The following is a 57671-nucleotide window of genomic DNA, read 5'->3' as shown; positions in this document are numbered from 1 at the left end:
CGGCCTGGCCGCCGCCCGTGCACAGGGCCGCACTGGAGGACAGAAGCCCACGCTCAGCCGCCAGCAGGTCCAGACCGCCCTCGCGATGTACGAATCCGGCACGCATACCGTGGGCGAGATCGCCGCCAAGTTCGGTGTCAGCCGACGGACCATCCACCGGCACATCGGGAAGCTCTCCGATTGAGTGTTTTCCCCCTCACCGCGCCCCGGCCGTTCCACGACCATGAGTCTGATGTCGCAGACACCCACCATTGAGCTCCCGCGTCCTGGGACCCCGCTGACCGGCACGATGCGTGCGGTCCTGGCGCGGTCCTTCGGCGGCCCGGATGTGCTGGAAATCGCCGACGTGCCACGCCCGGTGCCCGGTCCGGGCGAGCTGCTGGTGAAGGTAATGGCGGCTCCGGTCACGCCGGTCGACCTGGACATGCGCTCGGGTGAGCTGAGCTCACTGCTCGAGCCGCGGGACGCCTACCCGCTGGGCCGGTGCGCGTCCGGCACCGTGGCCGCGCTCGGGCCGGGCGTCGACGGCTTCCGCGTGAACGACCGCGTGATCGGCATGGTCGGTGACCTCAACTCGGCGTCGGCGGCGCAGGCGGAGTGGGTGGTCCTGCCGGCATCGGCGACGGCGCACGCCCCGAAGACCGTTTCCGCTGTCCACGCTTCGACCATCCCGCTCAACGCGTTGACCGCCCACCAGGCGCTGGACGTGCTCGACCTGCGTCCCGGGCAGTCGGTTCTGGTCACCGGGGCGACGGGCGCTGTTGGTGGGTTCGCCGTGGAGCTCGCCGTGCGGCGCGGCCTCAAGGTGTACGCGTTGGCCCGTGGGTCCGACGAGGTTCTGGTCCGAAATCTGGGTGCGCATCACTTCGTGCCGAGAGGTGGAACCCTGCCGTCCGATGTGGATGGTGTCCTGGACGCCGCCGTGCTCGGCGCCCAGGTGATGCCCGCGGTAAGAGACGGGGGCCGGTTCGTGGCGCTCGTGTACGGCGGGGCGCCGCAACCAGCGCGGGGTATCGCCGTCACTCTGATGTGGACCCGCGCGGACGGGGCTCGACTCGCGTCGCTGGTCGACGCCGTCGACGCGGCCGCGCTGACGCCGCGTGTCGCCGGCATCTACACCTTCGACGCGGTGGCCCGGGCCCACGAGCGGTTTGCCCAAGGAAGGCTTCGTGGTCACCTCGTCCTGGTGCCGTAGGCACCGCCCGGGATCAGGCATGCTTCGCGTCAGCCGGTCCGAGCAGTGTCAATTGATGAGGAGTGCCAGTTGTCCAGCAGCGCTACGAAAACTCAGCGTTGGCTCAGTGCGGCCGCCGCGGGTATCGTCCTCGCTTTCGGGCCCGCGACCAGCGTGCGGGCCGACGTGCGTCCGCCCGCGGGCGGCGAAGGCGCCGTTCCTCTCGCAACAGCGATCGTCTTCACCGGCGGATCCGGCGTGCCTATGGCTGGACGGATGGAAGTACTGCGCGAGGGCATATTCGCGGGTGCGGTGATCACTCAGACCTCTGGAGACAGCGACGGCGACCCTCTGTACTCGCTGAGGTGGGGTCGGTTGCCGCAAAGCTACACCGGTCCGAACGCTCACAGATATCACCAGTACCGCCACCTCTTTACCGGTGGATGCCTCGCCCACTCCGGCACGCTCCTGCTAGTCAAGAGCTGCCAATGGTATGACGACAGCCAGTGGTGGGCAGTTGTCCGCGAGCCGTCGGCTTTCCCTGCGTCCGCCAACCGGCACGTGCTGATTCCGTGGGATGCCCCGCTCATGGCCGCTACCGCGATGTATGGCGCGGTGCAGCTGACCGCCCACACCGGCCAGCAGGCCTCGCAATGGGTGTTCGTCGGTTCGACCCCGTAGCGTGCCGGTCGTCGCTGACTCCGGGGCGGTCCGGTGACTACCGGGGGTGTCTGGTTGCGCGGACCCGTAGTGAGTCCATGTCCAGGACGCTGGTGGACAGCCGGCCGGTGCGGATCCAGCCCTCGCGGCGCAACGCGGCCAGTGCTCGGGTGACGGCCTCTCGGGAGGAGCCGACCCAGTCGGCGAGGTCGTCCTGGGACAGTGGCAGGGTGATCCGGATGGCGCCGGCCTCGTCGTCGGTGCCGAACCGTTCGGCCAGCTCCACCAGCCGGGCCGCCACCCGGGCGGTGGAGTCGTATGCGGTGAACTCCAGCCGTTTGCGGTCGGCGTCGCGTAGCCGGTCGGCGAGGGTGCGCATCACCAATGCGCGCACGCGCGGGTGCTGTTCGAGGTAGGACTCGAAAACCGGTGAGGTCATGACCAGCGCATCGGTCTGCTCCAGGGCGTGCACGCTGGCAGATCGAGGGTTGTCGTTGACGACCGCCATCTCACCGAGCAGCGCGCCCGGTCCGCAGATGGCCAGCAGCGCATGCGCACCGGAGCGGTCCTGCGAAGAGATCTTCACACGTCCGCTGAGCAGTACCGCCACCCACAGCGACGCGTCCGCCTCGCGGATCAGTAACTCACCGCGCCGCCACCAGCGAAAGATGCTGCGTTCACGGAAGGCGGCACGTTCAGCCTCCGACAAGCAGGACCAAAACTCGCTCATAACGGCGTCCCAAGTTGTACCAGCGGCAGAGCACAATAAGCTCGTCGCGACTCCCGCGACCGCGTTCCATGCTCGTCGGCGGCGACCCACCGTCACATCGGTGAGATCACCCAACTCAGGGCAGCCGGATCGTCCCGTCCACCACGGAGATCGCCTTCGGCGGCAGTGGTTTTCTGGCCGGGCCGCTCGCGACGCTGCCGTCGGTCACGCGAAACGTGCTGCCGTGGCACGGGCAGTTGATCGTTCCACCGGACACGTTCTCGACGGCGCATCCGGCGTGCGTGCACACCGTGGAGAAGGCTTTGAACGTGCCGGCCGCCGGTTGCGTGACGACCACCTTCTCGTCGGCGAAGATCTTGCCGCCACCGACCGGGATGTCGGCCGCCTGGCCGATTTCCTTGCCGCCCTTGGCCTGCGGGGTGCTACCCGCGCCGGTCGGAGGTGTCTCGGCGGCGGGCTCCGGTGCGGATTCGGCCTCGCCGCCGTATACCGTGCATCCGGCGCTCAGCGTAAGCCCGGCTGCTCCGGCGCCGGCGAGGAAGGCTCTGCGGGTTCGGTCGGCGTGCATCGGAACTTCCCTCCTCAGAACTCGACGCCGGTCGTCGAGAAGAACCAGAACGACGATGTGAGCCACAGGCCGGTCAGGGCGGTGAAGACAAGGCCGCCGACGACCGGCAGTAGCCAGCCGGGCAGGTTGCGTTTGGGCAGGACGAGCATCTTGACGGTGAAGGCGCCGCAGAAGAAGCAGCCCAGGATCGAGTGCGTGGCCGTCCGCAGGTCGTAGGTGGAAAAGCCCACCGTGTAGAGGCAGTGCACGATGACGGGTAGGGCGAGCAGGAACGCCAGCCGGCCGGACCAGCGATGCACGGGCGCCGCCCACGACGGCGAACGTGTCCACATCAGGCGAGCGGTCACCAGCTGCACCACGGCGAACACGGCCGAAAGCGTGGCGGTCCACACCTTCGCGGTGAGCAGGCTGGAAAAGCCGGCGACGGCGACGGCGACTCCGGTGCCGGTGTGCAGCTTGCCGTACACGCCGAGCGCCACGCTCACGCCCGCGCCAATGGCGAGTGGGATGAGCCAGGCCGCGGGGCGGGAGGGTTTGGCCTGCGTGTCCTTGGCCGCCTGGCTCATCGCTGACCGCCTTGGAGGTAGTCGGCGGTCAGCGGCACGCCGTCGATGGTCACCGCGCCGGTCGCCGGGTCGATCGCCGCGGCGGGCTGCGGCACGCCGTCGCGGGTGACCAGGCCGACCTGGGAACCGTCCGGCAGCACGATCCAGCCGCCCACCACCTTCGCGTTGCGGACCGTGGCCGTGGCGCGGTAGAGCCCGGACGGCTTCTTCACCGCCGGTGCCGTGAACGTGTACGTGGTCTTGTCCTGGCTGACCGTTCCCTTGGCCTTGCCGCCGCCGAAGGTGCCGGTCAACGTGGTGCCATTCGCGCCGGACAGAGTGATCTTGCCGTCGATCGCGGTGCCCTCCAGCCACATCTCACGCTTGCCGTCGCAGACGTACGCGATCGCGACGCCTTCCTTGACGGAGATCGCGACGGACGCCGCGCCGCCGTCGGTGCGCCCGGCCCAGACCGCGGTTACCTTCTCGGCGGCGGCCGTCGGGGATGCGGCGACCACTGGCGGCGCGGTGTCGACCACCGGCGGCGCCGGCGCCGTCGTCGGCGACTGCACAGGCGGAGCCGCCTGCTGAGCCGGCGGCTCGGGCTGCGAATTGTTGGCGTAGGCGCTGGAGATGAACACGCCGGCGGCGACGGCAGCGCCGACGACCAACGTGATCAGCGGAGTATTCCGTTTCACACGGGCAGCACAGCATCGAGAGCATCGACTGTCTGTGTCTTTCTACCTACTGTCCGGGTGACGACCGTCTAATGTCATGAGCCAGGCCGGCGCGGCGGGCGGGTTGTGACCTCGCCTACCCGGCTTGTGGGTACAACGACATACATTCGTCGGGCTTCGTGCCTCACGGTCCTTGGCATGAAATTCCCTGTCAAGCGCACCCCGGCCACGGTCGTGCTACTGCTTGCGACATGGAGCGGACTGGCGCTGGGGTCAGCCCCCGCGTATGCCGATGTCGACGTGGCCAACCGGGTGGTGACCTCGTTCGCCGACGGCACCGTGTTGCAACCGCGAGCCAACGCCAATGGCGCGGAACTCGTTTTCGTGCCCCGCATCGGCAAAGACAACGCCACACCGGACACCCAAACGTTCACTCAACGCCGCGATCCGACCCGGACGGGCTTCAGCCTGGTGTTCACACCGAGCCTGCCCGGCCGCGACCTGTGTGTCGATGTCACCGGCGACTCCCAGCAGCCGCGGGCGCAGCTGATCCTGCGTTTCTGCGATGGCAGCCTGAGCCAGACCTGGTTTCCGGTCGGCGGGACCACCGGACCGCAGTTCTATCGCAACAGCAACAGTGGCCTCCAGTTTGGTCAGCTGAACGGCAAGGCCGTCCAGAACGCCTTCCCCGACCGCGCCGCGTTGCCGCGTGCCGAGTTCCGGGCGCAGACCAACGCTCTGCTCTCCGCTATTTCGCCGCGCTCATTTGGGCAAGGGAGCTGATGATGACGTCTCTTGCCCGTCGGCTGACCACAGCTGCCGTGATCGCCGCCGCGCTCGCGCTGGGCGCGTGCTCCTCACCGGACACGTCCACCAGCCAACCCACGCCCACCGACGCCGCGGACATCGACCTGCCACCGCCCGGCGTGGCGTCAACAGCCAAGGCAACCGTGCAACCCCAGCAGATCACCCTTGCCCTCGCTCAGACGAAGCTCGGGCTGACTCTCACCACCGGTGGCCTCACCGTCTACCGGTTGGAGGCAGACGGCCACGATCCGGCCAGGTCGATCTGCGAGAACGACTGCCCGGTCAACTGGCCGCCGCTGCTGACCGACGGCAGCGCGATCCAGCTCCCACCAGAAATCGACCCGAAGCTCGTCGGAACGGTGCAGCGCAACGACGGCACCACACAGGTGACCCTCGCCGGCTGGCCGTTGTACCGGTTCGTCGGCGACAAGAAGCCCGGCGATGTCACCGGCGAGAACATCGGCGGCAACTGGTCCGCCGTCGGCAAGGACGGCAAGCCGCTGGTGAAGAAGTAGCGCCGGCGAACTGAGCGAGCGCCTGCGCCGCGGTCAGATCGACTCCGGCGCAGGCGCTTGCGTGCTCAGTCGACGCGGCCGCGGCAGTAGTTGTTCCACTCTCTGATTTCATGGACGACGTTGCCGTAGTCGACTTTCATGGTGAAGTGCTGGACGTTGGGCTCCGTAATCCAGAACCTGAGGTCGGTGCTGTCGCCGGTCCGCATGGCCGCGACCAAGCGGTGTTCGACGCCCTGGTTGCTGGTGCCGGTGTAGGCGGGCCAGGCGGCGACGTCGAACTCGCCGCCGGTCGGGCCGCCGGTGCTCGCCACGGTGACGTCCAATTTCCACCATTGGATGCCGTCGCCGTAGTTGACGGGATCGGGCAGCAGGTCGCAGTGGGCCACAAGCTCTGGTGCCAAGCCCGGTATCTGAGGATCGGCGGACGCTGGCGCGGCCGCGAGCAGGAGTGCGGATGCCGCCGCAGCCGCGGCCAGTCGTGGGAAAAGGCTCATGTGGGCATCGTCGAGGGCACCATGCTCGTCCACTGTGTCGTTTGGCGCAGTACCGGTGCGAGATGCGGCATACGGCTTGTGGGAGTATGCGTGTTCGTGGTCTACGAATGCTGGTCATGACGGCATATCGCGAATCGTCGACGAGCTACGAAGCCGCCGACGGCGGTGAATTGCCCCTGCGGGTCTTCGAGCCAGCCGACGGCACCCGACTCGCGGCCGGCATCGTCTTGTTCCACGGCGGCGCTCTGCGCACCGGATCGGCCGACGATCTGGCCCCGCACTGCCGTCGACTGGCGTCGCGCGGGATCCTCGCGGTGTCTGCCGGGTATCGGCTGCTCGGTCGGGGTGCTGTGCGCATCGACGACTGCGTCGCCGACGTCCGGCGGGCGGTCGAGCACTTCACGGGGCTGGCCGCGTTACACGGGCTCCAGAGGTCCCGCCTGTTCTCGGGCGGCAGCTCGGCCGGTGCGCATCTCGCTCTGGTCGCCGCGATGATCGCCCCTGACAGGCCGGTTCCGGCGCCCACGCCCGGCGTCGCCGGCGTCGTGGCCTTCAACCCGGCGGGCCTGGATCTGCTCGCCTTTTCGCCGCGGCTTCAGCGCTCTACCGAGCAGCGGGCCGGCATCGCCGAGGGACGTGCGATCGAGTACTCGCTCATCGAGTTCGTGCGGCCCGGAAACCCTCCGATGCTGATTCACCACGGCACCGACGACGAGGTAGAGCCGATCGACCACGTGCGGCGGTTTCGGGACGCGATGGTGCGGGCCGGCAACGAGTGCATACTGCGCGAGTACGAAAACGCCGCGCACGCGTTCCACTACCCCGGCCGTAGCCGCCACTTCGACGACGTCATCGACGCCACGGCCTCGTTCCTCTTCGATCGGATCGCAGCGACCTGAGCGTTTATGCGTTAGCCCGGCGGAGGCGTTCGGCCGCCTGCGCCCGCAGCGCATCGCCGCCCGCCGGGCTGCCACCGCACAGTGCCATCTCCCGCGCGTTGTACGCGGCCATCCACAAGCTGGCCGCCCACGCGACCTCCAGCTCCACGGCCGTGAACACGCGTCCTCGAACATCTTGATAAGCCACCAGGAACGCCTCGGAGCTTTCGATCGGCGCCAGCGTGGGCGGCCCGGCGCTGGCGAACGACCCGCCCGCCGCTCCCACCAGCGCCGCCTCCGGCTGCCACGCCAGGCTGTCCCAGTCGTGCACCGCCCACACCTGCCGACCCCGCCACCGCAGGTTCTGCGCCTCGAAGTCGGCGTGGCCGAGCGCGCACGGCAGGCCGGCCGCAAGCAGCCGCCGCCGGGCACGCTCAGCCGTCTGGACAATGTGCTCGGACACGACACCCTGGTCCCGGCCCTCGAGAAAGTCGATCGCCGGCCACAACCCAGAATCGGTGTGGTCCCAACGCACCCAGGGCGGATTCGGCAGCGGCGGCGCCACAGTCACGCCGGTAAGTTCGGCCATCAGCCGGGCGAACGCCTCCGCGCAGCGCACGGCTATGTCCGGCGAGTCCCCGTGCAGCACCTCGCCACCGGGCCGGAACTCCTCGGCGTGCACGGCCAGCGCACCGACACCGACCACCGGCGTGAGCGGCCGGGGACACGCAAACCCGCGCTCGGCCAGCCAGGACTGCGCCGCGAGACACGACGCGGCCCGGCCGTCGTCGGCGCGTGCCTTGACCACGACGTTTCTGCCATCGGCCAACCGCAGACCGAACACCACCGAGACCTGTCGCGACTGGAACAGCACGCCCGCGGGCTCGCCGCCCAGATGGTCAAGACACCAAGCCGGCAACCAGTCCGGCATCTCGTCCAACGGCACCTCAAGACTGTGCCATAGACACCGAACGCACCGGCGGCGAGACGTCTGGCTGGATGGACCATTCCCGCCGGGCGGAAGCTCAGCAAGGATAAACGGTCACGTGGCGTGCTACGCCGCTGACTCAAGGGGAGGCCCAATATGCGTAACGTCAAGCGACTCGTCATCGTCGTAGCCGCCGCTACGGCTACGTTGCTGGCCTGGCAAGCGGCTGCCTCGGCCGCGTCGATGGTCGAGTACGCGCTGCTCTGATCCCGCCGGAGCGCGGCTCGCGGTTGCCACGCCAGGGCACGAAGCCAGGCGTTGGTGTGGCGTACGGGACCGCGGGACGGCCGGCGCGCCGGCATGATGCCAGCCATGACAAAGCGGGTGCCGGGGCGTAGGTGGTATGTGGTGGCGGGCGCCGTCGCCACGGTCGGTGTCGTGGTCGCGCTGGTGGTGCTGGCGACGGGTTTCCGGTCGTGGCTGGACGGATTCCCCGACCTGGGCAGCCGTTTCCGGGACGGTGAGTCGGTGCGGGTCGACCTGACGGCCGGGCAGCCGATGGTGCTCTACGTCAGCCCGGACAGCGCCACCACCGACTATCTGTGTACGGGCGAGGTCGCCGGAGTGCCGATCGTGGTCACCGAGGTGACCTACACGTTCACATTCTTCGTTCGCGGGTTTGAGACCTGGGCCGCCCGGTACGAGGTGGAGTCCGCGCGCACCGGGAGCGGGCAGCTCACCTGTTCGCCGGTCAGGGGGCGCGGGGCGGAGCTGCTGGCGATCGGGGAACAGCCCGACAACGGCCGGCTGCTGCGCATCATGGCGACCACGTTCGGACTCGCCGGTGTGGCGGCCGTCGCCGGTATCGGCGCCGGCGGGGTGATCACTCTCGTGACCTGGCGGCGGCGCAAGGCACACCGCGGCGGAGTCGGTGTCCGGAGTGAAGGCGGCCTGCCTCCGAATTCCTATTAGGACGCGGCCTCACCCTTCGCGGCTGGTCGCGGTTACCCCTTCGGGGGCCTCGGCGGCGGCTACCTCGAGCGCGGTGCGCACGAACGCCGCGACCGTGCGGGACCGGGTGCCGGCGCGCCACGCGACCATCACGGTGTACGGGCTGGCGTCGGCGACCGGCCGGTAGACGATGTCGACGCGGTCGTTGGCGGTGGCCAGCGAGCGGGGAATCAGCGCGACCGCCTTGCCGAGCGCGACGACTTCGAGCAGCTGCGCGGGTTCGGCGACCATCGGGGCGTCCGGGCGGCCGCGCAGGGCGGCGCCGGGGATCTGGTCGAGGCCGGCCCAGTAGGCCCGCTCCCGGTCGTTGGCCTCGGGCCACCGCGGCACCGGCCACGGCCACAGGTCGGCGCAGCGCAGCTCGGCACGCCGGGCCAGCTCGTGGCCGCTGGGGAGGGCGGCGACGCGCGGTTCGGTGGTGAGCGGTTCGAGCTCGAGCCCGTGCTCGGCGCAGGGTGAGCTGAGCAGCGCGACGTCGGCCCGGCCGTCGCGGACCATGTCGGCCTGCTCGCGGTAGCCGCTGACCACGATGTCCAGCGGCGGCAGGCCGGGCTGCCGGGCGTACGCCCCGGCGATCCGTTGGAGCAGCCCGGTAGCGAGCCCGGGTTTGGCGGTGGCGGCGAGTGTCGGCTCCGGCACCCCGGCTCGGCGGGTGCGTACGGTCAGCGCGTTCAAGGCGGTGAGCAGCGCGCCCGCCTCCTCACGCAGCGCCTCCGCGGCCAAGGTGGGCTCCACCCGGTGGGTGTCGCGGGCGAACAGCCGCACGCCGAGCTTGCGCTCCAGCCCGGCGATGGCACGGGACAGCGGCGGCTGGGCGATGCCGAGCCGCCGCGCGGCGCGGGAGAAGTTGAGCTCTTCGACGACAGCCATGAAGTAGCGAAGCTCGCGCACCTCGACGTCGCTCATACCCGCTGAGTATAACGAGCCACCCGATCGATCTTTCCGGCCGCGACGCCGGCGCGGATTAATCGAGGGACCACCGACAGCTCCGGACCCGGAAGCTCCTGGCACGCACCGACAGCCACACCGATGTGGAAGGAAACCCTTGTGAACCAAGAGAAAATCCAACGGCGCTCAGTGCTGGGCGGCGCCGCCGCGGTCGGCGCCACCGCCGGACTCGCCACCCTCCCCGGCGTGACGGCGGCGGCCCCGGCACCACCGGCCGCGTCCGGCGGCGGCAAGGTCGTGCTCATCACCGGCACCAGCAGCGGCTTCGGCAACCTGACCGCGCTCACCCTCGCCCGGGCCGGACATCGGGTGTACGCGTCCATGCGCGACACCGCCGGCGCGAACGCGGCGCCCGCCCGTGCGCTGCGCGAGGTCGCGCGCCGTGAGCGGCTCGCCCTCGACGTGGTCGAGATCGACGTGCGCGACGACAGGTCCGTCGAGGAGGGTGTGCGCCGGGTACGCCAGCGGGCCGGCCGCATCGACGTGCTGGTCAACAACGCCGGCTCCTTCCACCCAGCTGTGCTGGAGACCCAGACGATCGCCGACGTGCGGAACGTCTTCGACACCAACCTCTACGGACACCTGCGGATGAACCGCGCCGTCCTGCCCATCATGCGGGCCCAGCGGGACGGCCTGGTCGTCCAGGTCACCACCGCGCTGGGGCGGTTCGTGTTCCCCTTTCTCGGCGCGTACTGCGGCGCCAAATGGGCACTGGAGGCGATGACCGAGACCACCCGGTACGAGGTTTCCCAACTCGGTATCGACGTGGTCATCGTCGAACCAGGTGCTTACTCGACCGACTTCGTCGACCCGAACGGCATCGCGTACTACCGGCAGTACCTTCGGCATCTCAGCCGCGACGACACGCGCCGCCGTACCGGCTATGGCGCGCTCGCCGAGCGGGCCGAATCGCACCTGGTCGAGGACTCCACCGCCGACCCGCAGGAGATCGCCGACACCATCGCCACCGTCTTGCGAACCCCGCGTGGCCAGCGCCCCGTCCGGGTACTCGGACCCGGCGTGCACGACTTCATCGGCGAGCTACACGAGGCGGCCACCCGCGTCCAAGCCGGCATCATGGCCGCCTCCGGCTTCGGCGACCTGACCACCGTAAAGCCGGCTTAGGCGACGTGAGCAATTCCAAACACAAGCGGTAGTGGGTCGATAAGCGGAAGGTAATTGCGTCGACCGGTATTGCCCGGAATTGCACTCCAAGTGGGCGGGCTGCGCCGATGCGCCTTTCTTCGGATGTATTCGCCAGCGCTACCGATTCGGAAACATCAGCTGCTTTCCGCTTATTGACGGACAAGATAAAGAATCCTAAAGTCCTGCCTCACACGGCCGATGACCGTTCCCCTCACCGTTCATCGAGAGGCTCCTCCTGTGGTAAATCGCGTCAAAGCCACGGCGCTCGCATTGTTGGGTGGCGCCACGTTGGCTGGCGGGCTCGCTCTCGCCGCCCCCGCGTTCGCCGCCACCGACTACTACGTCAGCCCGACCGGACGGGACGGCAACACGGGCACCTCCGCGGCGGCCCCGTTCGCGACCATCCAGAAGGCGCTCGACACGGCGCCCTCCGGCGCGACCATCCACCTGGCTTCCGGCTCATACCGCCAGGACGCGGTGACGACCCGTACCGGCGTCACCGTGACCGGTCCGGCCACCGCCGTGGTGCTGGGCGCCGGTGGCTCTCGCGTGTTCCAGGTGCGGCACGACGCCGTCACGCTGTCCGGGTTCACAGTGGACGGCCGGCACGCGAGCGGCGACAGCGCGTCCAGCTACCGCGACAAGCTCGTCTACGTGATGAGCACGTCCGCGGGCGACGGCGTAGACAGGTTGCGCATCCTCGGCATGACGATCCGCAACGCCGGTGGCGAGTGCGTTCGGCTGCGATACCTGGTGACCAACGCCGAAGTGGCGAACAGCCGGATCGGTCCCTGCGGCGCCTACGACTTCCAGTTCGCCGGTGGCGGCAAGAACGGCGAGGGCGTCTACATCGGAACCGCGCCGGAGCAGCAGGGCCAGAACGGTGCCCCGGACGGCCGGGCGGACGTCAGCCGGGACAACCGGGTTCACCACAACACCTTCGACACGCGCGGCAACGAGTGCGTCGACATCAAGGAGAACTCGACCGCCAACGTGGTGGAGCAGAACACCTGCACCGGTCAGCTGGACCCGGAGTCGGCCGGCTTCGACGCGCGGGGCAGCGGCAACACGTTCCGGTACAACACATCCAGCGGCAACAAGGGTGCCGGCATCCGGTTCGGCGGCGACCGCGCCACGGATGGGCGCGCCAACAACGCCTACGGCAACGTGATCGAGGCGAACGCCGCCGGCGGCATCAAGTTCCAGGCCGCGCCGCAAGGCACGGTTTGCGGAAACACGATGTCCGGCAACACCAAGGGCGACTCGGTGGGCACCTACGGCGGCCAGTTCCGTCCCACCCAGACATGCCCGGCCGGCACCGTGCCAACGCCGTCCCCCACCCCGACCGCGACCGTGAGCCCCACGGTCCAGCCGACCACCAGCCCGACGGCGCCACCGACCGCGCCCGGCGACTGCGCGATCAGCGCCAGCGGCGACGACGGCAACGCGCCGGCCAACACCCGTGACGGCAGCCTCGCCACCCGCTGGTCGGACGAGGGCTACGGCGCCTGGATCCGCTTCGACCTGTGCGCCACGCGGTCCGTCGACGACATCGCGATCGCGTGGCACCGGGGCGACCAACGCACGGCCGAGTTCACCGTACAGGCATCGGTCGACGGCACATCCTGGCGCACCATCGTGCCGCGCCGTCACTCCTCCGGCGACACCGTCGCCCCGGAGACCTACGAGGCGGCCGACGGGCCGGCCCGCTGGATACGCGTCGTCGGCTATGGCAACGCCGAAAACAACTGGACCTCCATCACCGAGGTCTCCTGGCGTTCCTGATCAGCCTGTCGCCGGTTCAGGCGGGGCTGACGTGCGCCGCGACGAGCCGCCAGCCGTGGTCATCGGTGTGCACCCAGGTCCGCGTGTAGCGGACCCGGGCGGCGAACTGCTCGCCTTCGAAGACACCGGCCAGGGAGCCGAGAAACCAGGTGACCCCTGTCGTACCGAGCACCAGGACCCGAAGGTCTTCTTCGTCGACCTTGCTGAGCCGCTGCCGACCGGTGCGCTGGACGGCCAGATCGTCCTGTTTGGAGTACAGCCGCCCGTCGGGACCGGTGAAGATCAACTGGTCGTCCATCAGCTGGTCGAGCGCGTGCGCGTCCGCGGCCAGCTGGGCCGCCTGAAGCCGTCGTTCCGCGGCGATCAGGTCTTCGGTCAGGTTGGTCATCTCAGGATTCTCCCAGCGGTCAATAGCCGCCGTTGTAGCTCCAGCAGTGGTTGTCGCTCTCGAATCCGTACTCGTCGACCGAGTACCCGGAGTCGAGCATGACGCTGGCCAGTCCGTACGTCGCCACCTGTGGGGTGACCCAGAACTCCCGCGTGACGACCTGCCCCTTCACCATCCTGGGCTGCCAGTACTCGGTCGATGATTCCGGGCCACCAGTCGCCGTCCACACCCAATGAACGCCGACCTTGAACGCGCCCGGGGTAGCGACGAGGCCGTTGTTGGTGTAGGTGAAACGGAACTTCCACCAGTCGATGCCGTCGCCGTAGTCGACGGGATCGTCGAAGACGCCGCACGACAGCACCTTCAGGTTCGGCTTGGCGTACGGCGGATCGGCGGCCGCCGGCTGGGCCGACGCCATCGCCACCGTCGTCGTCACGGATAGCGCGAGCCCCGCCACGGCGACGCGGCGACCCTGGCCGCGGAAATTGGCAAGAATCTTCATGAGCGGATTGTGCGGCGATTTCAACTCGGCATCCTGGTCATCCGTCACACTGCGAGCGTCACCGGCCTCACAGTTCTCACCTACCGCGGCCGGCGGCGGGATGACCGGTGCCACATCCGCCGTACGTACTTTGACCTGGAGGACCGGGCTGAGCCGATCACACGATCTGGCATGCGATCTTTTCTGATACGCGCCGTCGCGATCGTCGCGACCCGTTCGGCGCGGCGTGCACATATGCGAAGGGCACACCGGGTGTGGGCGGCGGCGTTGGCCGTGGTGGTCTTGGTGGCCGGGATGGGACAGGCCGCGACCGCCGCACCGCCAGAGGGCGATATCCGCGACGCCGGGGGCCCGACTGCCATCGAGGGTCAGTACATCGTGGTGCTGAAAGACACCACGGCGGGCGCGAACGAGGTGGATGGCGCCGCACGCGCGCTGGCCGCACGCTATGAGGCCGGCGTGGACCGGATTTACACCAGGGCGCTGCGCGGGTTTTCGATGACCGCGACCGAGCGGCAGGCCCGCCGGCTGGCGGCGGACCCGGCCGTCGACTTCGTGTCACAAGACCAAGAGGTGCAGGCGAACGGGAACACCGTGACCCCGTCTTGGGGGTTGGATCGCATCGACGAGCGTAGCCGGACCTTCAACAGCAGGTATGAATACCACGAATCGACAAACCCGGTGACCGTGTACGTGATCGACAGCGGTATCCGCATCTCGCACTCACAGTTCTTCACCAATGGGGTCAGCCGCGCGGTCTACGGGCGGGACACGGTGAACAACGACGCCAACGCCGAAGACTGCAACGGCCACGGCACGCATGTCGCGGGCACCATCGGCGGCAACACCTACGGCGTGAACCCATCCGCCAGGCTGGTCGCGGTCCGCGTGTACCGTTGCGACGGAACAGGAAGCGTGAGCCAGGTCATCGACGGCGTCAACTGGGTGCTGGAGGACTCGCTGGTCCGACCCGAGCCTACGCTGGCAAACGCGAGCCTCGGCAACGCGGCGAGCAGTGCTATGGACCACGCGGTCCGCAATGCCATCCGGCTCGGCGTCACCTTCACCGTCTCCGCCGGCAACAACAACACGAACGCCTGCAACCAATCTCCAGCGCGGGTCGCTGAGGCGATCACGGTCGGTGCGAGCAACACCAGCGACGCACGTGCGTGGTTCTCCAACCACGGCTCGTGCGTGGACATCTTCGCCCCTGGGGAGGGCATCACGTCGGCGTGGCACACCAGCAGTACCGCCGCCGTCGCATTGACCGGCACGTCGATGGCCGCACCCCACGTCGCCGGCGCGGCATCGCTCTATCTGCAACGGTGGCCGAGCGCGTCACCGGCTCAGGTCCACGCGGCCATCGTCAACAACGGCACCGCGGGGGTCTTGAGCGACGTCGGCGCGGGTTCGCCCAACATGCTGCTCTACTCGATCTACACGCCCACGCCGCGCTCGACCCCGGCCGACTACGACGGTGACCGGGCCAGTGAGATCGCGGTGTGGCGGCCGTCGACCGGAGACTGGCACATCCGCGGGTTCGGCGTCGTCCAGTGGGGCGGGCACGGAGACGTCCCCGTGCCGGGAGACTACACCGGTGACGGCCGCGCGGAGATCGCGGTGTGGCGACCATCCACAGGGGACTGGCACATCCGAGGCGTCGGCGTCGTCCAATGGGGACACAAGACCGACCTGCCGGTCCCCGCGGACTACAACGGCGACGGCCGCGTAGACATCGCGGTGTGGCGACCGCCGACCGGAGAGTGGCACATCCGAAGCGTCGGCGTCGTCAAATGGGGTCTGCCGACTGACATTCCCGTGCCGATGTATAGGATTCCGGCCCCCGTCGTCCTTTGGCGTGCGGCGATCGCCGTGTGGCGACCATCCACCGGGCAATGGCATACCTGGTTCACCCACGGTGCCACCAGCTCCGTGACGTGGGGCCTACCCACCGACATTCCGGTCCCCGGCCGGTACCACAGCACGTCGCAGCGGCCGATCGACATCGCGGTGTACCGGCCAACCCATTTTCAATGGCACATCGAGTCCAAAGGCTCGTTCCAGTGGCCGTCCGGGCCGGACGGGGGCATCAACGACATCCCCGTCCCGGCCAACTTCCTCGACGACGGTGACAGCCACGAGTTTGCCGTGTGGCGGCCGACCACCGGGGAGTGGCGGATCGAGGGCCTCAGCTCGCCCATCCAGTGGGGCCACATCGCGGACATACCAATAACGGCTTAGCCCGTCACAAGGCCGGCGGCGGCCGTCCAACAAGGACGGCCGCCGTTGGGCCCCGATGCCTACGGCAATGGCCGCCTATTTGTGCAGGCGGTCGTTGATCTGCGCGACGGCGTCCGGGGGCAGCGCGCCGTCGATCAGTGTGAAGCCGAACCTGTCCGCGATGGTGCTCTGGTGAATGTCGACCATGGCTTCGACCAGGGCGATATAGCTCGTGACGGCGCGGCGAGCGGTGACGATGGCCAGCGCCCACGTGACCGTGGCGATCAGGGCGGCGGGCCACCACACGGGTATCAGCACGAGATATAGAGCGCCCCATCCCGTTTGGAGCGCGGCCTCCCAGACGCGTTCGCGTGCGGCGGCCACGGTGTTGCGCTCCTCGTCGCCGATCAGGAGCCACAGACGCGGCCATAGCAGGGTGATGCGCAGACCGTGGTATTGGGCTTGGACGCGCCGGTCGAGTGCTGCCGTGCGGCGGCTCAGCCAGGCCGTGCGCGAGGATGGGCGGGCGGTCCACGCCGCCTCGACGATACGGGCCACGCCGTGTGCGGCAAGACCGGCCAGCAGCGCTCCCGTGAGCGCGGCCACGGCCGTGACTATCAGGTCGGCCGTTGAGCGGGTGGCTCGGTCGGCAAGGTCGTGCCAGGCGGATGCGACGGCATCGAGATCGAACGGCCGCGCATGGCCCAGCCGGGTCACCGTCCAGGCGACCGCCACGAAAATCAGTCCGGGTAGCAATAGCACGGACAGCCACCGCTCGATGTGGCGGCGGCCGACCTCGGCCAGGATTCCGTCCACCGGCGCCCTACCGCTCACGGAAGCGCATGGGCGCCTGATGGAGGTGGCACCAGGGGGGCCGGCCCCGCACGTCACGGCCTGTCCGGCGCGGGCACCAATCGCGCGGGCATCCATAGTCGCCGTTCAGCTGGGTCGGGACGGACCCGAGCAACAGATGCGGGTCGGCGTCGTGACGGCCACGGCCTTCGCTGACGTCGTCCGGTGGCGCGCCGAGCAGTGCGGTGACTGTGTCCAGCGCCGAGCCGTCACCCTTGACGACGTCGACCAACGCGGCATCGAGCCGCGGCCGCCACCCGCCCGCGATCGCCGTCGACCGCAACGCCTCGGCGTTCTGGCACAGCCACCCGCGGGCCCGTTGTTCGTCCATTGTGTCCTGGCTCTCCGTGTCACTGATCCGGCGGATTCCGCTCGATTGGGCGACGCCTATTGTGGCCGATGAACGCTACGATCCGCGACGACACGGTGGACATAGCGTTGGGAGCCTGCGTGGAGACGCCGAGTGCACGCGAGCGCGCCATTGAGCTACTCGATGAGCATGATCGGACGCCGGGTGGAAACGCTTCCTTGCTGGACGAGGTCGTCGGTGTGCTCACCCAGGAGCTGGGGCGCGGTGATCTGACACCGGCCGACCGCGCATGTGTCCTGCATGACCTCGGTCGCGCGTTTCGCCGGCGGTTCATGGTGCGACAGTCGGGTGACGACCTCGACCAATCTATTTCCCATCACCTGGCGTCGGTGTCGGCCACGCCGGAGGGGCATGAGCACGTCGTGCCGCATACCACCGAGCTGGCGTACGCGTTGACCGCTCGGGCCGTGCGTGCCGCCGACCGTGCCGAGCTGCGGAAAGCTGGAGCGGTCGCGCGAGAGGCCGCCCAGATCGCCGACAGCACCGGGAGGTTCGTCGGGCTGGCGCGCACCGCCTTTGGCCACTGCCTCAACCAGGAAGTCGCGGCATTCGGCGACGAAAAGCTGGCTGCGGAGGCGATCAAGGCGTGCGATGCGGCACTTCAGGCACCCGATCTCGACCAGGGCGACCGCGCCACCATGCTCTCGGCGTTGGCCCACCTACACAGCCTGGGCGGCCGCCCGGAAAGCGCGGCTACGGCCGAAAGGTACCTGCGAGAGGCCCTTGCCATCACGGACGGCGACGCGTTACGCAGTGTGCGGGTCCAGCTGGCCGGGGCGCTCACGCACCAACCGTCGGGCGACCTCGACGAGGCCGCCGACCTCGCCCGTGGCGCGATGGCCGGCCTCCCGGCCGATCACTGGGTCTCCGTGATCGCGGCGCTTGCCCTCGCGGCAGCGTTGCAGAAGCGCTTTGAGCGCGACGGGCGCCTGTCTGATCTGGACGAGGCGGTGAGCGTGGCGCAGACGGCGTGGAAGGGACTGCCGGCCGATCAGCCGAAACGCGAGGTATTCGCCGAGCTGACCCGGCAACTGCTTTGGCAGCGGGCGCAGCACCGGCCGGACCGCACGCACTTCGACGAGGCGATCCACTTTCAGCGCTCGTACGAGCCGGACGCCACGGCGGAGGCCATCGGTCTCGGGCTGCGCGGCGTGCTTGCCGGCGACCACGCCAGCCGCGAGGAGGCCGAAGCCGCGCTCCGTGCGGTCCTTGCCCGCGGCGAGCTGGACGCCGACCAGGCGCACCACGTGCAAGCGTTGCTTGCCGCGATCATGACCATGGGTCCGTCCGCGGCCGACGTCGCCAACTCCGTGGCCACGCTCGAACGGCTCATGGAAAGCCTGCCCGAAGACAGCCCGGTACGGGCGCGGCTGCTACCGATGTACCTCGCCGCGTTGGGCGCTCACACGAGCCTGATCGGCGATCCCGCGATACTTGACCGCGCGGTGACGCTGGCCCGCGACGCGCTGGCGCGCGATGTGATGGACGACGACGTGCGGGACAGCGTGCAGGCGGTCCTGGCCGGCACCCTGCTGTCGCGATTTCAGCTGCTTGGCCGGACCGAGGACCTCGAAGCGGCCATCGTCGGCCTCCGTGCGGCGGAGGATCGAGCCGCGGAGGCTGACCCTCAGCGAGGCAACCGACTCGCCCTGCTGGCCAAGGCGTGGCTTCTGCGGTATCGGCGCACCGGCGAACGGGCGGCGCTGGCGGAAGCCGTCGAGGCGGCGGAGGCGGGCGCGCGGGTGGCCTACGACGGGCAGCGCGCGATGTGCCTGGCCCAGCTCGCTGAGGCGCTCTGGGCGCGCCACGAGGCGAGCGGCGACGAGGCCGACGCGCGGCGAGCAAGTGCACTGGAGGCACAGATCCGGGGCGCGTCGGCGATCGCGTCAATGTCCGGGATGGCCCCGGCCATGTTCCAGCAGACGGCCGCGCAGCAGCACCTGGCCCGCTACGAGCGCACGGGCGATGTCCGCGACGTCGAGCGGGCCGTCGGCCGGCTGCGCTCGCTGCTGGATTCGGGCCGGCTGCCGCAGTCGCAACGCCGCAACACCGTCGGCCAGCTCGCGGTGAGCCTGCGGATGCGACACGAGCGCAAACGGGTACTGGCTGATATCGAAGAATCAGTAGCATTGCTGCGCCAATGCGTTGCGGACGAGCCGTCGGAGATCGCGCGGGCCGGGTGGCTGTCCGCACTGGGCGAGTCGCTGCGGGCCCGATTTGCCACGACCGGCGATCGGTCCGATATCGACACGGCGGTGGAGCACCACCGCGAGTCGCTGGACATCCTCGACCGGCACCGCTTTCCGAGCCCGCTCGCGCGATGCGCCCTCGTCTCGGCTTTGCTGGACCGGGCCGAGCTGGCCGGCGATCCGGAGGACCTGCATGCGGCGGTCGACGTGGCCCAGGAGATCACCCGTCGGCAGGACATCGACGCGGCCGATCGGGCGGCCGCCGACATCGTTCTCGCCACGGCGCTGTGGAGCCGATACAAGTACCTCGGCGAGCGCGACGACCTCGACCGCTCGGTGGAGATGTGGCAACATGCCCGCGACGCCCTGCCCGCCGGGCACCGGCGGCAGGTCCTGGTGCTGCACAACCTCGCCGGCGTCCTGCGGCTGCGCTATGAGACGCTGGGGCACGCCGCCGATCTGGACGCCGCCATCGCCACCAACCGCGCCGCGCTCGCGGCGATCCCGGCCGACCACCCGGACCGGCCGGCGATCCAATCGGGCCTGGCGATCCTGCTTCAGAACCAGTTTGTCGACCGGCGCGACGCCGGCGCGCTCGACGAATCCGTTGCGCAAGGCATTAGCGGCACCCTCGGCAGCCGGATCGCCGACCGGGCTGGGCAATTGCACGTGTACGCCCAGAGCCTGTATCTGCGCTACCTGGAGCACGGCAGGGCAAGAGATCTGCGCCGCGCGACCCGGCTCCTGCGCGCCAGCGTGGCCGGCAGCGACGAGCACAACCCGAAGTTTGCCACCCGGCTAAGCTCCCTGGGCCTGGCCCTGCAAGGCCGTTACGAGCGTACGGGAAGGCGCCGCTACCGCGCCGAGGCGCTAGCCGCGCTGGACCGGGCGGCGGGTCTGGCGACCGCGCCCGCCGAGGCCCGCCTGCACGCCGCGCACCTGGCGGGTCAGCTACACGCCCATCACGGCGACGTAGACGCGGCGGCCGCGGCTTACCGGCTCGCCATCCAAGAGGTGCTGCCCCAAGTCGTCTGGCGGGGCCTCGGCGTCGTCTCCCACCAGAGCCGCCTGCGCGACTTCCCGCGTCTGGCTAGCGACGCGGCCGCGCTGGCCATCGAGGCCGGCGACCCGGTGGGCGCCCTGCGCCTGCTGGAACAGGGCCGCACACTGCTATGGGCACAGTCCCTGGACGCGAGGTCCGATCGCTCCCTGCTGCGTGCCGAGCATCCCGAGCTGCATGCCCGCCTCGACCACGTCATCACCCAGCTCGCCGGGGCGACCGCGTCAGGGCCGCGGCCCGATCGGCTCGACACCACGGATTACCGGGACGGCGTGGCCTATCGTTGGCGGCTGCATCAGGAGTACACCCGGCTGCTGGCCGAGATCCGGGCGCTGCCCGACCAGCGCTTCGCCGGTTTCCTCGCCCCGCCGGATGTGTCATCCCTTCGAGCCGCCGCCCAGGACGGTCCGATCGTCGTGGTGAACGTCAGCACATACCGGTGTGATGCCCTCGTGGTGGCTCCCGACCGACCCACCGTCGAGGTCGTGCGGCTGCCCCACCTGACCGCCGAGGACGTGGCGGCCCGGGCCCGCGTGTTCGCCGCCGCGATCCAGACATTGGCGCCCGGCACCGATTTGGCCGAACAGGTCAACGGCAACCAAAGCGCGCTGTCCACGTTGGAATGGCTATGGCGCGCGGTTACCCAGCCGGTGCTCGCACACCTGCGGCTCACCCCGCCGGCCGGTGGGGCCTCGCCGCCGCGGCTTTGGTGGTGTCCGACGGGTCAGCTGTCCCTACTGCCGCTGCACGCGGCCGGGTCAGCCGACGATTGGGTCGGCGCGTACGTCGTGTCGTCCTATACGCCAACGCTGCGTTCCCTGCTGCACCATCGCGGGCAAACCCCCGCGAGGCCTTCCGGCAACGGCGCTCTCATCGTCGCACTACCCAGCACGCCGCCGATCGACGGCATCGCGTTCACCGACCTGGCCGCCGTTCCCGCCGAGGTCGCCGCGGTCCGCGAGCGCCTGCCCGGCGACCACACCGTCATGTCGGACGGCAACGCCCGCAAGGCGGACATCCTCGCCGCGTTGGAGCACCACAGGGTCCTGCACTTCTCCTGCCACGGCGTGCAAGACCCGCGTGACCCCGCGGCGAGCTACCTTGCCGTCGCCGATGGACCTCTGCGCGTGCGCCACCTTGCCCGCCGTGTCACCCACGCGACCCTGGCATTCCTGTCCGCCTGCGAAACCGCCCGGGGCGACACGGAGCTGGCCGACGAGGCGCTGCACCTGGTCGCCGCGTTCAACTTCGCCGGCGCTAGGCACGTCATCGGCACCCTATGGTCCATTGGGGACACCACCGCGGCGGTGATCGCGGAGGACGTGTACACGCACATCGCTGCCGGCGGTCATGAGGACGCGGTCACCGCGACCGCACTGCACCGCGCGGTGACGCGGCTACGCGAGTCCTTGCGCGGCAACGCACCGTTGCGATGGGCCGCGTATGTCCACCACGGCCCATAGCCACGGCGCCGTGCTAGGGCTTCGGCGGTGTCAGTGCGGCGGCGACGGCGGCGGCCACCGTCGCGGCGACCGCCGCGAAGACGAAACCGTTGGTGAATCCGGAAAGTGTGTCACCGACCAGGCTCGCCGCCGCCACGCTGGAGACGACGGCGGCTCCGCTGGCGGCGCCGAACTCGTGGAAGGTGCTGACGATGCCGGAAGCGATGCCGGCCTCGTGCGGGGCCACCTGACCGAGCGCGGTCGCCGAGGCGACGACGAACAGGGCGCCGGTCCCGGCAGCGGCGACGGACACGCCGACAACGACCGTCGCCGGGTGGATCGTGAACGCGGGCACCGCCATCCCGGCCGCGGCGACCACCAGGCCAGCCACGGCGAGCGGGCGCGCGCCCAGCCGGCCGATGACCCGGCCGGTGAGGTTGGCGCCGGCCATCGTGGCCAACGCGACCGGCAGAAACAGCAGACCGGTCCGCAGCGCGCCGTAACCGCGCGCGTGCTGGAAGTAGAACGTGCCCAGGAAGAACACCGCGATCATCAGCGCCGTCGCCAGCAGGATCAGGAAGGTGCCGGTCGCCACCGGCCGCCGGGCCAGCAGCCGAACGTCCATCAGCGGTGACCGGGCTCGCCGCTGCCAGGCCACGAACGCCACGTAGCCGACCGCCGCCAGCAGCACCAGCAGACCGGTGCCGCCGGACAGCCAGCCGCGGTCGCCCGCGGTGATGAACGCGTAGATCAGGCTGCCCGACGACGCGGTGACGAGGAGCGCGCCGAGGACGTCGAGCCGGCCACCGGCCACCGCCGGGCTCTGGCGCGGCAGCATCCATGCCAGCGCGGCGGCGATGACAAGGCCGATCGGCACGTTGACGAAGAACACCCACGGCCAACCGGGGCCGGCGGTGAGGACCCCACCCAGCAGGACGCCGAGCGCCGCGCCACCACCGCCCAACGCCGACCAGATGCCGAGCGCCTTGTTTCGCTCGTCGCCGTCGAAGAGTGTCACGACCAGCGACAGCGCCGATGGCGACAGCAGCGCCGCGCCGACGCCCTGGGCGACCCGCCCGCCGATCAGCGTGCCGGAGGATCCGGCGAGCCCGGTCACCAGCGAGGCGACCGTGAACACCAACAGCCCGGCCAACACCACTCGCTTGGCCCCCACCAGATCGGCGAGCCGCCCGCCCAACAGCATCAGACCGCCGAACGCCAGCGCGTACGCGCTCACCGTCCAGGTCAGCGCCTCCCGGCTGGCGCCCAGGTCGGTCTCGATGTGCGGCAGCGCGATCGCCACCACCGTGACGTCGAGGATCAACATCAGCTGCGCCACACCGAGAAACCCGAGGATGCGCCAGCGCAGCGGATGCGGCGCCTGTTCGGCCACTGCTTCGTACGTCATGAGTCGGCCCTCCACCGTAACTCGTATGTTCGGATACGAGTTACAGCGAGCGGGCTAGCTCGTATATTCCCGTACGAGTTAGAGTGGTGGCATGCCCACGGCACCAGCAGGTCCACGCCGGCGCGCCGACGCTCAACGCAGCATCGACCGCATCGTCGCGGCCGCCCGGACCTGCCTCGGCCGCGACCCCGACGCGACCACCGACGACATCGCCAAAGCCGCCGGCGTCGGACGGATGACCCTCTACGGCCACTTCCCCAACCGCGCCGAGCTGATCGAGGCCGCACTCGCCGACGCCATGCGGGCCGGCGACCAGACCCTGTCCGCGGTCGACCTCGGCGGAGACGCACGAGACGCGCTGACCCGCCTGCTCGCATCCAGCTGGGCCCTGGTCGCCGAATCGGCCGCACTGCTCGAAGCGGCCGAAGGCGTCCTACCCGCCGGCCGGCTACGCGAACTGCACGCCGTCCCCGCCGAACGCGTCGAACGCCTCATCCGCCGCGGCCAACACGACGGTGTCTTCCGCACAGACCTGCCCACCACCTGGCTGGTCAACGCCGTGCACTACCTCCTCAAGGGCGCGGCACACGAGCAACGAGCCGGCCGCCTGAAGCCCGGCGAGGCCGCCCACATCGTGACGACGTCCGTCCAGTCGCTTCTGGCAGGCCCCGACCACGCCGGGCACGCCACATGAGCCAGCCGGTTACGAACAGCGCCGTCTGCATGAGGCCCAGGACGAAGACCAGCGGCGCCGCCGGCCGATCACGTGTGGCTCCTCGAACAGCTCGGCACTGCTCGGGCCGGTCACATCCAGTGCGCCCATGCCGCCAGCACGGTGACGACATGAACGGGTTTCATTGCGAAAGCCTCCACCCGGGAGGTATCCGTCGGCTCGCGCCGGTCCGTACGATGCTCGGATGGCCGACGTCGCAGCGCCGTTCGACTGGGGCGCTGTCGAGCGTGAACTGGCCGCGGCGCTTGTCCGCACTGTCGAGTCGGTCGTCGTCGACGCGCCGGGCGAACGGATCACCGCTGCCGTGCTCGACCGCGTCTACCGGGAGACCGACGCGGTCATCAGGCTGCCCAGCCTCGGTGTGCACGGCGACGATGAGCTGACCGGAGAGTCCGGCGGATACCTCGCCGACCTACGCTTCGGTGCCGACGAGTTCGAGCGCCAGTACTTCGACGACGAATGGCTGGGCGACGAGCGCGCCAAAGAGCTGGAACTGGCGCTGACCGCCGAGGCGTGCCGGGGCACCCAGCAGGATTGGGAAGCCGCGTTCGACCGGTACCTGTCGGTGCTCGTCGCCGTGTGCCGGACGGCGACGGCCGAACTGCGCGCCGCCGGTACCGTCGGCTCGGACTTCGTCGCCGTGCTGTTCGACGACGAGCGGTACGAGCCGCTGCTGCGCGCCTGCCTCACCGGCGAGGAGTTCGATCGGCTGTTCCCCGAATTGGCCGCACTCGCGGCGGAACGCGCCCGGGTCGCGGCGCTGCCCGTGGAAGAGCGGGTCACCTACTACGTGTCCAGGTTGGAAGGTCGGCCGGGCATCATCAGCAGCGAGGAAGCGGAGCGTGCGCTGCGCGACATCGGCGTGCCGGCCTTTCCCGCGCTGATCGAGCTGCTTGCCGCAAAGGGCAAGGCGTGGCAGGCGGCGAAGCTGCTCGCCGACATCGGCCAGTCCGACCCGGACGTGGTGGCGGCGCTGAGCGCGGCGCTGCACCGGCTGCGCGGGCCGGACCGGCTGTGGACCGCCCGCGCGTTGGCCCGGCTGGGTCGCCTCGACCTGGTCCTCGACGACATCGAGCGGCTGTCCGAGGAGGTCGTCGTGGCGGCCGTCACCGCGCCGTACAGCAGCTTCCGCTTGCGAGACGGCGGTGCCGCCGCCGTGCCGCTGGACTACCGCCCGTTCGAGGACTTCCTTGACCGGTACCCGGCGTACCTGCCGGCCGTCGCCGAGGAACTCGCGCCGGGCGGTGGATACTGCGTGATCAACGCCGACGAGGTGGACGAGGCCATCCGCGGGCTGTCCTCACCACACGCTCTCGTGCGCCGGCATGCGATCAACGTGCTCGGCGAGCGCCGCCTCGGCTCCGGCGTCGCCGCTCGGGTAGTGCCGCTGCTGGCAAACGCCATGACAAGCGACCCGGACGCGGGCAACCGACGGCTGGCGATCCTGTCACTGCGGTATTGGCGGAAGGACGCGCTCGGGTACGTCGACGCGGCGTGGGCCGCCCTCGCCGACCCGGACCCGGCGGTGCGCGGCGCGGCCGCCGACTGGTTCCAGGAGCAGGGCCTAGCCTGGCGGTGAACCCGGCCGCGTGGTGACGGCCTCGGTCATGATGATTGGCGTGAAGCCGCCGCCGCGCGATGAGCCCCCGGACGATGCCATCGTCTGGCAGGCCAACGGTGATGCACTGACCTGGCAGGCCAGTTGGGGCATCATCATCACCCTGTCGCTGCTCACCCTGGGCACAACGGCCTACCTCATCTGCGAAGGGCAGGTCGCCCCGTTCGTCGTGACCGCGACCCCGCTCGCCCTGCTCGTCGGCCACGCCTGGCGGTGCGAACTGCTGTCTGCCGCGGAGATCCGGCTCACTCCGGCCGACCGGCCGGTACAGGTCACCGTGCGCCAGCGCAACGGAACGACGACCACCTTCCCGATCAGCGACGTGTCCCGGCTCGTGTACACGTGGATTCACAGTGCGAACGAAACCGAACCAGTGGGAGCGGCCGTCCGGCTGAAGCTCGAGCGGCGGACCGTCGTTACCCGGGACGCCTACCCAGGCCCACCCGCCGGATGGCTGAAGGCGTTCGCCGCCGCGGGCGTGCCGATCACCCACCGACACAAGTACCTCCCCGAGGCGGATCAGGCCGTCGGCCCCTGATCCTGCTCGACGGCCTGCGCGCCTACTTTCGGCACGGGTCCGCCGCCGAGGCCGCGGCCGCTCTCGGGCTCCACCCGCAGACGATGCGCCACCGGCTGCAGCGGTGCGGCGAGCTGAGCGGACGCCACCTCGACGACTCCTCGGGACCGCCTGGTGCTGGACTTCACCCGCGGCTCACTGCTCACCCACCAGTGATTACGGAAACTCACCAGATCTGGTCATTCACACAGAGACACGCAGGTTATGCCCATTTTCCGTAACAGGAAGCACGCGAGCCGAAGTCAACCTCTGTGGAGGGCGCAAGACCGCGACCTATGGACACGAGAGCTGACTGGAACGCCATCTGACGAATCACCTAACTTCGTACCACGCCTTGGCCACGTGGCACGCATGGGAGTCACCGTAGGCTATGGACATCGGGTGTGGATATGTCGACGACTCGCGATAGACCCATGGCCCGTAGATCGTTTTGGTGTATGGCCAATGCCCGGAATTGCATTCGGCCCGTACCCGGTAAGATCCGACTCCCGCAGTACAGTAAGCGACACCGTTGTTCGGGTGACCGAAATTGACCTCGGCATAGCAGTTCCACACGTCGGCAAGAGCGGGAGTGGCGCTTAGACCAAGAGCGGCCGACGACGTCATAATGGCCGCTGTCGCGCCTACTGCCAGTCTCTGTACCAGTTTCATCTGTATCCTCTCTCAGGCTACTTCTGCGGGCTTTGCGGATCGGCGCTCACGCGGGTCGCGGGTGGCCCATATCAACGCGCTTGGTCACACCGCACAATAGGGCAGGTAGGGTGAGGGGACTCCCGGCAGTACACACTCCTGGATCGTGTACCCATTTTTCCACGTGATACTTCCATCCCCACCATGAGGGATGCCGAAGGCGATGAGTGCTCCGGTCTCCCGCACGTCCTCGGCGTAGTACGACTCGCCCATCCAGGTCGCCCGGAAGTCGGAAGGCACCGACCCCCTGGCCGGGACGAGCTTTTCGCAGGTATTGACACTGCTGGAGGCTGAGACTGGTCCCACCCCGATGGAGAGGCCGACGGTTCCGCAGGGGTTGAGCTGAGCGGTGGATTTCGGGCTCCAATCATTCCAGACCCATGTGCTACCGGAACCGTAGGGCTCGGTCGAAACGTAACACTCGGAGATCTGTTGAAAAATGGAGCTACCCGCGCGCGCCCCGCACGACGCGTAGGTGCGGACGGCTAGGTTTCGTCGCGTCGCCCCCTGGTAGTCCATATTGCCCCACTGAAGGCAGGTTTGCATAAACCCGGCACCTTCCGGGTCAGTCAATTCCCTGCACTGCGGTTCCTGCCATTTTGTGTCCTGCTGAATGGTTACGCCCCCATCCACCGACTTCGCAGGAGGCACGGCAATGGTCGTGGTCGTGGTCGTGGTCATCGAAGTGCCAGCGGACCGGGCACCCGCCTGAGTTGTTACGGAAGAAGCGTCCTTGGGCTGGATGACGCATCCAGCGTCGCCCGACCGCACCTCGTAGTCATGAGCCTTGATGCCAAGCTTCCATTTGCTGTTGACACGCTCGACGAAATTGCGGATGGCGTTGCCCATGTCGCCGACGATGTCGCACGCCGATGGCGACGCGCGGTAGCTCGTAGCCGATTCAGCAGGGGTTGGTAGTGCGACAAAAGTCGCGGCAGTAGCGGCAACCGCTACTAAAATGGAGAGCGATCTCCTCATTTGGGATCCATTCGATATTGCGGACGTCTGGCGCGCCGACACGAACGACGACGATTCGTGCATGATCAAGCCCGTGAGCCTCGACTCAGATGCGGACGGGGTTATTCACGCAGTACAACGACAGCCGTCGGACCGCCGATTCTCCGGCGACGGTGGCAACGCGTCACTCAAACCTTCGAGGTACAGACCGACCACTCCCCTTCCTCGTTCTGCTGATGCTCATCTGTCAATGCCGCCGGACACCCGGGTGGTCGATAGCACACACATCCTGACACCACCCCCTCACGCCATGCTTTCGCCTGACTGACGCGGGCAGCTGGCTGTTCCCCGGCGCCCGACAGGTGTTCCGGCTGCGCCGTGACACCGGCGGCCTCGACGGCGTACACACCAACAAGGAAATCGTCTACGGCATCACCAGCAGGCCCGCCAACCTGGCCGGCCCCCAATCCACCTCAACCGCCACACCCGACAGCATTGCTGCGTGGAAAGCCGTCGCCATTTGGGTGAGGGACGTGACGTTCCGCGAAGACTCATCGCAACTCAGGACCGGCACCGCGCCCCGCTCCATGGCCACCTTCCGCAACCTGGCAGTCAGCACAATCTGGGCCGGCCCTTCGGTGCGGGCGACGTACGCGACGCTTACGCCGGCGCACCGGCCGTCGTCCGCGCCTCGGCCGCCGCCGACCTCGGCGCGATCAGCCCACAAGCGGCCGCCGAGGCCGCGGTGCCGCTGACCGAGGACCTCGACAGCGGCACGCTGAAGACCCAGATCGCTGCCGCCCGCAGCCTGAGCCGCCTTGACGAAGCATCGCGCGCCCGTGCGATCGACCACCTCGACAGCCTGACGACCTCACGGCCGACCACTCCGACACGTAGCCTCAGGTGGATCCACCACGTCCGCTGGGGCATCAACCGCCTCACCGAACCCGAGCCCGACTGAGAGAAACCACCTTCGCGAGACGAGGACGGGGCAGGACATGGAGCGAGGCACCCGCGAGGAGTTGGTCGGCCGCCTGGCCGCGGCGGTCGGGTCCGTCACGGTCGCACATCCGACGCGGGTTGCCATCGACGGGCCGCCCGCCGCGGGCAAGACCACCCTCGCCGACGAGCTGGCCGGCGTCCTGCGCGAAGAGGGCCGCGATGTCGTCCGGGCGACGATCGACGACTTTCTGTTTCCCCGGGCACGGCGCTATCCGCGCGGCGAGTACTCGGCCGAAGGCTGCTACTTCGACACCCACGACTACGACGCGCTGATCCGGGTTCTGCTCGATCCGCTCGGTCCAGGTGGAGATCGGCGCTTCCAGCCCGCGGTCTACGACCGCACCGCGGATACCGTGTTGTCCCCGCCGGTCACGACTGCCCCAGCCGACGCCGTGCTGATCTTCGACGGTGTCTTTCTCCTGCGCCCGGAGCTGGTCGATCGGTGGGATCTGCGGGTCTTCGTGTCGACCGCGCTCGAAAAGACCGTCGACCGTGCCGTGGTCCGGGAGCGCCGGGTGTCCTCCCGGGAACAGGTCGAACGGCGCTGGCGCGAGCGTTACATCCCCTCCCAGCAGCTCTACTTCGCTACGGTCCGCCCGATCGATCAGGCCGACATCATCGTGCACAACGACGAGCCGCAGCAGCCGGCCTGGCAGACCCGGACACACTGACCACACTCGACGGATACGCGGGACGCCTGCGGCGTCGCCACGCCTCCCGGCTACTCGACCGAGGTATGCGCAACAAGCCATCGCCCATCCGCACGTCACCGCTGCTGTCCGAAGAGGACCGGCAGTTCCTCGCCGGGCATCTCACCGCGGACACCTTCCTCGAAAGCGCGCGGCGGCGGGCCGCCGTCCAGACGGTCCCGATCACCGTCAGCACCAGCCCCACAAAGGCGATCGCACCGATCGCCAGGCAGCGCCCGCGCACGCCCATCTCCCGACTCGCGCCCATCCACGAGTCCACCCACGACATGAAACCACGATAGTCAACGCGGCCAATGCGACCATCGAGCACGGCGACGCCGGGGGCATGGGTCAGCGCCTCCGATGCGCCCTTGTCGGTCGGCCGACCAAATGCTAGCGTGGCTTAGTCGGTCGATCGATCAATCACCCTGGCGCCATCGGGACACCGGAGGTAGACAAATTGATGATGCGACGTGGATACCGCTTGCTGGCGTGTGTTGCCGGGGCGGTGTTCTCACTTCTGACGGTCGCCGCGGCTCCGGCCGCGGCCACGAACGACAGGTGGCCCCCGACGGCGCCGTCGGGTCTGCGGGTGACCGAGTTCTCCTTCACCTGGGCGCGGTTCGCGTGGAACCCGTCGACCGATAACACCGGCGTGCACCACTACCTGTTCGAGATTTCGGATACCACCTGGAAGCAGGCGGTGACCGAAACCTCGACCAGCCGGCTCGGCGGCCTGGAGCCGGGCCGCGGCTACAAGGCGACCGTCCGGGCTGTCGACCGGGCGGGCAACCAGTCACCGCGGACGACGATCGAATTCACCACGCTCCGCCGCACCGGGCCCGCTCCCACGACACCGACGAACCTGCGCGCGGTGTTCGTCGACGGCAAAGCCGCCAGCATCGCCTGGGACCCGTCCCGGCACGACGGTTTCGTCTACTACGAGGTCTACTCCGGCGGTGTCTCCGTCGCCACGACGGCGTCGACCAGCATCTCGATCGACGAAATGCTGGTGACCATGGGCACCATCGAGATCGGTCCCAACTTCTTCACCGTCCGGGCGTGGGGCGAGCACGAGTACGGCTCGGAACTCAGTAACGGGCTAATGGTGACGGTGCAGTAGCCGTCGAATCGTGGTGGCTCCGGCTCTTCCGCCGGAGCCATTGCCCTTTCCATAGTGCCGCGCCCTCAGGCGATGCCGTACGCACCGCGTCGAAAAGGCCTTCGGACGTGCGGCCCCATTCATGTCTCATGCCGCCGGAAGTGGGCGGATCAACGGTTCCAGGAGCTTCTTGGCCTCGGCGAAGGTGATCACATCGGACTCGTCCACCGGCAGGATCGTGGTTATGTCGGGGTGGTCGTAGACCCGTTCGCCGATCATCCGGCAGCCTTCGTCGTACGGCCAACGCATCGTGACCCACTGCCGTTTCACGTACCAGGCGGAGCCGTCGAGGCCGATCGCCGCAGCCGGCAGGTAGAAGTTGAACCAGGATTCGAACCAGTAGCCCGTGTCGGTCACGGCGTGCGTCGTGTCCTCGCAGGCGAAGACGACGCCCTCCAGCTCGCCGTAGAAGTCGCGTACCGCGGCCCGGCCGCGAAGGGTCCGGCTCGTGCCATCCAGATCGATGTAGTAGACCGGGTCCTCCACCGTCATGTCGGGAGCGAGGATCTCGTCCGGTCGTCCGGTCAACTCCAGCAGGTAGTGTCGCCGCACGTTCTCGAGAATCCGGCGATGTCGGCCGCTCTTCGACGAGCGGATCAGCTGGTCCAGCTCCCTCGGGACGTTCGTGATGTCCAACTTCGACATACGGGCCACCTTCCGTTCGCGGAAGATACAAACGTGTCGGTCGGTCGACCGATCGCCGCCTAAAGTAGCACCCGATCGCCAGGCCAGCCACCAGATGTCGGATGCAAGACGGTCACCCTTGTCGGGAATCTCGGGGCTTGTTACGCTCCCGGTCGGTCGGCTGACCGACGCTCCTACAGCGGAGCGCCGGCATCCGACATCGAGACGAAGGAGCTGCGAATGAAGACCCGACGTGGTTGGTCAGTGTGGTCGGCGGTGGTCGCTCTGGCGGTGTTCGCGGTCGCCGCCGTCTCCTCCGCACCGGGCCCCGCCGCGGCCGCGCCGTCCGTGCCCCGGCTGCTGGTCATACAGGTGACCTGGGAGGCGGGAAACAACTCTCCGGCGGCCCCAGTGGATCGATCGATCACCGAAGTAGCCAGTGCGGTGCACCGCCACCGGGACTGGTACACGGCGGTGTCGCATGGCAAGCACACGGGCTGGCAGACCAGCAGCACCGGGCCGATCAGCATCACGCCGCCGCGCATGACGGTGCCTGGAAAATGCGACGGCCCGTTCCTCGATGACGTTGCCGACAACGCCGATCAGGCCGTACAGGAGCAGGCGCCGGTGCCGGACCTGAGTGTGTACAGCATGGTGGTCTACTACTTCGCGCGCATGCCGTCATGCGCGGCCGGATGGGGAGGCGGCGGGCGGGCCTGGCTCAACGGTGGATTCGGCCTGAGCCTGCTCGTCGTGGTCCAGGAGTTGGCCCACGCCTCGTTCGGCCTCTCGCACGCGAACGGGTTGGAGTGCATGGACCCCAATGGCCAACGGGTGACGCTGAGCACCTCGTGTGCCTCCCTCGAGTACGCCGATCCATTCAGTGCCATGGGCAACAACGCGGCGGGCAGCTTCACCGCACCGCATCAGTTCCAGCTCGGCTGGCTGTCCGGGCGGATGCTGGACGTGCCAGCGGGCGGTGGGGCGTATGCGCTCCAGCCGCTGGAGAACAACGGAGCGGGCCTCCAGGTGGTGCGTTTTAAGGACGGCGGCGTCACCCTGTGGATTGAGTACCGGCAGCCGATCGGCGTCGACGCGACGTTTCCTCCCAACTCGCTGGGAGTGTTTGTCCACGCGGAGTTGCCGGGCTTTCCGAGCAGGTCGCAGTTGCTCGACATGGCGCCGCAGAACGGCTTCTTCGACTCGAAGCTGTCGGTCGGTGTTCCCTGGGCCAACCCGCTCGGAAACATGAAGATAACCGTCAAACAGCAAACCGCGGCCAGCGCGAACGTCTACGTCGAGTGGAAGCATCCGAGGGTGCCCAATGTCGTCGGAAGCACGCTGGCGCAGGCGGATGCGGCACTCGCCGCGGCCGGCTTCGTTCGGGGGACGGTGTCGTTTCCCGTCGACGACACGTGCAACAACATCGGGCGGGTGATGAACCAAAACCCGGCCGCGGGCGCGATGGTCCTGCCAGGCACGGCCGTACATCTCTCCATCGGCAACCGGCCGTCCCACCCGTGCCCCTGAAGACGGAGAGCGCGTCGGCTCAGCGGCTGACCAGCACCCGCACGTCCCACGCCCCCAAGTCGAGGTCGCCGCCGACCTGGTCGCCGGTGAGCAGGTCGACGGCCTCGAACGGGACGGGCGCCCTTACCCCGGTCGCGGACCAGTTGTGGACGAACCAGGCGCGGCGCCCGTCAGCCAGTCGTGCGCTGGTGGTGTGGACGGGCTTGGCGGCGGGAAGCCCGGACACCGGCGCCGGGGTGGCCCATCGGGCGAGCGCCTCGGCGAGGCTCGGCGACGGCACCGTGCCGACGCAGGTGATCCGGCCGGCGCCGTACGCCGCGGTCGTCACCGCCGGCCAGCGCCCGTAGTGCGGGTCGTCGTAGACGGCCAGCGGGGTAGCGCCGGCGCTGCGTAGCCCGTCGACCCAGGCTGTACCGCGGGCGTCCGGCGGGAGCGCGAGCGGCGACCCGGCGGTCGCGCGCACGGGCAGTGCGGAGACGTTGGCGTACTCGGTGTAGCTCACGCCCGCCGCGGAGGCGAAGCCCGGTGGTGCCAGCGCGCTCCGGACCCGGCCGTCGGCGTCGGCGTACCCGGTGCGCGGGCCGAGCACGAGGTGGCCGCCCGCCTCGGCGTACGCGCGCAGCAGCTCCAGCGTGGCGTCGTCGGCGACGTAGAGGCCGGCGGCCACCACCACCGGATACCGGCTGAGCTCTCCACCGTGTACGAAGCGGACCTGTGCACCAGCCGTCCACCACCCCCGGTAGAACGCCGAGGTGATCCGCTCGTACGCGGCATGATCCGGTCCTCCGTGCGCCTGGGACAGTGGAGGCGCGAACTCGAAGGCCCATTTGGACGGTAGCGAGTGGACGAACGCCACGTCCGCGTCCGGCCGCAGGCCGTCGAGCGCGTCGCCGGCGGCACGCAGATCGCCGCCGAGCGCGGCCACCTGCTCGTACACCCGGTCCGGCACGAGGCTGTGCGGCAGGATCCCGCCCCAGTAGGCCTCCGGACCGTGGTGCAGGGTGTGCCAGTGCCAGTACTGCACGGAGCGGGCGCCCCGGGAGACCAGCGCCCAGCCGACCTGGCGCCACTGTCCGTCGTACCCGGGCTGGTTGAGCCAGGCCGGCCCGACCGAGGTCGCGTTGGTCTCGGTCACCAGGTACGGCGCCTGCTTTGTCGACCACGCGCGGTCGGCGTTGTAGTACAACGACCAGGCGCCCGAGGGTGGCCAGTCGAGACTCCCCTCGGTGCTCGCGGCGAGCCCGTCCCGGGCCGCGTAGTAGATGTTGGCCGAGGCGAGGTCCAGACCGGCGGCGACCGCCACGTCGTCGACCGCTGGTCGGGCGTAGTCGACGCACGTGGTAAGAAACTGGTCCGGCCGTGCGTACTCCCGCACGATCCCCGCCTGCCAGTCGACGAACTCGGTGGTCAGCTCCGCCTGGAAGCGCCGCCAGGCCAGATCGTACTGGGGAACGAGGTTGCCGTCTGGCGGCCACAGTTCGTCCCACTCCGCCAACCGGTGGGACCAGTGGGTCAGGCCCCAGCGGTCGTTGAGCGTGTCCACGTCGCCGTACGCCGCGCGCAGCCGGGCGACGAAGCGGGCGAAGACCTGTGCGTTGTGCAGCACATGCAGCCCCGGCTCGTTGTCCAGCTGGTACCCGATGACAGCCGGATGTGGCGCGTAGCGGGCGAGGACGCGGCGGATGACCCGCTCGGCGTGGAAAAGGTACGCCGGGTGGGTGATGTCGATCTCCTGGCGGGCGCCCCATGCCACCCGGCGTCCGGTGCCGATCTCGGCGGCGATCTCCGGCACCTTGTGTTGCAGCCAAGGCGGCACGGCGTATGTGGGTGTGCCGAGCACCACGCCGATGCCGCGCGTGTGCGCTCCGTCGAGCACCGGTGCGAGCCAGTCCACATCGAACTGTCCGTCCCGGGGCTCCCAGGTCGACCAGACCGACTCGCCGACCCGGATCACCGTGAAACCCGCGTCACGCATGAGGTCCAGGTCGATCTGGAGCCGATCGACCGGCATGTACTCGGTGTAGTACGCGGCACCGAAGTGGAGCATCGTGGGTCTTATCCCTTCAGCGCGCCGGACAGCAGGGCCTGCTCCATGCGGCGGCGCAGCAGCAGGTACGCGGCGTACACCGGCAGCAGGGTGATGACCGTGCCGGCGGTGAGCAAGCCGTACTGGGCCGAGACGTTGGTGACGAGCGTGGGCAGCGCCACCTGCGCGGTCCGGATGTCGGCGGACGGGCCGGCGACGACCAGCGCGATGAGGTATTCGTTCCACACGTTGATGAAGTTGAGCAGCAGCACGGTGGAGACGGCGGGCATGGCCAGCGGCAGGTAGATGCGGGCCAACGCCTGTAGCGGGCCGGCGCCGTCCAGCCGCGCGCTGTCGTCGAGCTCGCGCGGGATCGCCCGCATGTACTGGGTCAGCAGCACCACCGCGAGCGGGATCGACGTGCCGACGTAGTACAGGATCAGGAATGTGCGGGTCTGGTAGAGGCCGAGCGAGATGGCCAGCAGCACGGTCGGCACGAGCGCGGCGAAGCCGGGGATGAGAAAGCCCAACGCCATCGACCGCTCGATCAGCCGGCCGGCCCAGCCCTCGTCGCGGGCCAGCGCGTACGCGGCGGGTACGACGACCGCGACCATGAGGACCTCGGCGGCGCCGGTGACGAGCGCGGAGTTGAGCAGTGCCGGCCCCAGCGAGACGAACTCCCACGCGTCCCGGTAGTTTTGCCAGAGCCACTGCTTCGGGAGGCTGAACGCGCTGGAGAAGATCTCCGTGTTGTCCTTCAGCGACGAGACCAGCAGGTAGTAGAGGGGCAGTGCGAGTACCGCCGCGTAGGCCCATACGAGAACGTGGCTCACGACCATGCCCGGTCCGGTCTTGCGGCGGCGTACGCTCATGTCCTGCTCCGGAGGCCGATTCTGATGAGGACGGCGCCGGCCAGGCCGAGGGCGAACAGCAGCACCCCGACCGCCTGGCTGTACCCGATGTCGGATTGCTGGAACGCCTTGCTCCACACCAGAAACGACAGGGTGAACGAGCTGGTGCCCGGGCCGCCGCGGGTCAGCAGCAGCACGGTCGTGGCGGATAGGAAGAGGGTCCACAGGTACTGGAGCATCGCGACCACGCCGACGAACCCTTGCACCATCCCGAACGCGACGTGCCACATGGTGCGCCAGTGACCGCAACCGTCCAGCTTGGACGCGTCGATGACCTCGGCGGGTAGCGCGGTCAGTTGGGCGCTGAAGAGCACGGCGAGGAAGCCGACGCCGGCCCACAGGTCGGTGGCCATGATGACCGGTAGCACGGTGTCCGGGTTGGCGAGCCAGTTGTTGCGCAGCCCGTCCAGGCCGAGCCCGCTCAGGCCCTGGTTGACGAGTCCGTCCGGGGCGAGTACCGCGTAGAAGATCATCGCCTTGGTGGCGACCGACAGCAGCGCCGAGGTGAAGAACAGAATGCGCAGCAGCCCGGCGAGCGGTGGGCGGAGGAACAGGTAGTAGCCGAGCATGAACCCGAGCACCACCATCACCGGCACGACGACGCCGACCTGGATCGCGGTGTTCTTCGCCGACGTCCAGAACACGTCGTCGGTCAGCACGGCGCGGAAGTTGTCCAGCCCGACCACGTGCCACGGCGCGATCAATGTGGACGCGTCGGTGAGGCTGAAGAAGAAGACGCTGACCAGCGGACCGACGAGAAAGACCAGATACCAGACGAAGGCCGGGACGGCGAGCAGGGAGGTCGCCCCGCGCCGCCGTGCCCGCCGCGGCGGTGCCGGCGGGAGCGGCCCGGTCGCCCGGCCGCCCCGCCGCACCAGCTGCGCTATTCCGGTCACCGGTTAGCCCTTGTACGTCTTGTCGAACGTGCCGCAGATGTCGGTCGGAGACTTGCCGCTGGTGAACGCGACCGCCGCGTCCCGGATGACGCTCTGGCTGAGGTTGCCTGGCACGTACCGGTCGGGCAGCACGGCATAGTCCACTGTGGTCGGCAGATCACCTTGTGCCGCCTTCAGCAGTGGCTGGTCGGCTGGAAGGCTGGCCGCGTCGGCCTTCAGCGCCATGATCATGGAGGCGTCCTTGACGAACGTGGCGACGGTCTGCGGCCGGTACATGTACTCGATGAACTTGCGCACGGCGTCGAGCTTCTTGGCGCCGTTCTGGCTGACCCAAAACCCGTTGGAGGTGCCCTCGTACGCGGTCGGCTTGGTGAACGTGGCGCCGGTTGGCAGCGGCATGCCGCCGAGCACGATGTCGCCGACCATCTCCTTGGGCACCTGGGCGAACTCCCACGTGCCGGCCGGCATCATCGCCGCCTTCTTGCCGTAGAAGTCGGCCACCATGCTCTGCGCGGTGAAGCCCTCGGCGTTGTCGCCGAAGACCTTGGCGTCGCGTAGCGAGGTGAACAGCTCGATGCCCTTCATCAGCGTCGGGTTTGCGCACCAGCCGCCCTTGGCGAACGCCTCCTTGGCCGCGTCGGCGCTCAGGTACGACTGGATGATCTGGAAGAAGAGCTTTTGCCCGGTCCAGTCGTTGCCACCGACGGCCATCGGCTGGATCCCGGCCGCGCGGAGCTTGGTGGCGGCGCCGAAAAGCTGGTCCACTGTGGTGGGTACCTCGGTGACGCCGGCCTTGGTGAGCAGTGCCTTGTTGTACCAGATGGGCCACTGGTAGCCCTCGAACGGGAAGCCCTGCATCTTGCCGTCGGGCCTGGTCCACTCGTCGACGGCGCCGCCGGTGAGGCGGTCGCGCAGGCCCCACTCGTCCATATAGGACTGCACAGGGACGACGACACCGTTGTCGATCCAGGTGAGCGGTTTGTCGACCGGGTTGATGTGCACGAGGTCGGCCTGCCGCCCGGCGGCGACGGAGGTCTCGAAAACGGTCGGCAGATCCTCGCCCGCGGTGTCGATCCGCACCTGGATGCCGGTCTCCTTGGTGAAGCCGTCGATGACCGACCGCAGCACCTGGCCGCCGGCGGACCCGGCCGCGGCCGGGGTGAGCAGGGACAGCGAGTTCGTGTCGCCGCTTTCGTCGTCGCCGCCGCAGGCGGTCGCGGTGGTGGCCAGCAACAACGGTATGAGGAGGGCGCCGAGGCGCCGCGACGCGAGCTTCATGGGTCAACTCCGATGTTCTTCGGTGGTGGTCGCGTCGCCGTGGCGGACGATCGCGCCCTGTTCGCGTAGCTGGTCGCGCAGGCGGGCGACATCCACCTTGCGGACGTCGCCGTGCGCGACCGCGGACGCCGCGGCCAGTCCGGCCGCGTGCCCCATCGCCATGCACTGCGCCATGGAGCGCACTGAGGCGTGCGCGTCGTGGGTCGCGGAGAAACAGCGCCCTGCCACCAGCACGTTGGTGGCGTCCCTCGGCACGAGCGTGCGGTACGGGATGCCGACGACCCCACCGTCCGGGATGTACTCCCAGGCGGTGTCGGTGCCCTCCCGGTGGTCCTCGATGGGCGCCCCGCACAGCCCGATCTGGTCCTCGAACGCCGCCGCCCCGAGCACGTCCTGCCGGTCCAGCCGGTAGTCCCCGTGCACGCGGCGGGTCTCCCGCACCCCGATCTGGCTGCTGAACGAGGCCAGGCTCGCCGATTCGTAGCCGGGCACCCGGTCACGCAGGAAGCGCACGTACTCCAGGGCCTGCTCACGTCCCTCGACCTCGCGGGCGCTGAGCAGGAGCGGGTCGGTGGCGTTGACCACAGTGGACCCACGGGTCTCGTAAGACGGCAGCCGGGTCATGATCGTCGCGGTCATGCCGTCCACCGGGGTGATGTGGTCGCTGCCCTCCAGCCGCGGCAGCCGGTACGCACCGGAGGCGGCGGCCTCGCGCATCAGCCGCTTGATCTCGGCGCGGGGCGTCGCGAGTCGGCGGGCCAGGTCGACGTTGACCATCTTGAACGTGGTGGTGAGCGTCTGCGCCGGCGCCTGGGCACCGGCGAGCTCGTATCCGATGCCGGCGTGGTGGCACAGGTCGGCGTCGCCGGAGGCGTCCACGAAGACCGGTGCGCGCAGCTCGTACGCACCGTGTTTGGTGGCGACCGTCGCCGATCGCACCTCGCCGTCGACCGGGTGGGCCGCGAAGAGCTTGGCGTGCAGCAGGACCCGCACGCCGGCCCCCGTGGCCAGCCGCTCCCAGACCACCTTGAGGTGGTCCGGGTGGTAGGTGATCCCGGTGCCGGCGCCGAAGGTGTTGGGCCGGGCGACCACCGGGCCCAGTCCACGCAGGCCGGCCAGCACGTCGTCGCCGATGCCGCCGACCACCTTGCGGGCCGGCGTGCCGGGCGTGAAGAACCCGTAGAACGTGTCCAGGACGGCCGTGCTGGTGCCGCCGAGGAACCCGTTGTTTTCCACGAGGAGGACGTCGGCGCCGGCCCGGCCCGCGGCGATCGCGGCCGACGTGCCGGCGGAACCGGCTCCGACGACCACGACGTCCGCCGTGATGACGTGGGTCGAACCGGACATCGACAGACTCCTTGATTGGTATGGTGATTGGCATGATTGGTCTCGCCCGGAACCATACGGCAGGCTACGACCTTGGTCAACAACTTGTTTCAGGCCTGTTGCGCTGCCGCATAGCAGCTGGTCTTGACGCGTTCGAAGGCAGCGGCGTAGCGTGCTCCACCGACACATGAAGATTCGAATTGGTTTGCCGCCGGAGGGGGTGCGGGTGCTCACACGCTTGGCTCAGCAGCTCGCCGCGACGCTGGAGGCACAGATCCTCGACGGGCGGTGGCGGGTCGGTGAGCGGCTCCCGCCGGAGCGTGACCTGGCCCAGCAGCACGAGGTCAGCCGGTCCACGATGCGAGAGGCTCTCGACGAGCTTGAGCGCGCCGGGTTGATCCTGCGCCACCAGGGCCGCGGCACGTTCGTCGCGCCCCGCCGCCTGGAGCAGTCGCTGCTTGGCCACTTCTCGATCGTCGAGTCGCTGCGCGCATCCGGACGCGCGGTTTCCACCCGGGTGCTCGCCGAGCGGGTCGGTCCGCCGTCCCCCTCCATCGCTCGCGAGCTGGGCTGCGGCGACGGGGACGAGGTGTTGCAGATCGAGCGGCTTCGCCTCGCCGACCGGGTGCCGTTCATGCTGGAGCGCACCTGGCTGCCGCTCGCCCACGCGCCTGGTCTGGACACTGTGGACCTGACCGACCGCAGCCTCTACGAGGTCCTGCGTACGGAGTACGGGATCGTGCTGGAGCGCGCGGTCGAGTCGTTCGAGCCGGTGCTCCTCACCCCCGAGGAGGCCAAGCTGCTGGACTATCCGCCCGGCTCGCCGTCGCTGCTGCTGCTGCGCACCACGTATGACGCCCGTGACGTGGCGATCGAGTGCGCGCGGGCGCTGCTGCGCGCCGACCTGGTGCGGCCCCTGGTGGAGCGCAAGGTGCACGAGCCGGTGCGGTTCTAGCGATGCCCGCGATCGTCACCGTGCTGGGCGAGATCGACCCGGCCGACCTGGGCCCCACCGACTGCCACGAGCACCTTCTGATCCGCGGCGGCCTGCCCGTCGTGCTCGAGCCCGACTTCACATTGGACTCGATCGACGCGGCGGTGGCCGAGGTCGGCGACTTCCGAGACGCCGGCGGTGCCGCGCTGGTCGACTGCATGCCGCTTGGCGTGGGCCGCGACGCGCGTGGCCTCGTCGAGATCGCCGAGCGCACCGGCGCGACCGTCATCGCCACCACCGGCTTCCACCGCGACCGCTTCTACGCCGCCGACCACTGGATCCGTGCCTACAGCCCGGAGCGGATCGCCGATCTCATGGTGGCCGAGCACACCGACGGGATGGAGACCTCCGGTTACGGCGGCCCGTTCGTGGAGCGGATCGCCGCCCGCCCGGGCGCCATCAAGCTGGCCTTCAGCGGGCCGGAGCCCACGCCGACCGAGCGCAAGGTGGCCGCCGCCGTGGCGATGGCGCAGCGCCGCACCGGCCTGCCCGTGGTCACCCACACCGACGACGAGCGCTCCGTCGCGCTCCAGCTGTCCATTCTGGAACGGCACGGTGTGCCGCCTTCGTCCGTCGTGTTCGGACACATGGACCGGCACACCGGCGTGGCCGGGCTGGTCGAGGTCTGCCGCACGGGTGCCACCGTCTGCCTGGACTGGCTGGGCCGGCACGACCGCCGCCCGGACGCGTACGTGGCGGGCCTGGTCGCCGGCCTCGCGTCCGAAGGGTGCCTGGACCGGGTCGTGCTCGGCCAGGACCTGGCCCGCCGCGGCTACTGGCGGGCGTACGGCGGCGGGCCCGGCTTGGCCAACCTCGTCGCCGCCTTCCCGGCCGTGCTGCGCGAGGCCGGGCTGACCGACGACCACATCAGACAGTTGCTCGTGGACAATCCGCGCCGCGTGCTCACCAGGTTGGAGCCTTCGTGACTCTTCGCTACCCGCGGATCGCCCGCGAGATCATCGAAAAGATCGAGCGGACCCAGGAGGAGCCGATCCGGGCCGCCGCCGACCTCTTCGCGGACCGCATCGCCAAGGGCGGTCTCGTGCATCTCTTCGGCGCCGGCCACTCCCGGATGGGAGTGGAGGAGATCTTCCCGCGGATCGGGTCGATCGTCGGCTACCACCCCATCGTGGAGATGTCGCTGAGCTACTACACCAACGTGGTCGGCACGATGGGACTGGCGCAGTCGCTGTTCCTCGAGCGGGTCGACGGGTTGGGCGAGGTGCTGCTGGACAACTACGTCTTCGACGCCGAGCGCGACGCGGCCCTGGTCATCTCCTCCACCGGCATCAACAACGTGCCGGTGGAGGTGGCGCTCGGGCTGAAGAAGCGGGGCCTGACCGTAGCCGCGATCACCAGCGTGGCGCACTCCTCCTCGGTGGACTCGCGGCACCCGAGCGGCAAGCACCTCTACGAGGTCGCCGACATCGTCATCGACAACTGCACGCCGCCCGGCGATGCCGCCATCCACGTGGAGGGCGCCGACTTTCCGGTCTCGCCGACGTCCACATTGGCCACCGTCACGATCGTCCACAGCGTCAACCACCTGCTCGCCGAAGGACTCGTCGCGCGTGGCGTCAAGCCGCTGGTGCTCGGCAGCCCGCATTTCGCCGACCAGGAGAGCGCCCGCCGCAACCTCGCCGAGTACTACGGCGAGTTCCGCCGCCGCACCGCCCGGCCGGGGGCCTGAGCGTGCGCGCCGGCCCGGTGCTCGGCATCGACGTGGGCACCAGCTCCACCAAGGCCGTCGTCTTCGACCCCGACGCCGGTGTGCTGGGCTCCGGGGCGGGCGCCCATCCGGTCGACACGCCCTCCCCTGGCCGCGCCGAGCAGGATCCCGAGGACTGGTACCGCTCGGTGTGCCTCGCCGCCCGCTCCGCGCTCGCCGTAGCCGGGGTCTCCGGCGACGCGGTCACCGCGCTCGCCGTGAGCGGGCAGGGCGCCGCCCTCGTCGCGCTCGACGAGGCCGGCAAGCCGCTGCGGCCAGCCATGATCCACCTCGACCAGCGGGCACACGCGGAAGCGGCCGCGCTCCTCGACAGCGACGCGGGGCGAGAGCTCGCGCGGGCGCACGGCGCGGCGGTCGGCGCCTGGAACACCGCGGCGAAGATCTCCTGGCTGCGCCGGCACGAGCCGTCGACGGCGGCCGCGGCGACGTACACGTCGACGAGTGGCTTCGTCCTGCGTCGACTGACCGGTCAGTCCTGGCAGAGCCACAGCGACGCCGGCATCTCCGACCTCTACGACGTGCCAGGTCGCCGCTGGTCCGCGCCGGTGCTCGACGCGCTCGGCGTCGCGGCGCGGCGGCTGCCCGCGCTCGCCGCCGCGATCGGCGCGCTGGGCCCACTCACGCCCGCGGCGGCGGAAGACCTCGGCCTTTCCTCGCGATGCGTCGTTGTCGCCGGCGGCGAGGACACCTCGAGCGCCGCGCTCGCCGCCGGGGTCACCGGGCCCGCGCGGGGCTTTCTCAGCATGGGTAGCGCCGCCGTGCTCGGCGTCGCCCTGCGCCGCGGATCGGGCGGGTCCACCGCGCTGCTCCGCTTCCCGCACGTGCTCGACGACCTCGATCTGCTGTCCGGCTCGACCGCCACGGTCGGCGCGGCGCTCGCCTGGCTCGGCGAGCTGCTCGACCGGACCCCGCAGGAGTTGCTCGACCTTGCCGGTGCGGCGCCGGCGGGCGCGGGTGGCGTCGACTTCGTGCCGCATCTGGCCGGCTCGCTGCATCCGGTGGACGACCCGGCCGCCCGCGGCGCGTTCACCGGGCTGTCGCTTGCCACCTCGCCGGGCGCGCTGGCCCGCGCGGTGGTCGAGGGCACGGCCGCGGCCATCGGCGACAACCTCGCGGCGGCCCGGGACGCCGGCGCCGACCCCGGCGAACTGGCCGCCGTCGGCGGGCCGACCCGATCCCCGCTGTGGTGCCAGGCGGTCGCCGACGCCACCGGGCTGCCGGTCGCGGTCTGCGGGCCGGACGGCGCCCCGCTGGGCGACGCTTTGCTCGCCGTGGCCGAGTCGGACGCGGAGGTGGCCGAGCTGGCGGCCCGCCACGTCCACACCCGGCGCCGCTACGAGCCGTCGCCGGGCGCCCACGCCCTCTCACAGCAACGCCGCGCCCGGCTCCACCGGGTATACACGGCGACGCGGGAGGGCAGGTGACACCGCACGCGGTCGTCACCGGAGGCGCCTCCGGCATCGGCGCGGCCACCTGCGCCGCGCTCCTCGACGCGGGCTGGGCCGTCACCAGCCTCGACCTGCGGCCCTGCGCCGACTCCCGGGTGCGCTCGGCGGTCGCCGACGTGACCGACGCCGCCGGGCTCACCGCCGCGATCGCGGACGCGGCGGCCGGCGGTCGGGGCATACGTGCGCTCGTCTGCGCGGCGGGCGTGTCCGGTAGCGCGCTCGGCGACGGCCCGGTCGACACCGTCCGCCCGGAGGTGTTCGACACGGTCGTCGGGGTCAACCTGCGCGGGGCGTTCATCACCGTCGGCGCGGCCTGGCCACACCTGGTCGCCGCGGCCGGCGCCGCCGTCGTCACGGTCACCAGCGTGCTCGGACTGACCGGTGGCGGCGGGCCGTTCCGGAGCCACGCCTACATCACCGCCAAGGGTGGGCTCGTGTCGTTCACCAAGGCGGTCGCCGCCTATGGGCAAACCGCCGGGGTGCGGGCCAACTGCGTCGCTCCCGGCGTCGTGCGCACCCCGTTCGCCCGGCGGATCGACGACGACCCGGCCCTGCTGGCTTACGTCGCCGCCAAGCAGCCGCTCACCGGCGGCCCGCTCGACCCCGCCGACGTCGGCGCGCTCATCGCGTTTCTCGTCGGTCCACACAGCGGGGCCGTCACCGGACAGACCATCGCCGCCGACGGGGGCTGGCGGCTCGATGCCGAAGGATGGCGCGAATGACGCTGTCGCTGAGCCTGGACATCCACAATGGACATGCCTCCTTGACCTCCGACGACGCATCACCGCCCGTGTGGGAAGGCACGCTCTACCCGGCCTTCTGGGTCGTCTCCGGCGGCGAGCCGCACCTGGTCACGGTGACCGGCACCCGGTCGGCCGGTGACGCGGTCGAGCTCGACTTCGGCGGGCTCGGCAGCGGACGCGCCGTGTGGCGGTCCACCCCGAACGGGCTCGACCTCGCTGAGCTCGAGGTCAGCTTCGACGACGCGCGGACCTCCATCGTGGACATGTTCTTCGGCGTGCGCCCGCTGACGGACCAGCAGCGGGACGCCGCGCCGGATCTGTCGCTGCCGTTCTGGCCGGACTGGCGGGCCGCCGGATTCTGCGTGCCGAGCGGCCGCCCCGCACCCGCGCAAAGCTTCTTCCGCCGCTGGGACCTCGGACATGCCAGGCTGCCGCTCGGCATGTTCGGCCCGGCGATGGGCTCGCCGTACGCGGCCGCGTTTCCCCGCCCGCTCTGGGCGGCCGCGCTCGGCGACGACCGCGGCTGGCTCGTCGCCGGAGCCGGGCAGGTACCCGACGCGGCGATGACCTTCGAGGTGCGGTCGACGTCGGCGGCCCTGCGCTGGCGATACCGGGAAGACCTGTGGGGTGCGCCGGGGCCACGCCGCCGCTGGACCAACCCGCTGCGGCTCACCTGGGCGGCCACCGCCTGGGACGCGTACGCCGCCTACTTCGGCTCCTTCGAGGTACGGCCGTCCACGGCCGACCGGGCGGCGGCGAGTGTCTGGAACACCTGGGGCGACTTCCGAAACGGGCACTTCCAGCTGCGCGAGATCGCCGACGCGGCCGCCGACCTGGCCGCCGACGTACTGGTGCTGGACGACCACTGGGAGAGCATGGTCTCCAGCGCGAAGCCGCACCCGCAGCGGTTTCCGGACTTCGACGGCGACCTCGCGTACGCCCGGGAACGCGGGCTCCGGCTGGGCTTCTGGCAGTCGGTCGGCTGGATCGACGACCCGACCGCTGTCGGCCTCACGGACGAAGACCTGCTCCGCGGCGCCGACGGCCGCCCCCGCCGGGCCAACTGGGCACTCGACCCGCGTGACCCGGCCCAGCACTGGTGCCTCGACCCCAGTTCGCCCCGCACCCGCGCGTTTCTGGTCGAGCGCACCCAGGACCTCGTGCGCACATACGACCCGGCGATCCTCAAGCTCGACTTCGGTTACGGATTGCCCGGACCAGACGTGGCCGCCCCCGCCGATCCCGCGCTGCGCGGCGAGCGGCTCGGCCACGAGCTCTACCGCATCGTCAGCGAGGCGGCCCGCGCCACCAAGCCGGACATCGCGATCCTGCTCTACGGCATCCACCCGCTACACCTCGCCCACGCCGACATCCTCGCCCTGGACGACATGGGCGACCACGGCAAGGCCGAGGCCGACGGACACCGCCACTGGAGCGTGTGGGCCGCGCTGGCCGCCAGCACCGGGCGGGCCATCAACGGCTCCAGCGGCTACTCCTGGTCCGACGACGCCGAGATCCTGCTCGACTCGGCGGTCCTCGGCCAGGCCGGCGCCGTGCTGCCCCTGCTGTCCACGCCGGGCGAGGCGTCGCCCCGGCAGCTGGCCGTACGCCGGGCCCTCGACCGCTGGTGCCGCCGCACCAGCCAATGGCGTCCACTGTGGCTCAACTCCGACCTCGGCTCACTCGACACTCCACCGGCAGTGCGCTCCTGGGGCCGCCTGGAAGGCGAACGCCTGACCGCGCTGTGCCTGCGCGACGGAGCCGACGGCTACGACCACGATGGACGGTGGGCGGTCATCGCCCAGGGCGACGCGGACGTACGCGCGGGCGCCGTCGCCGCGATCCCGATGGACGCCGGACGCCTCGCCCTGCCCCGCACCGAGCCACCCACGCGGGTCACACCAGACACCGGCTGGCACTGGGACGGGCAGCGATGCGTGCTCACCGCGACGGACGCCGACCTGGACGGCGGCCTGGAAGGATGGCTGATCCACGATGACCGTTGACGCGACCGTCGCCCGCCCGGCGCCCCGCCTCGACGGCGAGGTGTGGCTGGGCGCCAACTACTGGTCCCGCACCGGCGGCCCGTTCATGTGGCGCTCCTACGACGGCACCGTCGTCCGCGAGGAGCTGCGGATCCTGCGCGACCACGGGGTGACACTGACTCGTTCGTTCTTCTTCTGGCCCGACTTCCAGCCCGCGCCGGACACGATCGACGAGACGTTCGTCGCGCGATGGCGTGACTTTCTCGCCGCCAGCGCGGAAATCGGCGTGGCGACCGTACCGACGTTTCTGGTCGGGCACATGTCCGGCGAAGACTGGGACGTGCCCTGGCGCGGCGGGCGAGACCTCTACCGCGACGGGTTCATGCTCGGGCAGCAGGCATGGTTTATCCGTGAAATGGTGCGGCGCACCGCCGACTCCCCCGCCGTCGCCGGGTGGCTCATCTCCAACGAGTTCACCAACTACGCCGGAGCCACCGATCCGGACTACGGCCGGGCCTGGGCGCTGGTGTGCGTCAACGCCGTACGTGCCGGCGGCTCCAACCTGCCCGTCTCGCTCGGCGACGGCGCCTGGACGATGGAACTGACCGCCCGGGACAACGGCTTCCGGCTCCGCCGCCAACACGACATCGTCGACTTCGTCGGCCCGCACAGCTACCCGATGGGCGACGACCAGGTCCGCGTCCACTTCGCCGCCGCCGTCGCCTGTGAGCTCGCGCATTTCGACAAGCCGGTGCTGCTGGAGGAGTTCGGCGTACCGAACGTGCTCTCCTCCGACCCCAACGCCGGCCACCTCTACCGCCAGAGCCTGCACAACTCGCTGCTCGCCGGCGCCACCGGCTGGATCGCCTGGAACAACACCGACTTCGATCTGCCCACCGTCGACCCGTACCGCCACCACCCGTTCGAGCTGGGCTTCGGCCTGACCCGCCCGGACGGCACGGCGAAGGCGGCACTGCGGGAGCTGGCCGAGTTTCGCCGCGTCCTCGACGCCGTCGACCTCCCCCGGTGTACCCGGCCGCCCACATCCACCGCGATCCTGCTGCCGTCCTACATGGATCAGCATCCGCGGGTACCCGCCGGTGACCGCGAGGCGATCCCGGCGATAACAACGCACGCCTACATCAGCGCGAAGGTGGCCGACCTCGCCCCCGCGATCCTCCGCGAACTGGACGACCCACCGCGAGCCGCTCTGGTCCTTGTGCCGTCCAACAAACTGCTCACCGCCCCCAGTTTCCACCGTCTCCTCGACTGGGCGGCTGCCGGCAGCCACGTCTACCTGTCCTGGTTCGCCGGCGCCAGCGGCGCCCACCGGGGCGCCTGGTGGCCGGACGTGGAAGCGGTCACGGGCATGCCGCACACCCTCCGGTACGGCCTGCTCGAACCGGTCGACGACGTGGTGACGTGGTATCTCGAGCAGCCGCTGGGCGACCTGCCGGCCGGCACACGGCTGGAGTTTCCGTTCGCCGGCACCGCTCAGGCCCGCGGCATGCTCCCGCTGGACGACACCGCCGCGACCGGCGGCGAGGTGCTGGCCCGCGACGGCCGAGGCCGCCCCGCCCTGGTTCGCCGCCGCGTCGGCGGCGGGACCGTGTACCTGTCGACGTACGCGGTCGAGTACTTCGGCTCCGCCCGCCCACACGCACACCGCGACGACCAGGTCCACCGCCTCTACCGCGCCCTGGCGGCCGAAGCCGGCGTGTCCCCGAACGCCACTGTGGACGATCCCCGCGTGTACGTGGACGGGCTGGAACACGCCTCCGGCCGCCGCTACCTGTGGCTCGTCAACCTCAGCCCCGACCACGTGGCGGCCCAGTGCGCCATCCCGGCCGGGTGGCGGTTGAAGGGCGTGCTCACGGGCGCGGACCACACCGACGTCGTGCCACTCGAGCCCTTCGGCGTGGCCGCGCTGGAGGCTCTGCTCCCGGCCTAGCTGCCTTCGAGGGAGGCCACCGGTAAGAACTGGGCGGATGCGCGCATTACCTGCCGCCGATCGAGTCGGCGAAGCCGCGCGGCGGCAAGTAGCCAGCCCTCTTCTTCAGGTCAGGGCGCCCCGACGCACGGGGCGCCCTGATCATTGGACGCCCAGCAGAGGGTAGAGCGACTCGGGCGCGGGCACCGCGCCCTGCGGCGCTGAGACGGCGACCGGCGTGCCGAACTCGCTGTAGCGGACACTGCCGCTCGGCACACCTTCACCGTGGATGGCGAAGCTCGTCAGCCGGCCTTGATCGTCCAATGTGGCCTGAAACTGGCCTTGGACCTCGCCCGGACGGACGCCCGGAAAAGACATCCCGTTTCCGACGCCGATCTTGCCGATGTCGATGGTGCCGGAGATGTCGGAGCCGGTGGCGCGGGCCGAGGTGACGGCGTTGACCAGACGGGCCGAGCCGCCGGGGTCGACACTTCCCTGGGCGAAGCTGAGCCCGAAGGCTGCCGGGACCTTCGCCGGGTCGACGACCATCCAGCCCTTGGGCATGTCGGGCAGGACGCCGGCGGCCATCATGTAGAGATCGTCGCCAACCGCGCGGATCTCGAGCTTCTTACCCCCTGGCGCCGAAAGGGTGGCGGTAGCGCGTTTGTTCGCGTTGTCGGTGCGGGAGGTCGCGGCGATGGACTCGCCGATCGCCATGTCGGCGCGGAAGCTGACCTGATCGATGAACGTGAGGCCGGACTTGAGCAGGTCGACCGCCGTGGCGGGCGTGGCGGTCGGGCTGGTGGCCGGCGAAGAGGGCGGTCGGCCGTCCGTGGACTGGCCGCTGGAACACCCGGCGGCAAGCACGGCCGAGACCAACACTGTCGCCGTCACCTTGTGGATCACGACGCCTATGCTCGCACAACCCAGCAAGCGCGAATGGTCCCGGTGCGGCACTGTCGATAGAGAGACGCCGATCACAGCACGGGTGGAAATTCCCGTCGTCAACTAATGTTCGTGGCATGGCTTCGTTCAACGACACCGTGATCGAGACCTTCCGGACCAACGATGGCGTGCTCGGCGGCCACTGGGAGGGCAAGACAACCCTCCTGTTGCACGTCCGCGGTCGAAAGTCCGGCAAGCAGTTCGTCCATCCGCTCGTCGCCGCGCCCTATGGCGACTCGTACGTCGTCTGCGGCAGCGCGGGCGGCACGCCGCACGACCCGCAGTGGATCGCCAACCTGGAGGCCGTCGACGGCCCGGTCACCGTCGAGCTGGGCACCGACACGGTGCAGGCGGACAGCCGGGTGGTCCGCCCCGGCCGCGACGACGACTGGGACCGGTTGTACGGCGTGTGGCGCGCGTACTGGCCGGACGCCGCCGAGTACGAGAAGAAGACGGACCGGAGGTTCCCGGTCGCCGTGATCAGCGTGCGTTGACCGCCTCCTCGCCCGGCAAATCCAATTGCTGATAGGTCATGCCCGCCGGACGATGCGGGCATGACCATCGCACGGCTTGATCCGCTCGACTCTGTGGCGATGGGCCGGTGGTACGACCTGGTGGTCGCGGTCACCCGCCACGACCTGCCCGACTTTCCCACACCCAGCGGGCCGGAACACACGGCCCGGTTCGCGCACCCGTGGCCTGCGTCGACCGAAGAGGTGCTGCTGGCCTGGGACGGCGACCGGGTGGTGGGTGCCGCGTCATACCTGCTCCCCCAGGCGCAGAACCTGAGCGTGGTCCACCTGGACCTGGTCGTGCACCCGCGGCACCGGCGGCGCGGCATCGGCACCGGCCTGCTGGAACACGTCTACGCGGCCGCCCGACGGCACTGCCGGAGCCTGATCGAGGTCGAGACGGTGCAGGCACTGCCCGGCGGCGGCGCCCGGGACGAGGCCGGCTACCGCTACCTCACCAACCGCGCTCACCAGCCTGGCGTGACAAGCATCAGATCCCGGTACCAGATCGCCGACCACTGACGCCGCCGCCGGCCATCGAGCGTGTGGCTCTGGCGGAGGCGATCCGCCAGAGCCACATCTGGTTCATTGCCGACCTACCACCATTGAGTGCAGCCGCCGTGCCCGTCCACGAGACCGCAGGCGCGGAACAGCCACTGCGGTGACGGGTCGGTGCGCTGTGCGGCGCTCGTATTCGGGGAACCGTTCGCCTGTACGTACCACGGGCCGCACTGCAACCAGCCGTTTCCACCAGTGGTCGTCCAGTCCATCCATACCTGGTCGCCTCGGCGGGTATTTCCACTGATCTTGGCGAAGCCACGGGTCCGGCCCTGGATGGAAGCCGACTCCAGCGTCACCGTGGCACGGCTGCCAAGGAAGATGGAACCTCGAACGGTCCCCGACTGGGTGTAGGGGATGCTGACGAATCCGTTGGCGCCGTTCGTGCACTCGGCGACGGTTGCCCGTGCCGGCGCGGTCATCGCCACAGCGCCGACGGTCGTCCCAAGCGCACACATTGCCACGGCCCCGCCGATCTTGCGAAGTACTGACTTCACCATTCCTCCCCGATTCCCGAACTAATCCACTGGCGTCATGACGTGTCTCGATTGTCGACACAAGGGGTCGTGGTGCGGGGGTGCCATTCGGCCTGGGCCGAATGGCGCTGGTCCAAGCCGACTCGGATGCGCTCGGGCGGTCAGAGGTGAGGGCGGCCGCCGTTCAGCAGCGCCGCGCCGACGGGGGTGAGACTGTGGACGACCGCGTTGCCGGCTCGGCGAGGGACGATGAGGCCGGCGCCGCGCAGGACCGTGGCGTGCTCGCTGGCTGATGGCATGGAAATGTGCAGGCGTTTGGCAATATCCGTCGTCGTGGCCGGGGTCCGTCCGACGGTGTCCAGCACGGCGGCTCTGGTCGATCCGAGCAAGACAGCGATGGCCCGATCGTCCCGGCCGTTGACCTGCTGGTCCAGCCAGTGAAGGTCGCGATCGACCGGATAGACGAGTACCGGCGGTAGGTCCGCGTTGATGAGAGTGACGGGTGTACGCCAGCAGAAGAACGAGGGCAGCAACAGCAGCCCTCGGCCGTCGAGGTACAGGTCGCGCTCTTTGGGGTACGGGCTGACAAGTACCGGTGGTTGCCAGCTCAACGGCGGTGGCAGGCCGGCGAGGACTCGTTCCACTCCGCCCAGGCGAGCGTCGCGCGTGCGGACCGCCCGGTCGGCGTCGAGGTACGGGGTCATCTGGTCCTTGTAAGGGAGAACGGCGGCGTCATGCCAGGCTCTTAGCGCGTCGGCGATGCGGCTGAGTGTTTGAGCGTCGCCGTCGGCCAGTCGACTGGTCCACGCCGGGAGCCGCTGACGCGCTGTGAGGTTTTCCAGGTCGCGGCGGGTCAGGCGTCGTGCGGTGGAACGCACCGCTTCCAGGCCCGCGTTCAGACCAAGTGTTCCGGTGACGGGGGTGAGCAGGTCGGCGAAGTCACCATGCGGTGGAGACAAGGGCAGCAAGATCTCCTGTGCCACGCGGAGAGGCTCGGCACGCACCCGGCGGCGCCAGTGTTGGAAAACCAGGCGGCCGTCGTTCTTATGTAGCAGCTGAAGGCTCAACACCGTTTCCCATAGCGCATCCGGGTTGGTCGCCACATGAGTTCGCGCCAGGTCTTCCGGCAGGAAGTGAATCCTTAGCACCGGCGCCACCCGCCACCCGCCGCACCACGAAGCCCCCGCTCCCGTGTGTCCATGAGGCACAGTGTTGGGCAGGTGCGGCCTCCACCGCCAGAGGTGGCGCCGCAGAGGACCGTGAGCAGCACCGACCGAGGCGGCGGCGCTAGCCGGCGGCCGCGGAGGGTCGCGCGCCGGCGTTGCCCGCCAGCCCTACCGCTTGTTTCCGGCGCGGAGCCAGGCGATGTAGTCGGCGACGCCGGCGGCGGTGTCGTATCGGGGCTCGAACCCGGTGTCCTCGCGCAGGCGGGTGATGTCGAGCCAGGTCCGCGGGCGGGGCCCGGCCGAGGGGAGTTCGAACTGGAAACCGGGCTCGACGGACCGGATCGCGGCGATGACCTCGGCGTTGCTGGTGGCTCGGCCGGAGGCGACGTTGTACGTCGAGTGGTGCAGTTCATCGGTGAGCTGGAGGAGGGCGAGCGCGCGACCGGCGTCCTTGGCGTAGAGCAGGTCGAGGGCGTCCTCGGCGTGCGGGGGCGCCATGAATCCGGACAGATCGGGTCGGCTGTGGTGCGCGGCGGCGTGCACGAGCGTCGAGGTGACGAAGAACGGGTCGGGCAGGTGCCCTCCGGGTCCCCAGATGCCGGAGATCCGCGCGTTGACGATCTTGACGTCGGTGACGGCCGACAGGTGCCCGGCAAGCAGCTCGAAGATCTTCTTGAACGTCGGGATGGCGTGGGTGTAGCCCAGGGAGAGCGGCGCGTCTTCGGTGAGTGCGCCCACGTGGCCGAAGCCGTAGACACCGATGGTGCTCGCGTTCACGATGCGGCTCAGGCCCCACGCCTGCGCGGCGTGAACGACGTTGAGGTATCCCTCGAGTGTCCGCGTGGAGGCCTCGATCGGGTCGGTGCCGTTGTCCGAGCCCGGCAGGGTGACGGCGAGGTGCACGATCCCGGTGATCGGGTACTGCTTGCCGACCGCGAGCAGGGCGTCGAGGTCGGCGATGTCGGCCCGCACGGCGTGCACGGGCAGGCCGGCCAGGTTTGCCGGAACGCTGGGCGCCCGGCGCTGGAGCAGGACGCATTCCTGATCCGCCTCGGCCAGTGCGCGGACGGTGTGGGAACCGATGAAACCGGCTCCTCCGGTAACGAGGATCATGACATGACTCCTGTCGCGGCGCTGATCGTCAGTACTCCTGACGATCAGGTTACCCATAGCATGGAGCCATGTCCACCGAGCGCAGCGCCACCGCGGATCCCCACGACCTCCTGGGGTACCTCCTCAAGCACGCCAACCTCCAGCTCACGGCGCTGACAGACGCGGCGTTGGAACGTCTCGGGATCGACAGCAAGGACTTCGGGGCGCTCAGGGTCCTGGCCCACCGCGAGCCGGCCTCACAGCTGCAAGTAGCGCAACGACTCGGCATCGACCGCACCACGATGGTCGCGGTACTCGACGTCCTCGAACGCAAAGGCATCGTCAGGCGACGACCGGATCCGGCGGACCGGCGCCGCAACATCGTCGAGCTCACCGATCACGGCCTGGAGACCGTCGACGCCGCCGAGGCGGCGTACCGGGAGGCCGAAAACGCGTTCCTCGCGCCAATCGACCCGAAGGCGGCGGATCAGCTCCGCCGCACGCTTCGGACCCTGCTGTCTAGCTAGGTACCCGGTATGTCTGTACTTTCATAGCTGCACCTACCGGCTGAGGGGGGCCAGTGGCGGCTGACGTGCGGTTCCGCATGCTCGGGGACCTGGAGGTACAGCGGGATAGCGAGCTCGTCGTGATCTCCGCGACGAAGCTCCGGATCATCTTGGCGTCGCTGTTGCTGCGCGCCGGCCGCGTCGTGCCGGTAAGCGTCCTGGTTGACCGGTTGTGGGACGGCGCGCCACCGACCGACGCGCGCGCGGCCCTACAGACGTACGTCGCGCGACTGCGCAGGCTGCTCGGTGCCGACGTCGCCATCCACAATCGCAGCGGCGGGTACGTGATCGAGCCGCCGGCTCGCTCTTGCGACCTGCACGAGTTCGACGAGCTGCTGGAGGTGGCGCGGACCGCCTTGGGGCGCGGCGACCGGGCGGCCGCGCTCGAGTCGTTGCGGGCGGCGACCGCGCTGTGGCGCGGTCCGATCCTGCTCGACGTGGATTCGGCGGCCCTGCATCGCGACGAGGTGCCGCAGGTGCAGGAGCGGTGCCTCGAGGCGGCCGAGCGCCGGTTCGCCTTGGAGTTGGCGCTCGGGCACCACCAGGCGGTCGTCGAGGAGTTGCGAGCGCTCGCCGGGGCGTACCCGTACCAGGAAGGGCTGCGGACACACCTGATGCGCGCGCTCTACCGATCGGGGCGGCAGGCCGAGGCGCTGGAGGTCTACCGCGACGTCGCGGCACTGCTGCGAACTGAGCTGGGCCTGGACCCCGGGCCCGAGCTCCGAGACCTGCACCAGGCGATCCTGCTCGGTGAAACGGTGGACGGCACCCGCGAAGGCGCGTCACCGGGCCCGCCGGCGCTGTGCCAGCTACCACCGGCGATCGGCGACTTCGTCGGCCGGGCAGAGCAGGTGGCGGGCATCGCGCACTCGTTGGTCGCCAAGGGCGAAACGGCCAGCCCGCGCATCGTCGTGGTGAGCGGGGTAGCCGGCGTGGGCAAGTCCGCACTCGCCATACACACCGCGCACCGGGTACGGGACCGCTTCCCGGACGGCCAGCTCTACGTCAACCTGGGCGGCGGCGGCTCGGCGCCGCGCGACGTCGCCGAGGTGCTCGGCGAGCTGCTGTACGCGCTCGGGGTACTCCCGGACGCCCAGCCGCGCTCCACGCAAGCCCGGGCGGCGACGTTCCGCGCGCGGGTGGCCGACCGCCGGATCCTGATCGTGCTCGACGACGCCGCCGACGCCAGGCAGGTGACACCGCTGCTGCCTGGTACGGCTGGCTCCGCCGTGCTCATCACCAGCAGGCGCTCGCTGGACGAGCTTCCCGCCGCCGATCACCACCGGCTGCAACCGTTCTCGGTCGCGGAGGGTGTCTCGCTGCTCAACCGGATCCTCGACCCGGACCGCGTCGCGGGCGAGCAGCCGGCCGCCGAGGCGCTGGTAGACCTGTGCGGCCGCCTCCCACTCGCCGTGCGCATCATCGGGGCGCGGCTCCAACCCCGGCCGACCCTCCAGCTGCGCGTGCTGGCGGATCGGCTACACGACGAGCACCGCCGCCTCGACGAGTTGGCGGTGGGCGACCTGGCGGTCCGCTCGGAGCTGGCGATCGGCTACGCCGGACTGGCCGGCTCCATCCAGCTGGCGCTGCGCCGGATGGGTCTGCTGCCCGCCGCGTCCTTCGCCGCCTGGACGATCGGCGCCCTCACCGATGGCGGCGACGGCGAACGCGCCGTCGAGCAGCTCATGGCCGCTGGGCTGCTGGAGCCGGTCGGCCTCGACCTGACCGGCCAGCTCCGGTACCGGCCGCACGACCTTGTCGCGCTGTTCGCCCGCGAACTGGCCGGCGGCGAGGACGAGCAGGTAGCCCGTGCCGCTTACCAGCCGCTGCTGGACACGTTCCTCGTCCTGGCGCACCACGTGCACCTGCGCGTCGACCGCAAGGAAGGACTACCGCCCGACCCACTACCGGACGGCATCACCGCCGCACCGCCGGACATCGCCGGCCTCACCGCCGACCCGGTCGCCTGGCTGCACACCGAGCGGAGCCAGCTGCTGTTCGCCATCGAGCAGGCGTGCCGGCTGGGCTACTACGACAAGGCCGCACTCCTGGCGGACATGATCATCCCGCCGCTGTCCATCCGTGGCGGCTACGAGCAGATCGCCCAGGCCCGCGCGAGCGTCCGGGACGCCGCTCGTGCGGCTGGGGACGAACGTGTCGCCAGCCGTCAGGCGAGCAGCCGAGCGGATGTCCTGCTTTCCCTCTGTCTCGACGAGGCCGCCAACGAGTTCGAGGGATCGGTGGCCGTGTTCCGCGGCTTCGGGCTCAACCACGAACTCGTGCACAGCCTCACCGGGCTGGCGTTCGCCCGGATGTTCCAGGGCCGGCCGGCACTCATGCACGCAGAAGAGGCGACCGCGATCGCCTACGCGACCGGCAATCCCGACGACATCGTGCTGGCCCTGCGCACACACGCCGATACGCTGGTCCTCCAGGACCGACCGGCTGAGGCACTGCCGCTGCTGGATCAGGCGCTCGGTCACGTGCAGGCGCTGCGAAACACCGACAACCACCGCGCCCTCCTGGTCCGCAAGTTGGACTGCGCGATCTCGCTGGGCAAGCTGGACATGGCCGAGTCGACATACGCGTTGGCCCTGGAAGTGACCGACGCGGTCAACAACGCACACGGCCTCGGCTGGCTACTGGTCCACCACAGCCGACTCCGACTTGCCCACGGCGACATACCAGCCGCCATGACGGAGGCCCGCGAGGCGCTCCGGCTCATGGTCCAGGCGGGCGACCCCCGCGGCGTGTTCATCGCCAACCTGCGCCTTGCCGAGGCGCTCACCGCCGGCGGTGACGCACCCGGCGCCGTCACCCTCCTCCGCACACTTCTATCCACATCGGACGCCGCGTCTGTGCCGCTACTCAAGACAAGAGCCGAAGCCCTCCTCGCACAAGCCACCCCCACACAAACAGAGTGAACCGCCCCGGATCTTGTCAAGGCTCGTGGTGTTCCCGGCCAGCAGGGCTGGAGCGGGTCGAGGATAACCGGGTCGCAGAGAGTCACGGCCGCATGAACGCCGTATCAACGATGACGAAGGCCTGACCGGGCTGATGACTGTCGATGTTGCCGATCGGGGCGAAGCGTGCTGGAATGGCTCACATCGCCGCAGCGCGGGGGCAACCGCGCTGAGAACGGCCAGCACGGGAGCACCACTGTGCCGGGCACCGCGCCGCTTTGACGGACGCTCGCGGGCCGTCCCCCGTGACGTGCGCGCGTTCGAGTAGAGGCACCGCCGCCCGCCGTTCGCTCCCCCCGGCACGTGTCCCCCAGCGACTGCCGACGCCTGACACGCGGAAAGGCGTCCGACGCGGTCCCAACGCACCAGAACCGGTGATGAGGTGAGAAGCAATCATGATCTCGCGGGAGAGTTTCGCGGGGTGGTACCGAAACCGCTACGTGTGGGTGGCGGTGATCCTACTGGCGGTGTCGGCCGGCGTGGTCGCGCTGAACAGCCCGGCCGGGTCCAAGGCGGAGCCGGCGGACCTACAGGCGCAGATCGTGGCCCGGATGCGTACCACGCTCGAACAGGCGGATCCGGGGCAGCACAACCACGCCGGCCACAATGTCCAGCAGGTGGGCAAGGACGGGGCGAAGCCGCCGGTGATCTGCGGGATCCGCGTCTACGGCTACGAGCCGGCCGAGGCCACCGCGTTGGCCGACGTGCAGACGGTCTACGGCTTCCACCTCTGCGGGGTCGCCGAGCGCAACCGCCCCTGGGACGTGGCGGTCAAGCTGGCCGGTCCAGTGATCATGGGAATGTCCACAGAGCCTCCGGACATCCAGGTGGTCGAGGCGACCGAGGACGTCAGGTACGTCGACCGGCTGCGGCAGATGTTTCCGGACAAGTACGCGCAGGTGGCGCTCAAGGAGGCGCTGGCCGACTCGGAGATGGCCGACCTGCGCCGCCGGTACGACGCCGCGGCCGGGCTCTGACCCACCTCCCATTTCGGGATAGATAAGCCTTGATATTCAAGTTCATAGATGTAACAGTTTCCTTGAAGCTTTCCAAGCTGGCCTTGGTGCCGATGAACGGAGGACGAACAGTGCGTTCACAAAAGTCCGATCAACCCGGCGGACGATCCCGGTCAGCCGTCCGAGTGCTCGTCCTACTATTCGCGCTGATGGTTGGCATGCTGCCGTGGACCGGTGCGGCCCAGGCGCACGGCACGATCATCAACCCGATGACGCGCGCCTACCAGTGCTG

56 protein-coding genes (1 of these 56 running past the window's edge) are annotated in these 57671 nt (G+C 69.7%); 32 read left to right on the top strand and 24 right to left on the bottom strand.

The window, feature by feature from the left end:
- The 3 genes from AC5L36_RS42725 to AC5L36_RS42715 all read left to right on the top strand — a co-directional run.
- Positions 1-184, top strand: the 3' portion of a protein-coding gene (locus AC5L36_RS42725; protein ID WP_441224479.1) for a recombinase family protein. It extends 404 nt beyond the left edge of the window; 184 of the gene's 588 nt are visible here — the last part of the coding sequence; its start codon lies beyond the left edge, outside the window; its stop codon occupies positions 182-184.
- Between the two features lie 48 nt (positions 185-232).
- A complete protein-coding gene (locus AC5L36_RS42720) occupies positions 233-1195 on the top strand; it encodes an NADP-dependent oxidoreductase (protein ID WP_441224478.1) in 963 nt (320 codons plus the stop codon).
- A gap of 69 nt (positions 1196-1264) precedes the next feature.
- On the top strand, positions 1265-1855 hold the full coding sequence (locus AC5L36_RS42715; RefSeq protein ID WP_441224477.1) for a hypothetical protein: 591 nt from the start codon (positions 1265-1267) through the stop codon (positions 1853-1855).
- A 37-nt stretch (positions 1856-1892) separates the two neighbouring features.
- Here AC5L36_RS42715 and AC5L36_RS42710 read toward each other — a convergent pair whose 3' ends face one another.
- From AC5L36_RS42710 to AC5L36_RS42695, 4 genes are all read right to left on the bottom strand, one after another.
- Positions 1893-2564: a Crp/Fnr family transcriptional regulator gene (locus AC5L36_RS42710; RefSeq protein ID WP_441224476.1), complete on the bottom strand. Its 672-nt coding sequence runs from the start codon at positions 2562-2564 to the stop codon at positions 1893-1895.
- Between the two features lie 115 nt (positions 2565-2679).
- Positions 2680-3132 carry a Rieske (2Fe-2S) protein gene (locus AC5L36_RS42705; RefSeq protein ID WP_441224475.1) on the bottom strand — a complete coding sequence of 151 codons (453 nt, stop codon included), beginning with the start codon at positions 3130-3132 and terminating at the stop codon, positions 2680-2682.
- 14 nt (positions 3133-3146) lie between these two features.
- Positions 3147-3698, bottom strand: coding sequence for a DUF6529 family protein (locus AC5L36_RS42700; RefSeq protein WP_441224474.1), 552 nt, complete (start codon positions 3696-3698; stop codon positions 3147-3149).
- Complete coding sequence (locus AC5L36_RS42695; protein WP_441224473.1) at positions 3695-4375, bottom strand: RodZ family helix-turn-helix domain-containing protein; 681 nt, start codon at positions 4373-4375, stop codon at positions 3695-3697. Before AC5L36_RS42695 ends, AC5L36_RS42700 begins: the two co-directional genes overlap by 4 nt.
- A gap of 177 nt (positions 4376-4552) precedes the next feature.
- Between AC5L36_RS42695 and AC5L36_RS42690 the strand changes: the two genes are divergently transcribed.
- Entirely contained in the window at positions 4553-5137 is a 585-nt protein-coding gene (locus tag AC5L36_RS42690; RefSeq protein WP_441224472.1) for an RICIN domain-containing protein, read from the top strand.
- Positions 5138-5139: 2 nt separating this feature from the next.
- On the top strand, positions 5140-5676 hold the full coding sequence (locus AC5L36_RS42685; protein WP_441224471.1) for a COG4315 family predicted lipoprotein: 537 nt from the start codon (positions 5140-5142) through the stop codon (positions 5674-5676).
- Between the two features lie 65 nt (positions 5677-5741).
- Here the strand turns inward: AC5L36_RS42685 and AC5L36_RS42680 are convergent, their stop codons facing one another.
- Complete coding sequence (locus AC5L36_RS42680; protein ID WP_441224470.1) at positions 5742-6203, bottom strand: hypothetical protein; 462 nt, start codon at positions 6201-6203, stop codon at positions 5742-5744.
- An 83-nt stretch (positions 6204-6286) separates the two neighbouring features.
- On the opposite strand from AC5L36_RS42680, the gene AC5L36_RS42675 reads away from it, so the two are divergent.
- On the top strand, positions 6287-7069 hold the full coding sequence (locus AC5L36_RS42675) for an alpha/beta hydrolase (protein WP_441224469.1): 783 nt from the start codon (positions 6287-6289) through the stop codon (positions 7067-7069).
- Between the two features lie 4 nt (positions 7070-7073).
- On the opposite strand, the gene AC5L36_RS42670 is transcribed toward AC5L36_RS42675, so the two are convergent.
- Positions 7074-7994, bottom strand: coding sequence for an aminoglycoside phosphotransferase/kinase family protein (locus AC5L36_RS42670; protein ID WP_441224468.1), 921 nt, complete (start codon positions 7992-7994; stop codon positions 7074-7076).
- A gap of 354 nt (positions 7995-8348) precedes the next feature.
- On the opposite strand from AC5L36_RS42670, the gene AC5L36_RS42665 reads away from it, so the two are divergent.
- The gene (locus AC5L36_RS42665; RefSeq protein WP_441224467.1) at positions 8349-8948 is read left to right on the top strand and encodes a hypothetical protein; all 600 of its coding nucleotides are present in this window, start codon (positions 8349-8351) and stop codon (positions 8946-8948) included.
- A 9-nt stretch (positions 8949-8957) separates the two neighbouring features.
- Here AC5L36_RS42665 and AC5L36_RS42660 read toward each other — a convergent pair whose 3' ends face one another.
- Positions 8958-9893 (bottom strand): LysR family transcriptional regulator, encoded by a 936-nt coding sequence (locus tag AC5L36_RS42660; protein ID WP_441224466.1) that lies wholly within the window; start codon positions 9891-9893, stop codon positions 8958-8960.
- Positions 9894-10034: 141 nt separating this feature from the next.
- On the opposite strand from AC5L36_RS42660, the gene AC5L36_RS42655 reads away from it, so the two are divergent.
- On the top strand, positions 10035-11060 hold the full coding sequence (locus AC5L36_RS42655; protein WP_441224465.1) for an SDR family oxidoreductase: 1026 nt from the start codon (positions 10035-10037) through the stop codon (positions 11058-11060).
- Positions 11061-11318: 258 nt separating this feature from the next.
- Positions 11319-12866: a discoidin domain-containing protein gene (locus AC5L36_RS42650; protein ID WP_441224464.1), complete on the top strand. Its 1548-nt coding sequence runs from the start codon at positions 11319-11321 to the stop codon at positions 12864-12866.
- Between the two features lie 16 nt (positions 12867-12882).
- On the opposite strand, the gene AC5L36_RS42645 is transcribed toward AC5L36_RS42650, so the two are convergent.
- Together AC5L36_RS42645 and AC5L36_RS42640 are read right to left on the bottom strand one after the other, a co-directional pair.
- On the bottom strand, positions 12883-13254 hold the full coding sequence (locus tag AC5L36_RS42645; protein WP_441224463.1) for a nuclear transport factor 2 family protein: 372 nt from the start codon (positions 13252-13254) through the stop codon (positions 12883-12885).
- Between the two features lie 19 nt (positions 13255-13273).
- Positions 13274-13804 carry a hypothetical protein gene (locus AC5L36_RS42640; protein WP_441224462.1) on the bottom strand — a complete coding sequence of 177 codons (531 nt, stop codon included), beginning with the start codon at positions 13802-13804 and terminating at the stop codon, positions 13274-13276.
- Between the two features lie 186 nt (positions 13805-13990).
- Here AC5L36_RS42640 and AC5L36_RS42635 point away from each other — a divergent pair, with 186 nt between their 5' ends.
- Complete coding sequence (locus AC5L36_RS42635) at positions 13991-15997, top strand: S8 family serine peptidase (RefSeq protein ID WP_441224461.1); 2007 nt, start codon at positions 13991-13993, stop codon at positions 15995-15997.
- A gap of 75 nt (positions 15998-16072) precedes the next feature.
- On the opposite strand, the gene AC5L36_RS42630 is transcribed toward AC5L36_RS42635, so the two are convergent.
- The 3 genes from AC5L36_RS42630 to AC5L36_RS42620 form a co-directional block, all read right to left on the bottom strand.
- A complete protein-coding gene (locus AC5L36_RS42630) occupies positions 16073-16792 on the bottom strand; it encodes a hypothetical protein (protein WP_441224460.1) in 720 nt (239 codons plus the stop codon).
- Positions 16793-16799: 7 nt separating this feature from the next.
- The gene (locus AC5L36_RS42625) at positions 16800-17159 is read right to left on the bottom strand and encodes a hypothetical protein (protein ID WP_441224459.1); all 360 of its coding nucleotides are present in this window, start codon (positions 17157-17159) and stop codon (positions 16800-16802) included.
- 155 nt (positions 17160-17314) lie between these two features.
- Entirely contained in the window at positions 17315-17503 is a 189-nt protein-coding gene (locus AC5L36_RS42620; RefSeq protein ID WP_494909787.1) for a hypothetical protein, read from the bottom strand.
- 102 nt (positions 17504-17605) lie between these two features.
- On the opposite strand from AC5L36_RS42620, the gene AC5L36_RS42615 reads away from it, so the two are divergent.
- Positions 17606-21910, top strand: a complete 4305-nt coding sequence (locus tag AC5L36_RS42615) for a CHAT domain-containing protein (RefSeq protein WP_494909785.1) — start codon at positions 17606-17608, stop codon at positions 21908-21910.
- A 13-nt stretch (positions 21911-21923) separates the two neighbouring features.
- Here the strand turns inward: AC5L36_RS42615 and AC5L36_RS42610 are convergent, their stop codons facing one another.
- Entirely contained in the window at positions 21924-23297 is a 1374-nt protein-coding gene (locus tag AC5L36_RS42610) for an MFS transporter (protein ID WP_441224457.1), read from the bottom strand.
- 91 nt (positions 23298-23388) lie between these two features.
- Here AC5L36_RS42610 and AC5L36_RS42605 point away from each other — a divergent pair, with 91 nt between their 5' ends.
- From AC5L36_RS42605 to AC5L36_RS42590, 4 genes are all read left to right on the top strand, one after another.
- Complete coding sequence (locus AC5L36_RS42605) at positions 23389-23991, top strand: TetR/AcrR family transcriptional regulator (protein ID WP_441224456.1); 603 nt, start codon at positions 23389-23391, stop codon at positions 23989-23991.
- Between the two features lie 223 nt (positions 23992-24214).
- Positions 24215-25609 (top strand): DUF4303 domain-containing protein, encoded by a 1395-nt coding sequence (locus AC5L36_RS42600; RefSeq protein ID WP_441224455.1) that lies wholly within the window; start codon positions 24215-24217, stop codon positions 25607-25609.
- A gap of 10 nt (positions 25610-25619) precedes the next feature.
- Entirely contained in the window at positions 25620-26186 is a 567-nt protein-coding gene (locus AC5L36_RS42595) for a hypothetical protein (RefSeq protein WP_441224454.1), read from the top strand.
- A complete protein-coding gene (locus tag AC5L36_RS42590; protein ID WP_441224453.1) occupies positions 26099-26446 on the top strand; it encodes a helix-turn-helix domain-containing protein in 348 nt (115 codons plus the stop codon). Before AC5L36_RS42595 ends, AC5L36_RS42590 begins: the two co-directional genes overlap by 88 nt.
- Positions 26447-26960: 514 nt before the next feature.
- Here the strand turns inward: AC5L36_RS42590 and AC5L36_RS42585 are convergent.
- Complete coding sequence (locus AC5L36_RS42585) at positions 26961-27764, bottom strand: hypothetical protein (protein ID WP_441224452.1); 804 nt, start codon at positions 27762-27764, stop codon at positions 26961-26963.
- A gap of 610 nt (positions 27765-28374) precedes the next feature.
- Between AC5L36_RS42585 and AC5L36_RS42580 the strand changes: the two genes are divergently transcribed.
- The 4 genes from AC5L36_RS42580 (at position 28375) to AC5L36_RS42565 (ending at position 30686) form a co-directional block, all read left to right on the top strand.
- Positions 28375-28833, top strand: a complete 459-nt coding sequence (locus AC5L36_RS42580) for a hypothetical protein (RefSeq protein ID WP_441224451.1) — start codon at positions 28375-28377, stop codon at positions 28831-28833.
- Between the two features lie 37 nt (positions 28834-28870).
- Complete coding sequence (locus AC5L36_RS42575) at positions 28871-29545, top strand: cytidylate kinase family protein (RefSeq protein WP_441224450.1); 675 nt, start codon at positions 28871-28873, stop codon at positions 29543-29545.
- A 65-nt stretch (positions 29546-29610) separates the two neighbouring features.
- Positions 29611-29865: a hypothetical protein gene (locus tag AC5L36_RS42570; RefSeq protein ID WP_441224449.1), complete on the top strand. Its 255-nt coding sequence runs from the start codon at positions 29611-29613 to the stop codon at positions 29863-29865.
- Between the two features lie 161 nt (positions 29866-30026).
- Positions 30027-30686 (top strand): fibronectin type III domain-containing protein, encoded by a 660-nt coding sequence (locus tag AC5L36_RS42565; RefSeq protein WP_441224448.1) that lies wholly within the window; start codon positions 30027-30029, stop codon positions 30684-30686.
- A gap of 126 nt (positions 30687-30812) precedes the next feature.
- On the opposite strand, the gene AC5L36_RS42560 is transcribed toward AC5L36_RS42565, so the two are convergent.
- Positions 30813-31370, bottom strand: coding sequence for a hypothetical protein (locus AC5L36_RS42560; protein WP_441224447.1), 558 nt, complete (start codon positions 31368-31370; stop codon positions 30813-30815).
- Positions 31371-31625: 255 nt separating this feature from the next.
- On the opposite strand from AC5L36_RS42560, the gene AC5L36_RS42555 reads away from it, so the two are divergent.
- A complete protein-coding gene (locus AC5L36_RS42555; RefSeq protein WP_441224446.1) occupies positions 31626-32879 on the top strand; it encodes a PASTA domain-containing protein in 1254 nt (417 codons plus the stop codon).
- Between the two features lie 19 nt (positions 32880-32898).
- On the opposite strand, the gene AC5L36_RS42550 is transcribed toward AC5L36_RS42555, so the two are convergent.
- From AC5L36_RS42550 to AC5L36_RS42530, 5 genes are read right to left on the bottom strand one after another with little or no spacing between them, the layout of a single operon-like run.
- Entirely contained in the window at positions 32899-34926 is a 2028-nt protein-coding gene (locus AC5L36_RS42550) for a beta-galactosidase (RefSeq protein WP_441224445.1), read from the bottom strand.
- Between the two features lie 8 nt (positions 34927-34934).
- On the bottom strand, positions 34935-35777 hold the full coding sequence (locus tag AC5L36_RS42545; RefSeq protein ID WP_441224444.1) for a carbohydrate ABC transporter permease: 843 nt from the start codon (positions 35775-35777) through the stop codon (positions 34935-34937).
- Positions 35774-36712 (bottom strand): carbohydrate ABC transporter permease, encoded by a 939-nt coding sequence (locus tag AC5L36_RS42540; protein WP_441224443.1) that lies wholly within the window; start codon positions 36710-36712, stop codon positions 35774-35776. Before AC5L36_RS42540 ends, AC5L36_RS42545 begins: the two co-directional genes overlap by 4 nt.
- Before the next feature lie 3 nt (positions 36713-36715).
- Positions 36716-37990 carry an ABC transporter substrate-binding protein gene (locus AC5L36_RS42535; protein WP_441224442.1) on the bottom strand — a complete coding sequence of 425 codons (1275 nt, stop codon included), beginning with the start codon at positions 37988-37990 and terminating at the stop codon, positions 36716-36718.
- Between the two features lie 3 nt (positions 37991-37993).
- Complete coding sequence (locus AC5L36_RS42530) at positions 37994-39505, bottom strand: FAD-dependent oxidoreductase (protein ID WP_441224441.1); 1512 nt, start codon at positions 39503-39505, stop codon at positions 37994-37996.
- Between AC5L36_RS42530 and AC5L36_RS42525 the strand changes: the two genes are divergently transcribed.
- The 7 genes from AC5L36_RS42525 to AC5L36_RS42495 are packed head-to-tail and all read left to right on the top strand — an operon-like array spanning position 39504 to position 48166.
- Entirely contained in the window at positions 39504-40271 is a 768-nt protein-coding gene (locus tag AC5L36_RS42525; protein ID WP_441224440.1) for a GntR family transcriptional regulator, read from the top strand. The two genes, AC5L36_RS42530 and AC5L36_RS42525, sit on opposite strands and share 2 nt — an antisense overlap.
- A 2-nt stretch (positions 40272-40273) precedes the next feature.
- Positions 40274-41236 carry a phosphotriesterase family protein gene (locus AC5L36_RS42520; RefSeq protein WP_441224439.1) on the top strand — a complete coding sequence of 321 codons (963 nt, stop codon included), beginning with the start codon at positions 40274-40276 and terminating at the stop codon, positions 41234-41236.
- Positions 41233-42000, top strand: a complete 768-nt coding sequence (locus AC5L36_RS42515; protein WP_441224438.1) for a sugar isomerase domain-containing protein — start codon at positions 41233-41235, stop codon at positions 41998-42000. Before AC5L36_RS42520 ends, AC5L36_RS42515 begins: the two co-directional genes overlap by 4 nt.
- A 2-nt stretch (positions 42001-42002) precedes the next feature.
- A complete protein-coding gene (locus AC5L36_RS42510) occupies positions 42003-43463 on the top strand; it encodes a xylulokinase (RefSeq protein WP_441224437.1) in 1461 nt (486 codons plus the stop codon).
- A complete protein-coding gene (locus tag AC5L36_RS42505) occupies positions 43460-44209 on the top strand; it encodes an SDR family NAD(P)-dependent oxidoreductase (RefSeq protein WP_441224436.1) in 750 nt (249 codons plus the stop codon). Before AC5L36_RS42510 ends, AC5L36_RS42505 begins: the two co-directional genes overlap by 4 nt.
- Positions 44206-46236 carry a hypothetical protein gene (locus AC5L36_RS42500; RefSeq protein ID WP_441224435.1) on the top strand — a complete coding sequence of 677 codons (2031 nt, stop codon included), beginning with the start codon at positions 44206-44208 and terminating at the stop codon, positions 46234-46236. The genes AC5L36_RS42505 and AC5L36_RS42500 overlap by 4 nt, the downstream gene beginning before the upstream one ends.
- Entirely contained in the window at positions 46226-48166 is a 1941-nt protein-coding gene (locus AC5L36_RS42495; RefSeq protein WP_441224434.1) for a beta-mannosidase, read from the top strand. Before AC5L36_RS42500 ends, AC5L36_RS42495 begins: the two co-directional genes overlap by 11 nt.
- 141 nt (positions 48167-48307) lie before the next feature.
- Here AC5L36_RS42495 and AC5L36_RS42490 read toward each other — a convergent pair whose 3' ends face one another.
- The gene (locus tag AC5L36_RS42490; protein WP_441224433.1) at positions 48308-49153 is read right to left on the bottom strand and encodes a hypothetical protein; all 846 of its coding nucleotides are present in this window, start codon (positions 49151-49153) and stop codon (positions 48308-48310) included.
- A 14-nt stretch (positions 49154-49167) separates the two neighbouring features.
- Between AC5L36_RS42490 and AC5L36_RS42485 the strand changes: the two genes are divergently transcribed.
- The gene (locus AC5L36_RS42485; protein ID WP_441224432.1) at positions 49168-49584 is read left to right on the top strand and encodes a nitroreductase/quinone reductase family protein; all 417 of its coding nucleotides are present in this window, start codon (positions 49168-49170) and stop codon (positions 49582-49584) included.
- 60 nt (positions 49585-49644) lie between these two features.
- A complete protein-coding gene (locus AC5L36_RS42480; RefSeq protein WP_441224431.1) occupies positions 49645-50124 on the top strand; it encodes a GNAT family N-acetyltransferase in 480 nt (159 codons plus the stop codon).
- Between the two features lie 74 nt (positions 50125-50198).
- On the opposite strand, the gene AC5L36_RS42475 is transcribed toward AC5L36_RS42480, so the two are convergent.
- The 3 genes from AC5L36_RS42475 to AC5L36_RS42465 form a co-directional block, all read right to left on the bottom strand.
- Positions 50199-50588: a hypothetical protein gene (locus AC5L36_RS42475; RefSeq protein WP_441224430.1), complete on the bottom strand. Its 390-nt coding sequence runs from the start codon at positions 50586-50588 to the stop codon at positions 50199-50201.
- Between the two features lie 209 nt (positions 50589-50797).
- Entirely contained in the window at positions 50798-51793 is a 996-nt protein-coding gene (locus tag AC5L36_RS42470) for an ArsR/SmtB family transcription factor (RefSeq protein WP_441224429.1), read from the bottom strand.
- 177 nt (positions 51794-51970) lie between these two features.
- On the bottom strand, positions 51971-52915 hold the full coding sequence (locus AC5L36_RS42465) for an NAD-dependent epimerase/dehydratase family protein (protein ID WP_441224428.1): 945 nt from the start codon (positions 52913-52915) through the stop codon (positions 51971-51973).
- A gap of 68 nt (positions 52916-52983) precedes the next feature.
- Here AC5L36_RS42465 and AC5L36_RS42460 point away from each other — a divergent pair, with 68 nt between their 5' ends.
- The 3 genes from AC5L36_RS42460 to AC5L36_RS42450 all read left to right on the top strand — a co-directional run bounded on the left by AC5L36_RS42460 (position 52984) and on the right by AC5L36_RS42450 (position 57400).
- Positions 52984-53421, top strand: coding sequence for a MarR family winged helix-turn-helix transcriptional regulator (locus AC5L36_RS42460; protein WP_441224427.1), 438 nt, complete (start codon positions 52984-52986; stop codon positions 53419-53421).
- A 53-nt stretch (positions 53422-53474) separates the two neighbouring features.
- Positions 53475-56384, top strand: coding sequence for an AfsR/SARP family transcriptional regulator (locus AC5L36_RS42455; protein WP_441224426.1), 2910 nt, complete (start codon positions 53475-53477; stop codon positions 56382-56384).
- A gap of 434 nt (positions 56385-56818) precedes the next feature.
- A complete protein-coding gene (locus AC5L36_RS42450) occupies positions 56819-57400 on the top strand; it encodes a hypothetical protein (protein ID WP_441224425.1) in 582 nt (193 codons plus the stop codon).
- Positions 57401-57671 lie beyond the last annotated feature (271 nt).

Source organism: Phytohabitans sp. LZ39, from assembly GCF_059359075.1.
This window is presented reverse-complemented; position numbering and strand designations above follow the sequence as displayed.

Coding starts and splice junctions, on each gene's coding strand:
- AC5L36_RS42465 (WP_441224428.1), bottom strand. CDS start 52,915: ATGATCCTCGTTACCGGAGGAGCCGGTTTCATCGGTTCCCACACCGTC.
- AC5L36_RS42710 (WP_441224476.1), bottom strand. CDS start 2,564: ATGAGCGAGTTTTGGTCCTGCTTGTCGGAGGCTGAACGTGCCGCCTTC.
- AC5L36_RS42525 (WP_441224440.1), top strand. CDS start 39,504: ATGAAGATTCGAATTGGTTTGCCGCCGGAGGGGGTGCGGGTGCTCACA.
- AC5L36_RS42705 (WP_441224475.1), bottom strand. CDS start 3,132: ATGCACGCCGACCGAACCCGCAGAGCCTTCCTCGCCGGCGCCGGAGCA.
- AC5L36_RS42610 (WP_441224457.1), bottom strand. CDS start 23,297: ATGACGTACGAAGCAGTGGCCGAACAGGCGCCGCATCCGCTGCGCTGG.
- AC5L36_RS42565 (WP_441224448.1), top strand. CDS start 30,027: ATGATGCGACGTGGATACCGCTTGCTGGCGTGTGTTGCCGGGGCGGTG.
- AC5L36_RS42605 (WP_441224456.1), top strand. CDS start 23,389: ATGCCCACGGCACCAGCAGGTCCACGCCGGCGCGCCGACGCTCAACGC.
- AC5L36_RS42575 (WP_441224450.1), top strand. CDS start 28,871: ATGGAGCGAGGCACCCGCGAGGAGTTGGTCGGCCGCCTGGCCGCGGCG.
- AC5L36_RS42495 (WP_441224434.1), top strand. CDS start 46,226: ATGACCGTTGACGCGACCGTCGCCCGCCCGGCGCCCCGCCTCGACGGC.
- AC5L36_RS42720 (WP_441224478.1), top strand. CDS start 233: ATGTCGCAGACACCCACCATTGAGCTCCCGCGTCCTGGGACCCCGCTG.
- AC5L36_RS42665 (WP_441224467.1), top strand. CDS start 8,349: ATGACAAAGCGGGTGCCGGGGCGTAGGTGGTATGTGGTGGCGGGCGCC.
- AC5L36_RS42480 (WP_441224431.1), top strand. CDS start 49,645: ATGACCATCGCACGGCTTGATCCGCTCGACTCTGTGGCGATGGGCCGG.
- AC5L36_RS42690 (WP_441224472.1), top strand. CDS start 4,553: ATGAAATTCCCTGTCAAGCGCACCCCGGCCACGGTCGTGCTACTGCTT.
- AC5L36_RS42660 (WP_441224466.1), bottom strand. CDS start 9,893: ATGAGCGACGTCGAGGTGCGCGAGCTTCGCTACTTCATGGCTGTCGTC.
- AC5L36_RS42535 (WP_441224442.1), bottom strand. CDS start 37,990: ATGAAGCTCGCGTCGCGGCGCCTCGGCGCCCTCCTCATACCGTTGTTG.
- AC5L36_RS42700 (WP_441224474.1), bottom strand. CDS start 3,698: ATGAGCCAGGCGGCCAAGGACACGCAGGCCAAACCCTCCCGCCCCGCG.
- AC5L36_RS42675 (WP_441224469.1), top strand. CDS start 6,287: ATGACGGCATATCGCGAATCGTCGACGAGCTACGAAGCCGCCGACGGC.
- AC5L36_RS42530 (WP_441224441.1), bottom strand. CDS start 39,505: ATGTGTCGGTGGAGCACGCTACGCCGCTGCCTTCGAACGCGTCAAGAC.
- AC5L36_RS42685 (WP_441224471.1), top strand. CDS start 5,140: ATGACGTCTCTTGCCCGTCGGCTGACCACAGCTGCCGTGATCGCCGCC.
- AC5L36_RS42500 (WP_441224435.1), top strand. CDS start 44,206: ATGACGCTGTCGCTGAGCCTGGACATCCACAATGGACATGCCTCCTTG.
- AC5L36_RS42545 (WP_441224444.1), bottom strand. CDS start 35,777: ATGAGCGTACGCCGCCGCAAGACCGGACCGGGCATGGTCGTGAGCCAC.
- AC5L36_RS42585 (WP_441224452.1), bottom strand. CDS start 27,764: ATGGGCAACGCCATCCGCAATTTCGTCGAGCGTGTCAACAGCAAATGG.
- AC5L36_RS42485 (WP_441224432.1), top strand. CDS start 49,168: ATGGCTTCGTTCAACGACACCGTGATCGAGACCTTCCGGACCAACGAT.
- AC5L36_RS42460 (WP_441224427.1), top strand. CDS start 52,984: ATGTCCACCGAGCGCAGCGCCACCGCGGATCCCCACGACCTCCTGGGG.
- AC5L36_RS42550 (WP_441224445.1), bottom strand. CDS start 34,926: ATGCTCCACTTCGGTGCCGCGTACTACACCGAGTACATGCCGGTCGAT.
- AC5L36_RS42635 (WP_441224461.1), top strand. CDS start 13,991: ATGCGAAGGGCACACCGGGTGTGGGCGGCGGCGTTGGCCGTGGTGGTC.
- AC5L36_RS42450 (WP_441224425.1), top strand. CDS start 56,819: ATGATCTCGCGGGAGAGTTTCGCGGGGTGGTACCGAAACCGCTACGTG.
- AC5L36_RS42590 (WP_441224453.1), top strand. CDS start 26,099: ATGGCTGAAGGCGTTCGCCGCCGCGGGCGTGCCGATCACCCACCGACA.
- AC5L36_RS42570 (WP_441224449.1), top strand. CDS start 29,611: ATGCGCAACAAGCCATCGCCCATCCGCACGTCACCGCTGCTGTCCGAA.
- AC5L36_RS42520 (WP_441224439.1), top strand. CDS start 40,274: ATGCCCGCGATCGTCACCGTGCTGGGCGAGATCGACCCGGCCGACCTG.
- AC5L36_RS42560 (WP_441224447.1), bottom strand. CDS start 31,370: ATGTCGAAGTTGGACATCACGAACGTCCCGAGGGAGCTGGACCAGCTG.
- AC5L36_RS42600 (WP_441224455.1), top strand. CDS start 24,215: ATGGCCGACGTCGCAGCGCCGTTCGACTGGGGCGCTGTCGAGCGTGAA.
- AC5L36_RS42645 (WP_441224463.1), bottom strand. CDS start 13,254: ATGACCAACCTGACCGAAGACCTGATCGCCGCGGAACGACGGCTTCAG.
- AC5L36_RS42625 (WP_441224459.1), bottom strand. CDS start 17,159: ATGGACGAACAACGGGCCCGCGGGTGGCTGTGCCAGAACGCCGAGGCG.